Origin of the sequence: Kineococcus lubricus, assembly GCF_050871965.1 — a bacterium.
Taxonomy (GTDB): domain Bacteria; phylum Actinomycetota; class Actinomycetes; order Actinomycetales; family Kineococcaceae; genus Kineococcus.
The window spans coordinates 1-44,159 of the sequence record NZ_JBJLSK010000029.1; the positions used below are offsets into that span (position 1 = coordinate 1).

40 protein-coding genes and 1 tRNA gene are annotated in these 44,159 nt (G+C 75.2%); 20 read left to right on the top strand and 21 right to left on the bottom strand.

Going from position 1 to position 44,159, the window contains the following annotated elements:
• Positions 1–539 precede the first annotated feature (539 nt).
• Complete coding sequence (locus ACRYRX_RS18355; protein WP_432514247.1) at positions 540–3,182, top strand: MGH1-like glycoside hydrolase domain-containing protein; 2,643 nt, start codon at positions 540–542, stop codon at positions 3,180–3,182.
• Between the two features lie 97 nt (positions 3,183–3,279).
• On the top strand, positions 3,280–4,860 hold the full coding sequence (locus tag ACRYRX_RS18360; protein ID WP_432514164.1) for a GGDEF domain-containing protein: 1,581 nt from the start codon (positions 3,280–3,282) through the stop codon (positions 4,858–4,860).
• On the opposite strand, the gene ACRYRX_RS18365 is transcribed toward ACRYRX_RS18360, so the two are convergent.
• The 5 genes from ACRYRX_RS18365 to ACRYRX_RS18385 form a co-directional block, all read right to left on the bottom strand.
• Positions 4,861–6,840, bottom strand: coding sequence for a M13 family metallopeptidase (locus ACRYRX_RS18365; protein WP_432514167.1), 1,980 nt, complete (start codon positions 6,838–6,840; stop codon positions 4,861–4,863). It lies immediately after the preceding gene.
• On the bottom strand, positions 6,837–8,126 hold the full coding sequence (locus ACRYRX_RS18370; protein WP_432514170.1) for a multidrug effflux MFS transporter: 1,290 nt from the start codon (positions 8,124–8,126) through the stop codon (positions 6,837–6,839). Before ACRYRX_RS18370 ends, ACRYRX_RS18365 begins: the two co-directional genes overlap by 4 nt.
• A 130-nt stretch (positions 8,127–8,256) precedes the next feature.
• On the bottom strand, positions 8,257–9,723 hold the full coding sequence (locus tag ACRYRX_RS18375; protein ID WP_432514173.1) for an amino acid permease: 1,467 nt from the start codon (positions 9,721–9,723) through the stop codon (positions 8,257–8,259).
• Between the two features lie 114 nt (positions 9,724–9,837).
• On the bottom strand, positions 9,838–10,080 hold the full coding sequence (locus ACRYRX_RS18380) for a hypothetical protein (protein ID WP_432514176.1): 243 nt from the start codon (positions 10,078–10,080) through the stop codon (positions 9,838–9,840).
• 36 nt (positions 10,081–10,116) lie between these two features.
• Complete coding sequence (locus tag ACRYRX_RS18385; RefSeq protein WP_432514179.1) at positions 10,117–11,364, bottom strand: MFS transporter; 1,248 nt, start codon at positions 11,362–11,364, stop codon at positions 10,117–10,119.
• 88 nt (positions 11,365–11,452) lie between these two features.
• On the opposite strand from ACRYRX_RS18385, the gene ACRYRX_RS18390 reads away from it, so the two are divergent.
• Positions 11,453–12,037: a TetR-like C-terminal domain-containing protein gene (locus tag ACRYRX_RS18390; RefSeq protein ID WP_432514181.1), complete on the top strand. Its 585-nt coding sequence runs from the start codon at positions 11,453–11,455 to the stop codon at positions 12,035–12,037.
• A gap of 9 nt (positions 12,038–12,046) precedes the next feature.
• Positions 12,047–12,625 carry a TerD family protein gene (locus tag ACRYRX_RS18395; RefSeq protein ID WP_432514184.1) on the top strand — a complete coding sequence of 193 codons (579 nt, stop codon included), beginning with the start codon at positions 12,047–12,049 and terminating at the stop codon, positions 12,623–12,625.
• Positions 12,626–12,710: 85 nt separating this feature from the next.
• Here ACRYRX_RS18395 and ACRYRX_RS18400 read toward each other — a convergent pair whose 3' ends face one another.
• The 4 genes from ACRYRX_RS18400 to ACRYRX_RS18415 all read right to left on the bottom strand — a co-directional run bounded on the left by ACRYRX_RS18400 (position 12,711) and on the right by ACRYRX_RS18415 (position 15,161).
• On the bottom strand, positions 12,711–13,427 hold the full coding sequence (locus ACRYRX_RS18400; RefSeq protein ID WP_432514186.1) for a DsbA family oxidoreductase: 717 nt from the start codon (positions 13,425–13,427) through the stop codon (positions 12,711–12,713).
• A 64-nt stretch (positions 13,428–13,491) separates the two neighbouring features.
• Entirely contained in the window at positions 13,492–13,785 is a 294-nt protein-coding gene (locus ACRYRX_RS18405) for a hypothetical protein (RefSeq protein WP_432514187.1), read from the bottom strand.
• A 78-nt stretch (positions 13,786–13,863) separates the two neighbouring features.
• Positions 13,864–14,355 carry a dihydrofolate reductase gene (locus tag ACRYRX_RS18410; RefSeq protein ID WP_432514190.1) on the bottom strand — a complete coding sequence of 164 codons (492 nt, stop codon included), beginning with the start codon at positions 14,353–14,355 and terminating at the stop codon, positions 13,864–13,866.
• The gene (locus tag ACRYRX_RS18415) at positions 14,355–15,161 is read right to left on the bottom strand and encodes a thymidylate synthase (RefSeq protein WP_432514192.1); all 807 of its coding nucleotides are present in this window, start codon (positions 15,159–15,161) and stop codon (positions 14,355–14,357) included. Before ACRYRX_RS18415 ends, ACRYRX_RS18410 begins: the two co-directional genes overlap by 1 nt.
• A 64-nt stretch (positions 15,162–15,225) precedes the next feature.
• Here ACRYRX_RS18415 and ACRYRX_RS18420 point away from each other — a divergent pair, with 64 nt between their 5' ends.
• Complete coding sequence (locus ACRYRX_RS18420; RefSeq protein ID WP_432514195.1) at positions 15,226–16,077, top strand: MerR family transcriptional regulator; 852 nt, start codon at positions 15,226–15,228, stop codon at positions 16,075–16,077.
• 24 nt (positions 16,078–16,101) lie between these two features.
• Here the strand turns inward: ACRYRX_RS18420 and ACRYRX_RS18425 are convergent, their stop codons facing one another.
• The gene (locus ACRYRX_RS18425) at positions 16,102–17,013 is read right to left on the bottom strand and encodes a hypothetical protein (RefSeq protein WP_432514196.1); all 912 of its coding nucleotides are present in this window, start codon (positions 17,011–17,013) and stop codon (positions 16,102–16,104) included.
• 144 nt (positions 17,014–17,157) lie between these two features.
• On the opposite strand from ACRYRX_RS18425, the gene ACRYRX_RS18430 reads away from it, so the two are divergent.
• Complete coding sequence (locus tag ACRYRX_RS18430) at positions 17,158–17,682, top strand: hypothetical protein (RefSeq protein WP_432514198.1); 525 nt, start codon at positions 17,158–17,160, stop codon at positions 17,680–17,682.
• A gap of 222 nt (positions 17,683–17,904) precedes the next feature.
• On the opposite strand, the gene ACRYRX_RS18435 is transcribed toward ACRYRX_RS18430, so the two are convergent.
• From ACRYRX_RS18435 to hutH, 5 genes are read right to left on the bottom strand one after another with little or no spacing between them, the layout of a single operon-like run.
• Positions 17,905–18,048 carry a hypothetical protein gene (locus ACRYRX_RS18435; protein ID WP_432514201.1) on the bottom strand — a complete coding sequence of 48 codons (144 nt, stop codon included), beginning with the start codon at positions 18,046–18,048 and terminating at the stop codon, positions 17,905–17,907.
• A gap of 59 nt (positions 18,049–18,107) precedes the next feature.
• Positions 18,108–19,250, bottom strand: coding sequence for an imidazolonepropionase (gene hutI / locus ACRYRX_RS18440; protein ID WP_432514203.1), 1,143 nt, complete (start codon positions 19,248–19,250; stop codon positions 18,108–18,110).
• Entirely contained in the window at positions 19,247–20,557 is a 1,311-nt protein-coding gene (locus ACRYRX_RS18445; RefSeq protein WP_432514204.1) for a formimidoylglutamate deiminase, read from the bottom strand. Before ACRYRX_RS18445 ends, hutI begins: the two co-directional genes overlap by 4 nt.
• Positions 20,545–22,200 (bottom strand): urocanate hydratase, encoded by a 1,656-nt coding sequence (gene hutU, locus ACRYRX_RS18450; protein ID WP_432514206.1) that lies wholly within the window; start codon positions 22,198–22,200, stop codon positions 20,545–20,547. The genes ACRYRX_RS18445 and hutU overlap by 13 nt, the downstream gene beginning before the upstream one ends.
• A gap of 10 nt (positions 22,201–22,210) precedes the next feature.
• Positions 22,211–23,755 carry a histidine ammonia-lyase gene (gene hutH, locus ACRYRX_RS18455; RefSeq protein WP_432514209.1) on the bottom strand — a complete coding sequence of 515 codons (1,545 nt, stop codon included), beginning with the start codon at positions 23,753–23,755 and terminating at the stop codon, positions 22,211–22,213.
• Between the two features lie 72 nt (positions 23,756–23,827).
• On the opposite strand from hutH, the gene ACRYRX_RS18460 reads away from it, so the two are divergent.
• Positions 23,828–24,589, top strand: a complete 762-nt coding sequence (locus tag ACRYRX_RS18460) for an IclR family transcriptional regulator (RefSeq protein WP_432514211.1) — start codon at positions 23,828–23,830, stop codon at positions 24,587–24,589.
• 3 nt (positions 24,590–24,592) lie between these two features.
• On the opposite strand, the gene ACRYRX_RS18465 is transcribed toward ACRYRX_RS18460, so the two are convergent.
• The gene (locus ACRYRX_RS18465) at positions 24,593–25,348 is read right to left on the bottom strand and encodes a TetR/AcrR family transcriptional regulator (RefSeq protein ID WP_432514213.1); all 756 of its coding nucleotides are present in this window, start codon (positions 25,346–25,348) and stop codon (positions 24,593–24,595) included.
• A 136-nt stretch (positions 25,349–25,484) separates the two neighbouring features.
• Between ACRYRX_RS18465 and ACRYRX_RS18470 the strand changes: the two genes are divergently transcribed.
• From ACRYRX_RS18470 to ACRYRX_RS18485, 4 genes are all read left to right on the top strand, one after another.
• Positions 25,485–25,862 (top strand): VOC family protein, encoded by a 378-nt coding sequence (locus tag ACRYRX_RS18470; protein ID WP_432514216.1) that lies wholly within the window; start codon positions 25,485–25,487, stop codon positions 25,860–25,862.
• A gap of 98 nt (positions 25,863–25,960) precedes the next feature.
• Positions 25,961–26,476, top strand: coding sequence for a DUF4383 domain-containing protein (locus tag ACRYRX_RS18475; protein ID WP_432514218.1), 516 nt, complete (start codon positions 25,961–25,963; stop codon positions 26,474–26,476).
• A gap of 97 nt (positions 26,477–26,573) precedes the next feature.
• Positions 26,574–27,962, top strand: a complete 1,389-nt coding sequence (locus ACRYRX_RS18480; RefSeq protein WP_432514221.1) for a M20/M25/M40 family metallo-hydrolase — start codon at positions 26,574–26,576, stop codon at positions 27,960–27,962.
• Positions 27,959–29,110, top strand: a complete 1,152-nt coding sequence (locus tag ACRYRX_RS18485; protein ID WP_432514223.1) for a carboxylate-amine ligase — start codon at positions 27,959–27,961, stop codon at positions 29,108–29,110. The genes ACRYRX_RS18480 and ACRYRX_RS18485 overlap by 4 nt, the downstream gene beginning before the upstream one ends.
• Here ACRYRX_RS18485 and ACRYRX_RS18490 read toward each other — a convergent pair.
• Complete coding sequence (locus ACRYRX_RS18490) at positions 29,098–30,180, bottom strand: spore photoproduct lyase family protein (RefSeq protein ID WP_432514226.1); 1,083 nt, start codon at positions 30,178–30,180, stop codon at positions 29,098–29,100. The two genes, ACRYRX_RS18485 and ACRYRX_RS18490, sit on opposite strands and share 13 nt — an antisense overlap.
• Positions 30,181–30,266: 86 nt before the next feature.
• On the opposite strand from ACRYRX_RS18490, the gene ACRYRX_RS18495 reads away from it, so the two are divergent.
• The 3 genes from ACRYRX_RS18495 (at position 30,267) to ACRYRX_RS18505 (ending at position 32,134) form a co-directional block, all read left to right on the top strand.
• Complete coding sequence (locus ACRYRX_RS18495; RefSeq protein ID WP_432514228.1) at positions 30,267–30,875, top strand: hypothetical protein; 609 nt, start codon at positions 30,267–30,269, stop codon at positions 30,873–30,875.
• Positions 30,876–30,956: 81 nt separating this feature from the next.
• Positions 30,957–31,766 (top strand): NmrA family NAD(P)-binding protein, encoded by an 810-nt coding sequence (locus ACRYRX_RS18500; protein WP_432514230.1) that lies wholly within the window; start codon positions 30,957–30,959, stop codon positions 31,764–31,766.
• A 53-nt stretch (positions 31,767–31,819) separates the two neighbouring features.
• Positions 31,820–32,134 carry a hypothetical protein gene (locus ACRYRX_RS18505; RefSeq protein ID WP_432514232.1) on the top strand — a complete coding sequence of 105 codons (315 nt, stop codon included), beginning with the start codon at positions 31,820–31,822 and terminating at the stop codon, positions 32,132–32,134.
• 5 nt (positions 32,135–32,139) lie between these two features.
• Here ACRYRX_RS18505 and ACRYRX_RS18510 read toward each other — a convergent pair whose 3' ends face one another.
• Both ACRYRX_RS18510 and ACRYRX_RS18515 read right to left on the bottom strand, forming a co-directional pair.
• Complete coding sequence (locus ACRYRX_RS18510) at positions 32,140–33,534, bottom strand: APC family permease (protein ID WP_432514233.1); 1,395 nt, start codon at positions 33,532–33,534, stop codon at positions 32,140–32,142.
• 100 nt (positions 33,535–33,634) lie between these two features.
• Positions 33,635–35,401 carry a putative bifunctional diguanylate cyclase/phosphodiesterase gene (locus ACRYRX_RS18515; RefSeq protein ID WP_432514235.1) on the bottom strand — a complete coding sequence of 589 codons (1,767 nt, stop codon included), beginning with the start codon at positions 35,399–35,401 and terminating at the stop codon, positions 33,635–33,637.
• Between the two features lie 270 nt (positions 35,402–35,671).
• Here ACRYRX_RS18515 and ACRYRX_RS18520 point away from each other — a divergent pair, with 270 nt between their 5' ends.
• The 5 genes from ACRYRX_RS18520 to ACRYRX_RS18540 all read left to right on the top strand — a co-directional run bounded on the left by ACRYRX_RS18520 (position 35,672) and on the right by ACRYRX_RS18540 (position 40,469).
• Positions 35,672–38,401 carry a putative bifunctional diguanylate cyclase/phosphodiesterase gene (locus tag ACRYRX_RS18520; protein ID WP_432514237.1) on the top strand — a complete coding sequence of 910 codons (2,730 nt, stop codon included), beginning with the start codon at positions 35,672–35,674 and terminating at the stop codon, positions 38,399–38,401.
• A 44-nt stretch (positions 38,402–38,445) separates the two neighbouring features.
• The gene (locus ACRYRX_RS18525) at positions 38,446–38,964 is read left to right on the top strand and encodes an FBP domain-containing protein (protein WP_432514239.1); all 519 of its coding nucleotides are present in this window, start codon (positions 38,446–38,448) and stop codon (positions 38,962–38,964) included.
• A 15-nt stretch (positions 38,965–38,979) separates the two neighbouring features.
• On the top strand, positions 38,980–39,903 hold the full coding sequence (locus ACRYRX_RS18530; protein WP_432514241.1) for an alpha/beta hydrolase: 924 nt from the start codon (positions 38,980–38,982) through the stop codon (positions 39,901–39,903).
• Between the two features lie 17 nt (positions 39,904–39,920).
• A tRNA-Gly gene (locus ACRYRX_RS18535) sits at positions 39,921–39,993 on the top strand.
• A 20-nt stretch (positions 39,994–40,013) separates the two neighbouring features.
• Positions 40,014–40,469 carry a hypothetical protein gene (locus ACRYRX_RS18540; RefSeq protein ID WP_432514243.1) on the top strand — a complete coding sequence of 152 codons (456 nt, stop codon included), beginning with the start codon at positions 40,014–40,016 and terminating at the stop codon, positions 40,467–40,469.
• Here ACRYRX_RS18540 and ACRYRX_RS18545 read toward each other — a convergent pair.
• Both ACRYRX_RS18545 and soxR read right to left on the bottom strand, forming a co-directional pair.
• Positions 40,391–42,448 (bottom strand): SpoIIE family protein phosphatase, encoded by a 2,058-nt coding sequence (locus ACRYRX_RS18545; RefSeq protein ID WP_432514245.1) that lies wholly within the window; start codon positions 42,446–42,448, stop codon positions 40,391–40,393. The genes ACRYRX_RS18540 and ACRYRX_RS18545 overlap by 79 nt on opposite strands.
• A gap of 23 nt (positions 42,449–42,471) precedes the next feature.
• On the bottom strand, positions 42,472–42,945 hold the full coding sequence (soxR, locus tag ACRYRX_RS18550; protein WP_432514246.1) for a redox-sensitive transcriptional activator SoxR: 474 nt from the start codon (positions 42,943–42,945) through the stop codon (positions 42,472–42,474).
• Positions 42,946–43,061: 116 nt separating this feature from the next.
• Here soxR and ACRYRX_RS18555 point away from each other — a divergent pair, with 116 nt between their 5' ends.
• Positions 43,062–44,099: an LLM class flavin-dependent oxidoreductase gene (locus ACRYRX_RS18555; protein WP_432514248.1), complete on the top strand. Its 1,038-nt coding sequence runs from the start codon at positions 43,062–43,064 to the stop codon at positions 44,097–44,099.
• The last annotated feature ends 60 nt before the right edge of the window (positions 44,100–44,159 follow it).

A 44,159-nucleotide genomic window follows, 5' to 3' on the forward strand; every position in this document is an offset into this window, starting at 1 on the left:
CCACCCACCACACAGGATGAGCGGTCATTGGGGGTTAATGCATTGGCATCAACATTTATGGCACACTGTTGAGTTCTCAAGAACCGGACGCACCCACCCCGACCACACCCCGAACAGGGCCAGCGGAATAGGGGCAACTTCCCCACCTTAACCGAGAACCAGGCCGAACTTCAACCTGACCTCAGCTGAGGCATCCGGCGACGCTCGCTCCAGTCGAACCCCTCGAGCTCGTGGCTCTCGGCGTCCGCCCCGTTGCTCGCGGCGACATGAAGAACATTAGACGGCGGGGCGTCGGGTAGGCAAATCGCCCTCGACCATCTGGGTGGACCCGTTGCGGGACAAGCGGTTCCGCCAGGCTCGCCGCTCACCACGCGTCAGCCGGTGATCGTTGGGAGACTGGAGGGGTGACCGAGGCCACTGAGTCCCACGAGCCGGCGCCCCAGCACGGCGCGCACGCCCCCGGCCAGCGCGACCAGGCCGACCGGGGAGGTGACGGGCGTCAGCACCGGCGCTCCCGGCGCAGCGTCGAACACGGCCGCATGGCCGAGTCCCCCGGCGCCGACGGCCCCTGGCGCCTGTGGGGTCCCTACGTCGCCGGCCGCCAGTGGGGCACCGTCCGCGAGGACTACACCCCCGGCGGTGACGCCTGGACCGCCTTCCCCTTCGACCAGGCCCGCTCCCGCGCCTACCGCTGGGGCGAGGACGGCCTCGGCGCGGTCTGCGACCGCTTCGGGTTCCTCAACCTCGGGGTGGCCCTGTGGAACCGGAAGGACCCCTTCCTCAAGGAACGCCTCTTCGGCCTCACCAACGGCGAGGGCAACCACGGCGAGGACGCCAAGGAGTACTGGTGGGCCCTGGACGGCACCCCCAGCCACTCCTGGATGCAGTGGCTCTACCGCTACCCGCAGGCCGAGTTCCCCTACGCGAAGCTTCGGGAGGAGAACGCCCGCCGCGGGCGCGACGAGCGCGAGTACGAGCTCGGCGACACCGGCGTCCTGGACGAGAACCGGTTCTTCGACGTCACCGTCACCTACGCCAAGGCCGGGCCCGACGACCTGTGCATGGTCGTGGCCGCCACCAACCACGGACCCGACCCCGCCCCCCTCGACCTCGTCCCCCAGGTCTGGTTCCGCAACACCTGGGCCTGGGGCTGGGACCGACGCCGGGGGACGATGAGCCAGGTCCTCCCCCCCACCCTGGCCGTCGGCGGCCTCGAGGACGTCGAGTGCGAGCACGGGCACCTCGGCCGGTACCACGTCAGCGCCCAGGGCTCCCCCGAGGTGCTGTTCTGCGAGAACGAGTCCAACCTCGTCGAGCTCTTCGGCGCCGCGTCCAACCCCACCCGCTACACCAAGGACGGCATCGACCGCCGCATCGTCCACGGCGACGTCGCGGCCGTGAACCCCCGGCGCACCGGCACCAAGGCCGCGTTCTGGTACTCCTTCGACTCCGTCGCCCCCGGCGAGACCGTCGAGGTGCGCCTGCGGCTGTCCCCGCGCGCGCCCAGCCAGGGCACCTTCGGGCCCGGGTACGACGCCGTCCTGCACGACCGCCGCGCCGAGGCCGACGAGTTCTACGACGAGGTCATCCACCCCGGCCTGTCCGACTCCGACCGCCACATCGCCCGCCGCGCCTACGCCGGGCTGCTGTGGACCAAGCAGCTCTACCGCTACGACGTGCGGCAGTGGCTGGGCGGCGACCCCGAGACCGAACCGGCCCCCGAGTCCCGCAAGGCCCGCGGCGCCCGCAACGTCTCCTGGACCCACCTGTCCCTGGCCGACGTCATCTCCATGCCCGACGAGTGGGAGTACCCCTGGTTCGCCGCGTGGGACCTGGCCTTCCACGCCATCCCGCTGGCCCACGTCGACCCCGACTTCGCCAAGGAACAGCTCGTGCTCATGTGCCGCGAGTGGTCCATGCACCCCAACGGGCAGCTCCCCGCCTACGAGTGGGCCTTCGGCGACGTCAACCCGCCCGTGCACGCCTGGGCCGCCTGGCACGTCTACCGCCTCGACGGGTACCGCGACCAGGGCTTCCTCGTCCGCGTCTTCACCAAGCTGCTGCTGAACTTCTCGTGGTGGGTCAACCGCAAGGACGCCAGCGGTTCCAACCTCTTCGAGGGCGGCTTCCTCGGGATGGACAACATCGGCCTGTTCGACCGCTCCGCCGAGCTGCCCCCCGGGTACCGCCTGGAGCAGTCCGACGCCACCAGCTGGATGGCCTTCTACTGCCAGCAGATGTTCAAGATCGCCCTGGAGCTGTCCCGGCACGACCCCGCCTGGGAGGACGCCGCCACCAAGTTCCTCGAGCACTTCCTGTCCATCGCCCAGGCCATGACCTCCTTCGGCGCCACCGACACCTCGCTGTGGGACGAGGAGGACGGCTTCTTCTACGACGTCCTGCTGCACCCCGACGGCCGCGCCGAGCCGATGCGCGTGCCCTCGATGGTCGGGCTCCTGCCGATCCTGGGGTCGACCGACGTGCCGTCGTGGATCGCCGAGGAGACCCCCGACCTCACCGCCCGCCTGCGCTGGCTCCAGAAGCGCCGCCCCGACCTGACGCTGCCGCTGCTGACCCGCTCCACCCCCGAGGGCCGGCAGATGCTGCTCTCCCTCGTCGACAAGCCGCGACTCGTCCGGCTGCTCGAGCGGGCCTTCGACAGCGAGCAGTTCCTCTCCCCGTACGGCCTGCGCTCGCTGTCCGCCGCCGTCAAGGAGGAGGTCTGGACGTCCGTCGAGGGGCAGAGCTCCTCGGTCGTCTACGAACCCGGGGAGTCGCGGACCGGGATGTTCGGCGGCAACTCCAACTGGCGTGGCCCCATCTGGTTCCCCGTCAACGTCCTGCTCGCCGACAAGCTGCGCACCCTCGGCCGCTTCTTCGGCGACGACCTGACCATCGAGGTGCCCAAGGGGTCGGGCAAGCGCATCAACCTCGTCCAGGGCGCCGACCTCATCGACGAGAGCCTCGTCAACCTGTTCCGGCCCGTCGACGGCCGCCGGCCGGCCGACGGCCAGCGCATCGAAGCCACCGACGACCCCCTGTGGCGCGATCACATCACCTTCAACGAGTACTTCGACGGCGACACCGGCGAAGGGCTCGGGGCGACCCACCAGACCGGCTGGACCGCCCTCGTCGCCCACCTGCTGCACCCGCGGCTGCCGCTGACCCCGCCGGGACGGTGACCGCCCGGCCCGGACCCGCCCGCGTGTCGGTGGCCGGTGGCACCCTGGGGGGCGGCGGCCACCGGGCCGCCCGGAGCCAGGGAGGGCGAACGCGTCGATGACGTCGACGGCACCGCTCGCGCTCCTCATCGCCGTCGCCTCGGCCACCACCGCGGCCACCGGCGTGCTCACCCTCCGGCGCCGGCGGGACACGCCCGCCGCGCTGCCGCTGACCGCCGCGCTGGCGTCCGTCACCCTGTGGGGCCTGGCGGTCGTGCTGATGAACTCCGGCGTGCCGCGGCCCTGGCTCGACGCCCTGGTCCTGCCCCAGTTCCTCGGGATCGGGGCCACCGTCCTGTCGCTGCGGCTGTTCGTCGACGCCGTGAGCGGACGCAGGCTCACGGCGCGACGGGTCCTGGCCCTCGGCGTCGAACCCGTGCTGCTCGTCGTCGTCGTGGCCCTGGACCCCCACCTGCACTGGTTCCACGCCACCGTCGACCACGTCGGCGACCCCGAGCGGCGCCGGGTCACCGCCGGGCCGCTGTTCTGGGTCCACACCGCCTACTGCTACCTGGTCGTCCTCAGCGCGGCGTCCACCCTGCACCAGCTGCGCCGCCAGACCCGCGGCCTGCTGCGGCGGCAGGCGACCACCATGCTCGTCGCGATCGCGGCGCCGTTCACGGCCAACCTGGCCGTCGTCTTCCTCGGCGACCTCGTCGAGGTCGACGTCACCCCGGTGGCCTTCGCCGTCACCGGGGTCCTGTTCGCCTACGCCGTGCTCCAGCAGGACCTGCTGCGGCTCGTCCCCGTCGCGCGCTCGCTCGTCGTGCAGACCGTCACCGACGCGGTGTTCGTCGTCGACGCCCGCGAACGGCTCGTCGACGTCAACCCCGCCGGGGACGACCTCGTCCGCCGGGAGGGCTGCCCGGGCGGGGAGATCATCGGCCGGGCGTTCGCCGGGTCCGTCGAACCCGCGCTCGCGCGCGCCGTCGGCGACGGGGACGGGGACGCCGTCGTCGCCCTGCGCAGCGGCGCCCACGTCGACGTCCGCACCCGCTGGATCCGCGACGACCGCGGGCGGGTCCTGGGCCGGGTCGTCGTCGCGCGCGACGTCACCGAGCAGCTGGAGGCGGCGCGTGCGCTGGAACGGGCCAACGCCCGGCTGCGCGAGCAGGTCGCCACCATCGAGCACCTGCGGGCCGAGCTGGCCGAGGAAGCCGCCCGCGACCCCCTCACCGGGCTGCGCAACCGCCGGCGGTTCGTCGACGACCTCGCCGACCGGCTGCGGACGGCCACCGCGACCGGTCAGCCGCTGTCCCTCGTCCTGCTCGACGTCGACCACTTCAAGGCCGTCAACGACACCCACGGGCACGCCGTCGGCGACGAGGTCCTCGTCGCGGTGGCCGGGGCGCTCAGCGCCCACGCCCGGCCCGAGGACGTCGTCCGCTACGGCGGGGAGGAGTTCGTCGTCCTGCTGCCGCACCTGGGCGCCGCCGCGGCCCGGCGGCGCGCGGAGGAGCTGCGGGCGGCGTGCGCCCGGGTGCGGGTGGAGGTCGAGGCGCTGCGCGTCACCATCAGCGCCGGGGTCGCGACCGCCCCCGACCACGGCACCACGCCCGACGAGCTGCTGCTCGCGGCCGACCGCGCCCTGTACGAGGCCAAGGGCGGCGGCCGCGACCGGGTCGCGCTCGCGGACTGACTACCAGATCCGCACGCGCTCGGCCGGGTCCAGCCACAGCCCGTCGCCCTCGGTGGTGCCGAACGCCTCGTGGAACTCCGAGAGGTTGCGGACCACGGCGTTGCAGCGGAACTCCGGCGGGGAGTGCGGGTCGATCGCCAGCCGGCGCTCCACCTCGGCCGGGCGGACCTTCCCGCACCACACCCGCGCCCAGCCGAAGAACAGCCGCTGGCTGCCGGTCAGGCCGTCCACCACGGGGGCCGGCTCGCCGCCCAGGGCGATCTCGTACGCCTTGTGCGCGATCGTCAGACCGCCCAGGTCGCCGATGTTCTCCCCGACCGTGAGGGCGCCGTTGACGTGCTTGCCGGGCGTCTCCGGCGGTTCGAGGGCGTCGTACTGGTCGATGAGGGCCTGGGTCCGCTTCCCGAACTCGGCGCGGTCGGCGTCGGTCCACCAGTCGTTGAGGTTGCCCAGGCCGTCGTACTTCGAGCCCTGGTCGTCGAAGCCGTGACCGATCTCGTGGCCGATGACCGCCCCGATGCCGCCGTAGTTCTCGGCGTCGTCGGCGTCCAGGGAGAAGAACGGCGGGCGCAGGATCGCCGCCGGGAAGACGATCTCGTTCATGCCGGGGTTGTAGTAGGCGTTGACCGTCTGCGGGGTCATGAACCACTCGTCGCGGTCCACCGGGGCACCAAGCTTGGCGAGCTCGCGGTCGACCTCGAAGGCGAACGCGCGCCGCACGTTGCCCAGCAGGTCCGAGCGGTCGATCGTCAGCGCCGAGTAGTCCCGCCACCGGTCCGGGTGGCCGATCTTCGGCGTGAACCGCGACAGCTTCTCCAGCGCGCGGTCCTTCGTCTCGCGCGTCATCCAGTCCAGCGCCTCGATGTCCTGGCGGTACGCCTCGACGAGGTTCGCCACGAGCTGCTCCATGCGCTCCTTGGCCGCCGGCGGGAAGTGCTCACCCACGTACAGCTCGCCCAGGGCCTCCCCGAGGCTGCCCTCGACCAGCCCGACCCCCCGCTTCCACCGCTCCCGCAGCTGCGGGGCACCGGTGAGCCTGGTGCCGTAGAACGCGAAGTTCTCCTCCACGAAGTCGGCCGACAGGAACGCCGCGGCCTGGTGCAGGACGCGCCAGCCCAGCCAGTCCCTCCACGTCTCCACGGGCGTGGCGAGCAGGACCTCGGCCATGCCGGTCAGGTAGCCGGGCTGCCGGACGACGACCTGGGCGAACGCGGAGGCGGGCAGCTGCGCGGCGTCCAGCCACTGCGACAGGTCGATCCCGGGCAGCAGCGCATCCAGGCCGGCGCGGTCGACCTTGTTGTACGTCGCGTTCGCGTCGCGGTTCCTCACGCGGTCCCAGTGGTGGGCCGCGAGCGCCGTCTCCAGGTCCAGGACCCGCTGGGCGGCACCGGCGGGGTCGGGGCGGCGGCCGAGGGTGAGGATGCGCTCGACGTGCGCGCGGTAGGCGTCGCGGACCTCGGCGTACTGCTCCTCGCGGTAGTACGACTCGTCGGGCAGGCCGAGGCCGGCCTGGGTGACGTAGACGACGTACTCGTCGGACTTGGCGTTGTCGGTGTCGACCCAGTAGGCGAAGGGGCCGCCGACGCCGGAGCGCTCGAAGGTGCCCAGGAGCCGGACGAGCCCGGCGTGGTCGGTGACGGCGTCGACGGCGGCCAGCTCGGGGTCCAGCGGGGTGGCGCCGAGCGCCTCGACGCGGTCGGTGTCCATGAAGCTGGCGAACAGGTCGCCGATCTTCTGCCGCACGGAGCCGGTGGGGGCCTCCCCGGAGGCGGCGGCCGCGGCGGCGGCCTCCACGATGGCGCGGCACTCGGCCTCGGACTGGTCGCGCAGCCGGATGAAGGCCCCGTCGACGGCGCGGTCGTCGGGGATCTCGGTCGTGGCGAGCCAGCGGCCGTTGACGTGGCGGAAGAGGTCGTCCTGGGGGCGGACCGAGGGGTCGAGGTCGCTTCCCGCGGGCTGGGCGTCCGTGATCGAGCTCATGACCTCACACTAGGCCGGGTGCTGCGCCGGACGGAGAGCAGGAGCACGAGGTTCAGGACGACCGCGGCGCCGATGACGACGCCGGTGGCGTGCTCGTCGCCGCCCAGGACGCCCACGAGGACCCCGACGAGCCCGCCGACGCCGGACTGCAGGGCCGTGACGAGGGCCGCGGCGGCGCCGGCGCTGTCGCCGTAGGGCTCCAGGGCGAGGGTCACCGCGTTGGGCATGATCAGGCCCAGCGACAGCAGCAGCAGGTACAGCGGGACGGCGAACAGGAGCAGCTGGTCGGTGCGGGCCAGCAGCGACGCGGTGAGGGCCAGGCCGAAGACGAGGGCGGCCAGCACCCCGACGCGCAGCAGGCGGGCGGAGCCGAAGCGCTCGACGACCGCGGCGTTGACCTGGGTGCCGCCGATGAGGGCGGTGCCGTTGACGGCGAAGTAGATCGCGAAGCCGGTGCCGGTGAGGCCGAAGCCGTCCTGCAGGACGAAGACGGACGTCGAGACGTAGGCCATGATCGTCGCCATCGCCAGGCCGGGCATGACCGCGAGGGCGAGGAAGCGGCGGTCGCGCAGCAGGGCGCCGTAGCCGGTGAAGGTACGCAGCACGCGCTGGCGCCGCGGCGGGGTGACGGGGGTCTGCCCGCCCTCGGCGCGGGCCTGCCCGGCGGTGTCGCGCAGCTCGGGGCGGGTCTCGGGCAGCTTGCGCCACACCGCGAGCAGGACCCCGAGGCCGGCGACGGCGAGCAGCGCCAGCACGGGCCGCCAGCCGGTGCGGGCGGCGATGGCGCCGCCGACGCTGGGGGCCAGCAGGGGCGCGACGCCGATGACGAGGACGAGGCGGGACTGCAGCCGGGAGGCGGCGGGGCCGGTGAACAGGTCGCGGATGACGGCCATGCCGATGACGGCGCCGGCGGAGGCGCCGACGCCGGACAGGACGCGGAAGGCGACGAGGGTGGGCAGGTTCGGGGCGATCGCGCACAGCAGGGTCGCGACGACGTAGACGACGAACCCGGCGGCGGCGGGGCGGCGGCGGCCGAAGGCGTCGGACAGCGGCCCGACGACGAGCTGGCCGAGGGCGGAGCCGACGAGGACGCCGGTGATGGTCAGCTGGGTGCGGGCCTCGGTGGTGCCGAGGTCGACCGCGACCTCGGGCAGGGACGGCAGGTACAGGTCGATCGTCACCGCCCCCAGCGCGGCCATGGCGCCGAGGAGGACGACGAGCCCGACCGTGGAGGGTCGGCGGACGGGGGCGGCGGCGCCGGTGGGCGCGGTGGTGGGCGCGGTCATGCGCGGGTGTCCTCAGGGGGCCTCGTCGACGGTGCACCGCACAGCGCCGGGCGGGCAGGACGGGGCAGGACGCCGCCGTCCCCCGCAGCCTAGGCCGAGGGGGGCGGCGGCGTCCTGTTCGTTCCGGGGATCAGTCCCGCCGGGGCCGGTCGGCCTTGACGGGGAACTCGCCGGTGTAGCCCAGGCGCTCCTCGGCGGCGGCCAGGACGCGCCCGCGGACGGCGAACCAGCCGGCGACGAGGAGGGGGACGATGACGCCGAGGGCGTAGATCGTGGGGCGGCTGGACTCGTCGTAGGCCATGATCGCGAGGACGGCGACGAGGAAGGCCAGCACCGCGTAGCCGGTCCAGGGCGCGCCGGGGAGCCGGTACGACGGGCGCTGGACGATGCCCGCCCGCGCCCAGCGGTGCAGCTTCAGCTGACACAGCACGATGGTGCCCCAGCTGGCGATGATGCCGAGCGCGGAGGCGTTGAGGACGATCTCGAAGGCGCGGCCGGGGGCGAGGTAGTTCAGGCCGACGCCGAGGACGGCGACGACCCCGGTGATCGCGATCCCGCCGAAGGGCACGCCGCCGGAGTTGAGCTTGGCGGCGAACCGCGGGGCGGAGCCGTTCATGGACATCGAGCGCACGATGCGGCCGGTGGAGTAGAGCCCGGCGTTGAGGCTGGACAGCGCGGAGGTGAGGACGACGAAGTTCATGACGTCCCCGGCGCCGGGGACGCCGAGCTTGGAGAAGAACGTGACGAAGGGGCTCTCGTCGGCGCTGTAGGCGGTGTACGGCAGCAGCAGCGCGAGCAGGACCAGCGAGCCGCAGTAGAAGACCACGATGCGGACGATCACGGTGTTGATGGCGCGCGGCATGATCTTCTCGGGGTTCTCGGTCTCCCCGGCGGCGGTGCCGACGAGCTCGACCGCGGCGTAGGCGAAGACGACCCCGGAGACGACGACGACGAGCGGGACGACGCCGGAGGGGAACCAGCCGCCGTTGCCGCTGACGACGCTCAGGCCGGTGCTCTGGCCGTCGACGGGGAACCGGCCGGCGAGGAAGACGACGCCGACGACCAGGAACGCGGTCAGCGCGACGACCTTGATCAGGGCGAACCAGAACTCCATCTCGCCGAAGATCTTCACCGAGACGAGGTTGAGGCCGAGGACGACGACGAGCGCGGCCAGGGCCAGCAGCCACTGGGGCGCGGAGGAGAAGGCGTCCCAGTAGTGCAGGTAGAGCGCGATGGCGGTGATGTCGACGATGGCCGTCATCGCCCAGTTGAACCAGTACATCCACCCGGCCACGAAGGCGGCCTTCTCGCCGTAGAACTCCCGGGCGTAGGAGACGAAGGACCCCGAGGAGGGGCGGTGCAGGACGAGTTCACCGAGGGCGCGCAGGATGAGGAACACGAAGAACCCGCACACGCCGTAGACGAGGAACAGGCCGGGGCCGGCGCCGGCCAGGCGCCCGCCGGCGCCGAGGAACAGGCCGGTGCCGATGGCGCCGCCGATGGCGATCATCTGCAGCTGGCGGTTCTTCAGGCCCTTGTGCAGGCCGCCGTCCTCGTGCGAGAAGTCCCGCTGGGCCTCGTTGCCTCCGGCTGACATGCCGTCTCCCCTCCACCGTGCCCGTGCGGGCTGGACCGGGGAAGGCAACCACCTCCGGATCTCCCGCGCATGCCGGGGCCTGTCCCGGGGGCCCGTCCCGGGGCGCGGGTCCGATCAGGCGGCGGCGAGCACGAGCGCGTCGAAGGAGTACTCGTCGAGGACGGGGACGCCCAGGGCGAGGGCGGCGCGGACGGCGGCCGAACCCGAGCCCGCGTCGTTGGCGACGAGGACGTCGGTGGCCGCGGTGACGGCGTCGTCCACGTGCAGCCCGGCCCGCTCGGCGCGGGCGGCGAGGTCGGACCGCGCGGCCAGGAAGTGGCCGCTGAAGGCGATGCGCTGACCGGCGCGGAGGGTCATGCGGTGGTGATCGGCAGGCGGTGCCCGGCCCTTGACTCAGACGTTCTCGTCGAGCGGGCGGACGGGCGCGGTGCGGCGGGCCTGGGCGGGCACGGCCGCTGCCGGGGTCCGGCGGGCGCGGGCCAGCAGCAGCAGGCCGCCGACCCCGGCGAGCACGACGAGGGCGGCGTAGCCGTCGACGACCTCGCGCAGCCCCAGGTGCGGGACGAGCAGGCCGGCGACGACGGCGGGCACGCCGAAGGCGAGGTAGCTGACGACGTACACGGCGGACAGGACCCCGGCCCGTTCGTGGGCGGGAGCGGTGGCCAGGACCGCGCGCAGCGCGCCCTGGAACCCGGCGCCGAACCCGATCCCGGACAGCAGCGCACCGGCGTAGAACGCCGGGGCCGAGGTGGCGGCGAGCCCGGCGGTCAGGACGAGCGGCCCGACGACGAGCGCGGCCATCCCCAGGGTGAGGACGCGGGCGGGGGCGCGGTGGCGGGTCAGGACGCCGGTGACCGCCCCCACGCCGGCGACCGCGGCGACGACCAGACCACCGGCGACGTGGTCGTGCAGGCCCAGGACCCCGGCGACCACGGACGGGCCCAGGCCCATGCACAGGCCGCCCAGCCCCCAGCTGCCGAGGAACCCGGGCAGGCTGGTGGTGAACGCCGCGCGGGAGGCCGCGGGCAGGTGCACGACGGGGCGCAGCGAGCGCAGCGCGCCGGGGACGCGGTCGGCCACGTCGGGGGTGCACGCGACGAGGACGGAGGCGACGGCGAGCAGCGCGGCCAGCAGCAGGTACGTCAGCTCGGTGGGCGCCGGGGCGAACTGCACCAGCAGCCCGGCGCCGAGCCCCCCGACGGTCAGGCCGGCCGGGGGGACGGCGCCGTTGACGAGCTGGGCGGCCGGGCCGCGGCCGGGCCCGGCGAGGTCGAGCAGCCACGCGCCGAGGGCGCCGAGGGCGGTGCCGGTGCAGAACCCCTGCAGGGCGCGGCCGGCGACGAGGGCCCCCACCCCATGGGCCTCGGCGAGGACGACCAGGGACGCGGCGACCCCGGCGAGGGCGACGAGCACGACGGGGCGGCGGCCGAGGTGGTCCGACAGGGACCCCACGGTGAGCAGCGCGACGAGCAGGACGGCGGCGTAGACGGCGAAGACGACGGTCACGGCGGTCGGGCCCAGGCCCCACAGCTCCTCGTAGACCGGCAGGATCGGCGAGGGCGCGGCGCTCGCGGCGACGAGGAGGCCGAGGGTGAGGGCGACGAGCCTGAAACCCGTCCCGGTTCGGGGTGTGCGGGGCACGGGTCGCTCCAGACCGTCGGGGAGGTGTCTCCGGGAAACTACTCCGCACCCGGGACTAACGCAACGTCCACTGCGTTAAGGTCGGGGCATGACGCCGACGATGGCGCGTCCCGGCGGGCGCAGCGCCAAGGTCACGGCCGCGGTCCACCGCGCCGTCGAGGAACTCCTCACCGACGGCGGCTCCGTCACCGTCCCCCGGGTCGCCGCCCGCGCCGGCGTCAACGCCACCAGCGTCTACCGACGCTGGGGCGACGTCGCCGCCCTCCTGGCCGACACCGCCCTCCTCCGGTTCGGCACCAGCGGCGACGTCCCCGACACCGGCACCCTGCGCGGCGACCTGCGCGCCTGGGGCGCCGCCCTCGCCGAGCAGGCCGCCCGCCCCGCCGAACTCGCCCTGCTGCGCGCCGCCGTCACCGCCGGGCCCGCCGACCCCGGCGCCCCCGACGGGGCCGAGTCCGCCCGCTCGGCGTGCCTCGCCGGCCGCAACGCCCAGGCCGAAGCCCTCCTGGCCGCCGCCGCGGCCCGCGGGGAGGACACCCCCACCGCCACCCGCGTCCTCGACCACCTCGTCGCGCCCGTCTACTTCCGGGCCCTGTTCGGGCTGCCCGCGCCGTCCGTCGACGTCCTCGTCGACCGGCTCCTCGCTCAGGCGGCGTCCAGCCCGCCCGGGTAGGTTCACGCCATGGGTGTGACTCTCGCCAAAGGTGGAAACGTCTCGCTGGCCAAGGTGGCCCCGAACCTCGACGAAGCCCTCGTCGGCCTCGGCTGGGACGTGCGCACCACCACCGGCCTCGACTTCGACCTCGACGCCAGCGCGCTGATGCTCGGAGCGGGCGGGAAGGTCCTGTCCGACGCCCACTTCGTCTTCTACAACCAGCTCACCAGCCCCGACGGGTCCGTCCGGCACACCGGCGACAACCGCACCGGTGAGGGCGAGGGCGACGACGAGACCATCGAGGTGGACCTCGGCTCCGTCCCCGCGAACGTCGAGAAGATCGTGTTCGCCGTCTCCATCCACGACGCCGAAGCCCGCCGCCAGAGCTTCGGGCAGGTCGTCAACGCCTTCATCCGCATGGTCAACCGCGTCGACGGCAGCGAGGTCGTCCGCTACGACCTGTCCGAGGACGCCTCCACCGAGACCGCCATGGTGTTCGGCGAGGTGTACCGGTACGGCGGGGAGTGGAAGTTCCGCGCCGTGGGGCAGGGGTACGCGAACGGGCTGCGGGGGATCGCGCAGGACTTCGGGGTGGACGTCGCCTGAGCGGGCCGCCGGGGTTGCGATCGTTGAACCCACGCTGCCGTTCATCGGGAGCGTGGGTCCAACGATCCGAACCCCCCGTGCGCCGTCAGATCGCGCAGCCGTCCGGGCCGCAGGCGTCGGCGGCGGGGTCGCCGACCAGGGTCAGGGGGTGGCTCTCGGCCCACGCCCGGCGCAGGACCTGCGCGAACTGCTCCACCGGCTGGGCACCCGAGATCCCGTACGCGCGGTCCACGACGAAGAACGGCACCCCGCGGGCCCCGAGGGCGCGGGCCTCGGCGACGTCGGCGCGCACGGCCGCGAGGTAGCGGTCCTCGGCGAGCACCGCCCGGGCCTCGTCGGCGTCCAGACCGGCCTCCGCCCCGAGGCGGACGAGGGTCTCGTCGTCCCCGACGGGCTCACCCTCGGTGAAGTGGGCGCGCAGCAGGCGCTCCTTCACGGCACCCTGGACGCCGCGGTCGGCCGCCAGGTGCAGCAGCTGGTGGGCCTTGACGGTGTTCGCGGGCACCGAGACGTCCTGGTGGAACTCCAGGCCCTCGGCCGCCGCGGTCGCGTCGACGTGGGCGACCATCTGCGCCACCTGCCCGGCGGGCTGCCCGAACTTCGCCGCCAGCCGGCGGACGTGGGCGTCGCTCGGACCGTCGGCCCGCTCGTGGACGGTCTCGGCCGTCGGGTCCAGCTCGAAGGACCGCCACACCACCTCGACGTCGTCGGCGTGCTCGAAGTCGCGCAGCGCGCTCTCGAACCGGCGCTTGCCGATGTAGCACCACGGGCAGACGACGTCGGACCAGATCTCCACCTTCACGACCAGCGCAACCGCCCCGGACGCGCCGCTCTTCCGCGCGTCCGGGTGACGTGCGCGGGACGGCTCAGTCGCCGCCGCCCCCACCACCGCCGGAGTCGCCGCCGAAACCGCTGGAGTCCCCGCCCCAGCCCCACCCGCCGGCGTGGTGGTGGTGGTGGGTGCCAGGCAGGTTCACGTAGCCGCCGGAGGCACCCGAGTCGCCGCCGAGGACACCGGGCCAGCTGATGTGGGAGCGGTCCCGCCTCGAGGGGGCCGCGGGACCGAGCCTGCGGTCCCCGGGCCGGGAGGCCGAACACAGGTGGCCGACCACACCGGCCACCACCACGATCACCGCGAGCGAGAGGAAGAGCGTCACCACGACTGCCTCCTTCGGCCAGGAGCCCCGCAGGGGCTCGATGACCCACGGTGGCACGCGGTCGCCTGCCGCGCCAGTGGTTCACCGCGACGGGCGGTCCGCCCGGCGCCACGTCACGACCCGGAACCGGGGGCCCGCCGAGGACGTCCGCCACTCCCCCGCCTCCACGGGCCGCCACGGCTCGACCACCGCCGGCGCGCGCGTGTCGCCGTCGACGTGCAGGTCCACCTCGGTGACCACGAGCACGTCGGCGCGCGCGAGCGCCGCCTCGTAGACGGCGTGCCCGCCCACGACCCAGACGTCGCCGGCCGAGCCCAGGGCGGTGTCCAGGTCCGTGACGACCTCGGCGCCGGGGGCGTCGTAGCCGGCGTCGCGGGACAGCACGAGGTTGCGGCGGCCGGGCAGCGGCCGGAACCGGGCGGGCAGGGACTCCCAGGTGGCGCGACCCATGACGACGGTCGAGCCGCCGGTGAGCTGCGAGAAGTGCGCCAGGTCCTCCGGGACCCGCCACGGGATGCGGCCGTCGGCCCCGATGACGCCGTTCGCGGACTGCGCCCAGACCAGCCCGATCATCAGACGGCCACGGGCGCCTTGATCGTGGGGTGGTGCCGGTACCCGACGACCTCGAGGTCTTCGTACCGCACGTCGAAGATCGGCTTGCGGGCGATCTCCAGGCGCGGGAACGGGTACGGCTCGCGGGTCAGCTGCTCGGCGACCTGCTCGACGTGGTTGTCGTAGATGTGGACGTCGCCGCCGGTCCACACGAAGTCACCCGGTTCCAGGCCGACCTCGGCCGCGACGAGCATCGTCAGCAGCGCGTAGCTGGCGATGTTGAACGGGACGCCGAGGAACAGGTCCGCCGAGCGCTGGTACAGCTGGCAGGACAGCTTGCCGTCGGCCACGTGGAACTGGAAGAAGGCGTGGCAGGGGGCCAGCGCCATCTTGTCGAGGTCGGCGACGTTCCACGCCGAGACGACCATGCGGCGCGAGTCCGGGTTCGTCCGCAGCGTGTGCAGGACCTCGGCGATCTGGTCGACGTGCCGGCCGTCGGGGGTGGGCCAGGACCGCCACTGCACGCCGTAGACGGGGCCGAGGTCGCCGTTCTCGTCGGCCCACTCGTCCCAGATCGACACCCCGCGCTCCTGCAGCCAGCGCACGTTGCCGTCGCCGCGCAGGAACCACAGCAGCTCCAGCGCCACGGACTTGAAGTGGACCCGCTTGGTGGTGACCAGGGGGAAACCCGCGGACAGGTCGTAGCGCAGCTGGTGGCCGAAGACGCTGCGGGTGCCGGTGCCCGTGCGGTCGGACTTGGGGGTGCCGTTGGCGAGGACGTGGCGGAGCAGGTCCTCGTACTGGGTGTCGGTGCGCGCGTCAGCCACGGCGAGGAGCCTAGGCCCTGCCCCTTGACCCTCACACCGTGTCAGCCTCCACGGTGGAGGTGCCATGTTCAGCATCGGGGAGTTCGCCGCCCTGGCCCGGGTGTCGGTGCGCGTGCTGCGCCACTACGACGCCCTGGGCCTGCTGCCGCCCGCGGTCGTGGACCCGGTCACCGGCTACCGCTCGTACCGCGCCGCGCAGCTGAGCCGCCTCAACCGCGTCCTGGCCCTGAAGGACCTGGGGCTCACGCTCCAGCAGGTCCGGGCCGTCCTGGACGAGGAGGTCGGCGTGCAGGAGCTGCAGGGCATGCTCCGGCTGCGCCGGGCGGAGCTGGCGGAGCAGGTCGCGGCCGACGTCGCGCGGCTGCGGGCGGTGGAGGTGAGGCTCCGCGTCATCGAGGAGGAGGGCACCGTGGGAACCCAGGACGTCGTCGTGAAGGACACCGACCCCGTGCGCGTCGCGGAGCTGTCGGCGGTGGCCGCGAGCTTCGAGCCGGACGACATCGGCCCCGTCATCCAGCCCCTGTACGAGCAGCTGCACCGCAGGCTCGCGGAGGCGGGCGTCCGGCCCACCGGTCCGGGCGTCGCCTGGTACGAGCACGCGGACGGCGGGGACGGCGGGGCGGTCCGCGTGCACGCCGGCGTCGTGGTGGACGCGCGCCAGGAGGCCCGCGGGGGCGTGCAGGTCACCGACCTGCCCCCGGTGCGGGCGGCCACGATCGTCCACCACGGCCCGATGGACGGGGTGGACGCCACCTGGCAGGTGCTCGCGCGCTGGATCGAGGACAACGGCCACCGCCCGCTGGGGCTCGGCGGGGAGGTGTACCTCGACTACTGCCCCGAGGACCCGTCCGACGGGGTCACCGAGCTGCAGATCCCCGTCGGACCGGCCACCCGGGGCCCGCACGCCGGGGTCTGACCGGCCGGGTTGCCTCGGGCGACCTCAGGCGACGAGGTGGGCGTCGAAGTCGCCGTCGTCGGCGGCCTCGCCGCGGACCACGGCGGCCAGCCGGGCCAGCCAGGCCGCGCCCGCCTCGTCGTGGACGGTGTGCCGCGGTTCCAGGACGGGGTAGGGGGTGGCGGGGACGCCGTCGGCGGGACGGACGTCGACGTGCGCGACGACGTGCCCCTGGGCGTGCAGCCAGTCGGCCATGGCGTAGTCGGTGCGGGAGTCGCCGACGGTGCGCCACGCCGACGGCAGCGGCCCGTCGGCGGCCAGCAGGCGCAGCGCCATCTCCGCGCCGCGGTCCTTGCCGAGCAGCACCGACTCGACGTCGGTGGAGATGATCGTGGGGTCGATCCGCCAGTCGACGCCGCCGCGGGCGTCGGGGACGGTGACGCCCTTCCAGGTGACGCCGAGGTCGAGGTCGGTGAAGACCTGCAGGGCGGCCTGCTCGTAGTCGGGCTGGCGGGCCAGGTACGTCGCGGAGTCGACGTCGAGGCGCTGCTCCAGGGACACCATGGCCCGCTTGCCGCCGTCGACGAACAGGACGTCGCCGAACTCGTCGCGGGCCAGCGCCTCGAGGCGCTGCACGGCTTCCGCGGGCACCGCGACGGTCTCGTCGACCACCACGGGCGTCGGGCCGTCGGCGGTGACGGAGAACGTCACCGCGCCCTTCTCGCAGACCGCGTGCAGCCGCGCCGCCGCGGGCAGCCCGGCGGCCAGGATCGGGCCGACGACCTGCTCGCGGAGGAACTCGTCGGAGCGGCCGGTGTTGAAGACCACCGGGACGCCCGCGGCGAGCAGTTCCAGGAGGCTGTCGAGGAGGCCGGGGGCGCTGATCGAGCGGGTCACCGGGCTCGCGATCGGGCCGTCGACGTCGAGGAGGAGGCCGAAGGCCGGGGCGGTCTGCACCCCCCGATCCTCCCACCGCCCCCGGCGGCGGCCGGGCGACGGTGGGCGTGACGTCGCGGCGGCGCTGCGTGCGGGCGCGGAGCCGGACGGGTGGTCCCCCGCGGTTCGCGCCGGTGGCGGGCCGGGGATCGCGACGATGGGGGCGTGCGTGCCGCGACCGTCCTGCCCCTGCTGGCCCTGGCGCTGACGCTCGGGGCCTGCGGGACGCAGCCCGCCTCCCCGGTGCCGACGGGCGGGCCCACGACGTCGGCGTCGGAGTGGACGCCGTCCTCCGAGGAGATCGCCCACCAGGAGTGGTTGCAGGGCGGACCGCTCGCGACGTCGATGCCGACGCGGACGTGCACCTGGCACGAGCCGACCGAGGAGGAACGGGCGGCCACCGACCCGGACGACCCGTTCGCGTCCTCCGACCTGTCGTGGACGAGCTGCTTCGACGCGAGCGCCTTCCAGACGGTGTCGACCTGCACGCCGCCGCCGGACGTGCCCGAGGGCGGCAGCTACCTCTGCGTGGAACTGCCGTGGCTGACGCAGCGCGTCGTCGACGACTGGGACGCGTTCACCCTCGCCGAGGACACCGCCGCCGCCCGCGCGTGGGGGCTGACGCTGGAGGAGTACCGGGCGCAGCGCCCCGACCAGCACGCCGACGGGTCGCCCGTGCAGGCGCCCTGACGTTCAGGTGAGGGCGTCGACGACGGCGCGCACGACGGTGAACGGGATCTTCAGGAGACCCCCGGCGACGGAGAGCAGGTCGACGACGTCGGCGGTGACCTCGGCGGCCCGGGCGGCCCGGCGGAACGTGCGTCTGCGACCCGTCCTCGAAGCATGCGGGCAGGACCACGGCGCGGGTGCCCGGCAGCGGTGGGGTTCCCCCGATCGGCGGGGCCGGTGGGGTCAGGTGAGGGCGTCGAGGACCGCTCTCAGCACCCGGAACGGGAACGTCACGACCGTCCACACGATCCCGAGCGCGTCGGTGACCTCGGCGGCTCCCTCGGCGACCTGACGGGCCCTGCGGCGCCGGCGTCCGTGTCTCCTCACCGTCCCAGCATGGCCCGGGTTTCCTCGATCGGCGGGCGGGTTTCCTTGATCGGCGCGGGTCAGTGGACGGAGTGGGTGAGGGGGACGCCGGGGCGGTAGGCGAGGTGGGTCACCGAGGGGGCGTCCAGGACGTGCAGGTCGGCGCGGGCGCCGACGGTCAGGCGGCCCACGTCGGTGCGGCGCAGCGCCCGCGCGCCGCCGGCGGTCGCGGCGTGCACGGCCTCGGCGACGGTCAGGCCCATCTGCAGCACCGCGGTCGCGACGCAGAACGCGACGGAACTGGTGTAGCTGGACCCGGGGTTGCAGTTGCTGGCGATCGCCACGGTCGCGCCCGCGTCCAGGAGCCGCCGCGCGGGGGCGAGGGGCTGGCGGGTCGAGAGGTCGCAGGCGGGCAGGACGGTCGCGACGGTCGCCGACCCCGCGAGGGCGTCGACGTCGGCGTCGGTCAGGTGGTTGCAGTGGTCGACGCTGGCGGCGCCGAGCTCCACGGCCAGCCGCACGCCGGGGCCGCGGGTGAGCTGGTTGCCGTGGACGCGCAGCCCGAGCCCGGCGGCGCGGGCGGCGAGCAGGACGGTGCGGGACCGGTCCTCGTCGAACGCGCCCTCCTCGCAGAACACGTCGGCCCAGCGCACGAGACCGGCGACGGCGTCGAGCTGCGGGCCGACGAGCTCGTCGAGGTAGGCGCCGGGGTCGACGCCGGGGGCGACGACGTGCGCGCCGAGCCAGGTGACCTCGTCGGTGAACTCCGCGGCCAGCCGCGCGGCGCGCAGCTCCTGCTCGACGGTGAGCCCGTACCCGGTCTTCGTCTCGAACGTGGTGGTGCCCTGGGCGCGGGCCTCGGCGACGTGCCGGCGCAGGCTCGCGCGCAGCTGCTCGTCGGTCGCGGCGCGGGTGGCGGCGACGGTCCGCGCGATGCCGCCGGCGGCGTACGGCTGCCCGGCCATGCGGGACTCGAACTCCGCGGTCCGGTCCCCGGCGAACACGAGGTGGGTGTGGGCGTCGACCCAGCCGGGCAGGACGGCGCGACCGCCGACGTCGACGCGGTCGTCGGCCTCGGGGGCGTCGGCCGCGCGCCCGACCCAGGCGACCCGGTCGTCCTCCACGACCAGCGCGGCGTCCCGGACCCGGCCCAGGAGGTCGTCGGCGGCGAGCTCCGGGTCGTTCGTGGTGAGTTCACCGATGCCGGTGAAGAGGGTGCTCACGCCAGCCTCCGGAGGATCTCGGCGACGCGTTCGGCGGGGACGGTGCGGTGCACGCCGTCGCGGACGCGGAACTGCCCGGCGACGACGACGTCGGTGACGTCCTGCGCCGTGGCCGTCAGCACCAGCTGCGCCGGGTCCGCACCGGCGGTGCGCACCGAGCCGGTGCGGACGGCGACGAGGTCGGCGGGCTGCCCGACGGCGAGGGTGCCGCCGTCGAGGCCGAGGCTGCGGTGCCCGCCGGTGGTGAGGGCCGCGACGAGCTCGGCCGGGGAGAACACCCCGCGCCGCAGCGACCCCAGCCGGGCCGCGGCCTCCAGCCCCCGGGCCTCCAGGAACGGGTCGACGACGGCGTGCTGGTCCGACCCCAGGGCCAGGACCGCCCCCGCGTCGGCCAGGGCCCGGCCGCGGCCGACGCCGTCGCCGAGGTCGGCCTCGGTCGTGGGACAGGCCGCCACCGAGGCCCGGCGCGCCCCCAGCAGCGCGACGTCGGCGTCGGTCACGTGGTTGGCGTGGACCACCGTCAGGGCCGGGCTCAGGGCCCCGGCGCGGTCGAGGAGCTCGGTGGGGGTGCAGCCGTACGCCGCGCGGCACGCCTCGTTCTCGGCGGGCTGCTCGGACAGGTGCACGTGCACCGGGGCGCCGAGGTCCCAGGCGGTCTCGGCGACGACCGCGAGGTCGGCCGGGCCGACGGCGCGCACGGAGTGGGCCGCGACGCCGACGCGGAAGGACTCGTCGGCCGGGATCTCCCGCACCCGCCGCGCCCACGCGCTCGCCGACCCGTCGCAGAACCGGCGCTGCTCGGGCAGGACGGGTTCCCCGGGGGCCGAGGTGAGGTACAGCGCGTCGAGCAGGACGAGCCGGATCCCCGCCTCGCGCGCGGCGTCGCGCAGCGCGAGGGCGAACGCGTTCGGGTCGTCGTACGGGGTGCCGTCGGGCCGGTGGTGCACGTAGTGGAACTCCCCCACCGCGGTCCAGCCCGCGAGGACCATCTCGGTGAACGCGGCCGTCGCCAGTTCCCGGTAGGTGTCCGGGGTGAGGCGGCCGGCGAGGGCGTACACCGCCTGCCGCCACGTCCAGAAACTGCCGCCGTCGCCGTGGGTGCGCCCCCGCAGCCCGCGGTGGAACGCGTGCGAGTGGGCGTTCGCGAACCCCGGGAACACGAGCCCCGTCAGGGCGTGGTCGCCCGGTTCGGCCCGCACCCCGGGCGTGAGCGCGGTGACGCGGCCGCCGGCGACCTCGACGCGCACGTCCGCGACGACCCGGCCGTCCAGCCAGGCGGCCTGCGCGTGGAAGCTCACCGTTCCCACATCGGGACGCGGACCCCGCGCTCGCGGGCGACCTCGGCCGCGTGCTCGTACCCGGCGTCGACGTGCCTCATGACGCCCGTCCCGGGGTCGTTGGTCAGGACGCGCTCGATCTTCCGCGCGGCCAGCTCGGTGCCGTCGGCGACGGTGACCTGACCGGCGTGGATCGAGCGGCCGATCCCGACGCCGCCGCCGTGGTGCAGGGACACCCACGTCGCGCCCGAGGCGGTGTTCAGCAGCGCGTTCAGCAGCGGCCAGTCGGCGACGGCGTCCGACCCGTCGGCCATGGCCTCGGTCTCCCGGTACGGCGAGGCCACCGAACCGGAGTCCAGGTGGTCGCGGCCGATGACGATCGGCGCGGACACCTCGCCACTGGCGACGAGCTCGTTGAACCTCAGGCCCGCGAGGTGGCGCTCGCCGTACCCGAGCCAGCAGATGCGGGCGGGCAGGCCCTCGAAGTGGACCTTCTCCCCCGCGGCGGTGATCCACCGGCGCAGCTTCTCGTCGCCGGGGAACAGCTCGAGGACCGCGCGGTCGGTGCGGGCGATGTCCGCCGGGTCCCCCGACAGCGCGGCCCAGCGGAACGGCCCGCGGCCCTGCTCGAACTGCGGGCGGATGTAGGCCGGGACGAAACCCGGGAACTCGAACGCCCGCTCGAACCCGCCGAGGCGGGCCTCCTCGCGGATCGAGTTGCCGTAGTCGAACACCTCGGCCCCGGCGTCCTGGAACCCGACCATCGCGGCCACGTGCTTGGCCATCGACGCGCGGGCCCGGCGGGTGAAGCCCTCGGGGTCCTCCGCGGCCAGCTCGTGCCACTCGGGGACCGTGACGCCCTCGGGCAGGTAGCTCAGCGGGTCGTGCGCCGAGGTCTGGTCGGTGACGACGTCGATCGGGGCGCCGGTGTCCAGCAGCTGGGTGAACACCGTCGCGGCGTTGCCGACGACCCCCACCGACAGCGGCCGGCGTTCGTCGCGGGCCCGGACGACGCGTTCCAGGGCGTCGTCGAGGTCGGTGGCGAGCTCGTCGAGGTAGCCGTGGTCGACGCGGCGCTGCAACCGCGCCCGGTCGACGTCGACGACGATCGCGGCGCCCCCGTTCAGCGTCACCGCCAGCGGCTGCGCGCCGCCCATGCCGCCCGCACCGCCGGTGAGGGTGATCGTGCCGGCCAGGGTCCCGCCGAACCTCTTCTCCGCGACGGCCGCGAACGTCTCGTAGGTGCCCTGGAGGATCCCCTGGGTGCCGATGTAGATCCAGGACCCCGCGGTCATCTGGCCGTACATCGTCAGGCCCTGCTGCTCCAGCCGGCGGAACTCCGGCCAGGTGGCCCAGTCGCCCACGAGGTTCGAGTTCGCGATGAGCACGCGCGGCGCCCACTCGTGGGTGCGGAACACCCCGACCGGTTTCCCCGACTGCACCAGCAGCGTCTCGTCGTCCTCCAGGTCCTCCAGGGTGCGCACGATCGCGTCGTACGCCTCCCACGAGCGGGCGGCCTTCCCGGTGCCGCCGTAGACGACGAGGTCGTCGGGGCGTTCGGCGACCTCGGCGTCGAGGTTGTTCATGAGCATCCGCAGCGGGGCCTCGGTCTGCCAGCTCCTGGCGTGCAGCGTGCTCCCGCGGTGGGCGCGGACGGGACGGGGACCGGTCACGGGGCTCTCCCTAGTCGATCTCGGTGACGGAACGGGCGGCGGCGACGACGGCGCCCGAGGCGACCAGGCCCACGACGGCCTCGATCTCGGGAGCCAGGAAGCGGTCGGGGCCGGGGCCCGCGACGACGGTGCGGACGGTCCGCAGGACCTCGGCGGTGACCGGGCCCGGCAGCAGCGGCGCGCGCAGGTCCAGCGCGCGGGTCGCGGTCAGGACCTCGATGGCCAGGACCCGGGTCAGCCCGTCGAGGGCGCGGCGCAGCTTCCGCGCCGCCGCCCAGCCCATCGACACGTGGTCCTCCTGCATCGCCGAGCTGGGGATCGAGTCGACGCTCGCGGGGACGGCGAGGCGCTTGAGCTCGGAGACGATGCCCGCCGCGGTGTACTGCGCGATCATCAACCCCGAGTCGACCCCCGCGTCGTGGGCGAGGAACGCGGGCAGGCCGTGGTTGCGCGCGCGGTCCAGGAACCGGTCGGTGCGGCGCTCGGAGATGCTCGCGAGGTCGGCCACGGCGATCGCCAGGAAGTCCAGGACGTACGCCACCGGGGCGCCGTGGAAGTTCCCGTTGGACTCCACCCGGCCGTCGGGGGTGACGACGGGGTTGTCGACCGCGGCGGCCAGTTCCCGCTCGGCGACCGCGCGGGCGTGCGCGGCGGTGTCGCGGCCGGCGCCGTGGACCTGCGGGGCGCAGCGCAGCGAGTACGCGTCCTGCACGCGGGTGCACTCCGGGCCCTTGTGGCTGGCGACGATCGGCGACCCCGCCAGCGCGCGGCGGACGTTCCCGGCGGCCACCCGCTGGCCGGGCTGGGGGCGCAGCCGCTGGAGGTCGTCGGCGAACACGGCGTCGGTGCCGAGCAGCGCCTCCACGGACAGCGCGGCGGCGAGGTCGGCCGTCGCGAACAGGGTGTCGAGGGTGTCCAGGGCCAGGGCGAGCTGGCCGAGCATGCCGTCGGTGCCGTTGATGAGGGCCAGGCCCTCCTTCTCGGCCAGGACGACGGGTTCGAGGCCGTGGCGCGCCAGGGCGGTCGCGGAGTCCAGGAGCTCGCCGCCGGCGGTGCGGACGGTGCCCTCGCCCATCACGGCGAGCGCGCAGTGGGCCAGCGGCGCGAGGTCGCCGGAGCAGCCGAGGGAACCGTGCTCGGCGACGACCGGGGTGAGGTGGGCGTTGAGGAGGTCGGCGTAGGCCTGCGCGGTGCGGGCGCGGACGCCGGTGCGGCCGGTCATCAGCGTCGACAGGCGCAGCAGCATCGTGGCGCGGACGACCTCGGTCTCGACCTCGGGCCCGGACCCGGCGGCGTGCGAGCGGACGAGGCTGCGCTGCAGCTGGGTCCGCTGGTCGGCGGGGATGTGCTGGGTCGCCAGGGCGCCGAAACCGGTGGAGATGCCGTAGTGGGGTTCGGCGTCGTCGGCGAGGGCCTCGACGCGGGCGCGGGACTCCTCGACGGCGGCCAGCGCGGCGGGGTCGAGGTCGACGTGGGCGCCGTGCCGGGCGACGGCGACGACGTCGGCCACGGTCACCGGGCCGGCGGACACGAGAACGTTCTTCACGGGTCCCATCTCACCGCGCCGACGCCGTCCCGTCAGCGCCCGGCGCGGCGTCGGTGTCCAGGGTGCTGGACACTTCCGGTCGTGGTCACCTCGGTGGGGGCCCCGACCGTCGGGGCGGCGCTGCGGATCCTGTCGTTCATGGCCGCGCAGCAGGGGCCGGTCGCGGCGGCGACGCTGGCGCGGTCGCTGGGGCTGCCGCGCTCGAGCGTGTACCGGCTGCTGGGGGAGCTGGCCGAGCAGGGTTTCGTGCTGCGGTTCCCCGAGGCACGGCGGTACGGGCTGGGGATCGCGGCGTTCGAGCTGAGCTCGGGGTACGTGCGGCAGGAACCGGTGACGCGGCTGGGCCGGCCGGTGCTGGCCGCGCTCGTCGACCGGGTCGGGGAGAGCGCGCACCTCGCGGTGCTCGTGGGCGGTGAGGTCGTCTACCTCGTGGAGGAGCGGGCGCCGCGCCGGCCCGCGCTGGTGACGGACGTGGGGGTGCGGTTGCCGTCGCAGCTGACGGCGAGCGGGCGGGCGCTGCTGGCCGCGCTGCCCCGCGAGCAGGTGCGGGCGCTGTTCCCCGACGCGGCCTCGCTGGTCGCGCGGGGGGTGGAGGTGTCGCCGCGCGAGCTGCGGGCCGTGCTGGTGGCGACCCGGGCGCGGGGGTACGCCGAGGAGGACGGGGAGGTCACGCCGGGTTTCGCGTCGGTCGCGGTCGCGGTGACGGACCGGGCGGGGTGGCCGGTGACGAGCCTGGCCGTGACGTTCGAGGCGGCGGCGGTGACCCCGCAGCGGCGGGTGGAGCTGGCGGGGGCGGTGCGGCGGCAGGCGCAGGAGCTGCGGCGGCGGTTGTTCGGGGCCTGAGCATCAGGCGTCCAGGACGGGGGCGAGGCCGTCGAGGAGGCGGGCCAGGCCGAAGGCGTAGGCGCGCTCGGGGTCGTGGGCGCTGCCGGCCGCCTCGCCCGCGGCGGCCCCGACCCGCACGGCGCGCGGGTAGCGCGCGGGGTCGAGGTGGCGTGCGAGCAGCGGCCCGGCCGCCGCCCACCACTGCCGGTCGCTGCCCGACCCCGCGGCGATCGCGCGGGCGTCGGCGGCGTCGCGGGCGCAGGCGCGGACGAAGACGAGCAGGTGGGTGAGGCAGGCGTCGCGGGTGACGTCGTCGGCGGCGGTGCCGTCGAGGGCGGCCAGCTCGTGCTCGTACTTGGCGGTCTGGCCCGGGCCCAGGGAGGGGCGGACGGTGGAGACCTCCGCGGCCCAGGGGTGCTGCGCGAACAGCTCCCGGTTCTCCGCGGCGACGCTCACGAGGCGGTCGCGCCACGGCCGGCCGGTGGTGTCCTGGCGCGGCATCCGCAGGTAGGCGGCGTCCAGGAGGAGGTCGAGGAGCTCGGCGCGGTCGGCGACGTAGGTGTACAGCGACATCGTGGAGATCCCGAGGCGCTCGGCGACGCGGCGCATCGACAGGGCGGTCAGGCCGTCGACGTCGACGAGGCCGAGGGCGGCCTCGACGACGGCGTCGAGGTCGTGGCGGCGGCGCGGGCCGCGGGCCGGGACGGCGGTGGGGTCGCGCCACAGGAGGGCCAGGGTGCGCGCGGGGTCGCCGGCGTTCGGGCGGTCGGGACTCACCGGCCGATCATCGCCCAGGGGCGGGGGGGAGTCCTTGATCGCCGGGGGGGGGAGTCCTTGATCGCGGGGAGGGGCGGGAACAGACCGGGGGGTCGGCGCGTTCTCTCCGTACACCGTACGGAGAAAGGGAGTCCCCGTGAAGGTCACCGCCACCGCCCTGTCCCTGAACGTCGAGGACGAACGCGCCTCGGCCGCGTTCCTCACCGACCACTTCGGCTTCACCCTCGACAACGCCGCCGACGGGTACGCCAGCCTCAGCCGACCCGACGTCGGGACCCACCTCGTCTACCTGCGCCGCGGCCTCGCCACCCTGCCCGCCGACCAGCGCGACGAGGTCGCGCGCGGGCAGATCGTCGCGTTCGTCGTCGACGACCTCGAGGGCGAACTCGCCCGGCTGCGGGCCGAGGGCGTCGAGATCACCATGCCGCTCACCGTCGAGGAGTGGGGCGAGCGCGCGTTCCAGGTCCGCGACCCCAACGGCGTCGTCGTCCAGCTCGTCGACTGGAACGGGTGACCACGCTCCGGCGCGCCCCCGCGGCGCGCCGGGGCCATACTCGCGGTCAGCCGTCCAACCCGCGGCCAGCGACCTCCCCGACCGATTGGCGAGCGCCGATGACCGACCAGAAAGCCCTCCAGCCCCGCCGCGACGACGACGTCGAGACCACCCTGAAGGCGGAGTCCAACCCCCTTCAGCTGGCCAGGACCCGCGGCGGCCCCGTCCGCCGCCACGCCCAGTTCACCGGCGCGCTGCTGACCCTGCTGGGGATCTGCGGCGTGATCCCCGGGATCACGACGAACTACGACGCGATGGGTTTCTTCACCAGCGGCGCCCAGCTGTTCGGGATCTTCACCGTCTCGATCGTCACGTCCGCGATGCTGTTCCTCTTCGGGATCACCGTCCTCGCGTTCGCCGGGTCGGTGCGCCAGGCCCACAAGAACGTCGTGCTGCACGCCCTGGCGCTCATCGGCATGGCCTTCGCCGGCATCGGCATCGTCAACCAGTCCTCCGCCCCGGTGCTGCCCACCGACGCGGAGAGCAACTGGCTCTACCTGCTGCTCGGCGTGTTCTTCCTCGTCGGCGGGTCGATCTCGCGCAAGCAGGAGATCGAGCGCAACGGGGTGTTCTAGCGGCGGGTGGCCTGGCCGGGTTGCGGATCCGCCCGGCGTGTTCCCCTGGGAACAGGTCCAACGCCGTGGCCGTCCGCTCCGCCGGAAGGTCGCCCTCGTGACCGATGAACTCGACCGCGTCCGCGACCACGCCCGGACCCACCGCGACGAACTGCTCGAGCACCTCGTCGGGTGGGTGCGGATCCGCTCGGTCTCGGCCAACCCCGAGAACTCCCCCGACATGACCCGCTCGGCGCACTGGCTCAGCGGGGTGCTGCGCGAGACCGGGTTCCCGGAGGTGGAGGTCTGGCGCACCGAGGGTGCCCCGGCCGTGTTCGCCCGCTGGCACGCCGCCCCCGGCGCCCCCACGGTCCTGGTGTACAGCCACCACGACGTGCGCCCCGCCAAGGACGACCACTGGGAGCAGACGCCCCCGTTCGAGCCCGCGCTGCGGGACGGGAAGCTGTGGGGCCGGGGGGCCTCCGACGCCAAGGGGCAGGTCCTCGCGCACGTGTGGGCCGTGCGAGCCCACCTCGCCGCGACCGGGCGGGACGCGCCCGCCGTGAACCTGACGGTGCTGGTCGAGGGGGAGGAGGAAGCGAGCTCGACGCACCTGGCCGAGCTGCTGGAGACCCACCGCGACGACCTCGCGGCCGACCTCATCGTGCTGTCCGACACCATGATCTGGGCCAAGGACGTCCCCGCCCTGTGCACCGGCGTCCGCGGTTCGGTCAGCGCCACCCTGGAGGTCCTCGGCCCGTTCCGCGACGTGCACTCCGGTGCGGTCTCGGGCCCGGCCCCGAACCCCGTCGTCGAACTCGCCCGGCTGCTCGGCGGCCTGCACGACGAGGACGGCCGCCTCACCCTGCCCGGGTTCTACGACGACGTGGTCGAGCCGGACGAGGGCATCCGCGCCGCGCTGGCCGCCCTGCCCTACGACGGGGCCGACTGGCTCGAGCGCAGCAGCACCCGCTCCGTCGGCGGTGAGGCGGGCTGGACCGTCCCCGAACGGCTCTACCTGCGCCCGGCCGCCGAGGTCACCGCCCTGCTCGCCGGGGACCCCGTCGGCCCCTCCCAGGGCGCGATCCCGGCCGTCGCGACGGCCGACCTCAGCATCCGCACCGTCCCCGGGCAGACCGTCGCCGCGGTGGCCGACCAGCTGCGCCGCTGGGTGGCCGACCGGATCGACGACCGGGTCGCGTACCGGCTGGAGGTGAAGGAGGAGAGCGGCCAGGAACCGTACGCGACGCCACCGGACCTGCCGGCCCTGGACGTCCTGCACGAAGCCGCGGAGGAGGGATTCGGCCGCCCGGTGGGCCGGATGCGCAACGCCGGCGGGTCCCCCGCCGCGCTGATCGCGAGCACCCTCGACCTGCCGCTGCTGTTCTTCGGCACCGGCCTGCCCGAGGACAACTGGCACGACAGCGACGAGTCCGTCGACGTCGACGTGCTGCTCGCCGGCGTCGTCACCCTGGCCCGGTTCTGGTCCGGGCTGGCGCGGTCGTGAGCGGTGCGGGCGCGACCCTCGGCGTCGAGGAGGAGTTCCACGTCGTCGACGCGCTGACGACGGAGCTGCGCGACGAGCCCCGGCTGACCGCCGCCGCGCTGGACGGTTCCCTCGGGCCGCACGTCGGCGCGGAGATCGCGACGACGCAGCTGGAGACCGCCACCGGCGTCTGCCGGACGCTGGCCGAGCTGCGCGCGCAGATCGGGGCCCGGCGGGCGGACGCGCGCGCCGCCGCCGCGGGGTTCGGCGCCACGGTGCTGCCCGCGTCCACGCACCCGACGGCCTGCTGGCAGCAGCAGCGCATGACCGCCCGGCCGCGGTACCTGGGGCTGCTGGAGCGGTGGGGAGTCCTGGCGCTGCAGCAGGTCATCTGCGGGTGCCACGTCCACGTCGCGGTCCCGTCCCTGGACGTCGCCGTGGCCGTGTCCGACCGGGTCCGGCCCTACCTGCCGGTGCTGCTGGCGATGACCGGCAGCTCACCGTTCCACGAGGGCACCGACACCGGGTACGACAGCTTCCGCACCCAGTGGTTCGCCCGGTGGCCCATCACCGGGGCGCCCGAGGAACTGGGCGACGCCGCCGGGTTCCACCGGGTCGTGGCGCAGCTGCGCCGCGCCGGCGTGGTCGACGACGCCTCGCACCTGTACTGGGACGTCCGGCCCTCGCTGCGGTACCCGACGCTGGAGTTCCGCGTGGCCGACGTCTGCCCCCGCGTCGACGACGTCGTCCTGCACGCGGCGCTGTGCCGCTCGCTGGTCCGGGTCGTGGCCGGCCGCGCCGAGCGCGGCGTCGCCCCGCCGCCGCTGCGCCCGGAGGTGCTGCGGGCGGCGCGCTGGCGGGCGGCCCGGTGGGGGCTGGCCGGGGACCTGGTGGACCCCGTCACCGGGGACTCCGCCCCGGCGGCCGTGGTGGTCGGCGGGCTGCTGGCCGAACTGCGGGACGACCTGGAGGCGGCCGGTGAGTTCGAGGAGGTCTCCGCGCTGACCGGGCGGCTCCTGGCCGAGGGGACCTCGGCCACCCGCCAGCGCGCCGTCCTGCACCGCACCGGTGACCTGGCCGCCGTCACCGCGTCCGTGCTCGCCGACGCGTGGGGCGCGGACGGGTGGACCGGGGTCCTGCCCGCGGTGGCGACCGGTCAGGTCCAGTAGAGGTACCGCGCGGCGGGCAGCCGGTCGGCGAGCGCCGCCTCGAACCAGCCGCGCAGGTCCCGCATCGTGTCCTTGTCGTAGACGAACTTCACCGCGCCGAACTTCCCGTGCTTGCGGCTGCGGGTGGACTCCTCCAGGTCGAGCTTCGTCGCCGGGTACCAGCCGAGCTGGACGTCCTTGCTCTTCGGCGTGAACCGGTGGGTGATGCACTCCACCGTCAGGTCCGCGCCGGCGGGCAGTTCGGCGGCGGCCGCGTCCAGCAGGTCGCCGTAGGCGGTCCGCCAGTCGTCCACGGGCATGATCGGGGCGATCGTCAGGCCGACGGGGTACCCGGCGCGGGCCAGCCGGCCCAGCGCGCGCAGCCGGGCGCCCACCCGGGCCGTGCCGCCCTCGAACCGCTCCACCCCGGCCACGTTCACCGACGCCCGGATGCGGGTGCGGCCGCGGTGCGGCAGGTCGAGCAGGCCGTCGACGTCGTCGTACTTCGTCGTCAGCCGCAACTGCACCGGACCCGGCCAGGGGTGCGTCCCGAAGTGGGTGATCGTGGCGGCCAGCGACCCGGTGACGTGCTCCAGGGCCAGCGGGTCGGTGTAGCAGGACGCCTCGAACGTCGTGCCCTCGTGGCCGCGCGCCTGCGTGCCGGTGGTGACCGCACCGGTGCCGACGACCTCGTCGAGCCCGGCGAGGACGCGCGGCAGGTCCGCGTACACGCGGGTGATCGGCGGGCCGGTCAGCGACCCGGCCAGGTAGCAGTACTGGCAGTGCCCGGGGCACCCCTCGGCCAGCGGGAAGGAGAAGTCGGCGCTCGGCGGGATCGGCGTCGGGCGGCGCTTCGACGCGGCGCTGGTGACGACGGCGAGGGTCCGCTTCGCCCGCGCGTACGTGGCGCGGTCGGTGTCCTCCCGCAGCGGGGGCAGGCGGTCCCCGCTCAGCAGCCGGACGTCGTCGACCCCGGCGGCGGCGAGGCGGTCGAGGATCGCGCGGCCGTGCGGTTCGGCCTGCGCGGAGGCGGTCACGAGGACGTGGCGCGGGGTCCAGAGAACGGTTCCGGTGCGGGCTGCGGTGACCATCACCGGGTTCAACGAGGAGGCGGCGCGGGAACGTCCCGGGACGGTCGTGAGGTGCGCCACCACCGGCGCGGGAACAGACTCGGGGAGTGATCTCCCGCCTGTTCCGGACCGTCGCCGCCGTCCGCGGGGCCAAGGCCCTGCACCCCCGCGGCACGGTCCTGCCCGGGACCCTGCGGCGGCACGGGCTGCACCCGGGGACCGGGGTGCGCTGGGTCGACGAACCCGGTGAGGACCGCGTCGTCGTGCGGTTCTCCCGCGCGACCGGGCTGCCCGCCCCGCTGCCGGACGTGCTGGGGCTGGCGCTGCGCGTCGAGCTGGCCGACGGGCCGGGGGACCTGCTGCTGTCCACGACGCTGGGCCGGCGGGTCCCGTGGCCGCGCCGCGACGCCCGCCACGGCCTGCACTCGAGCATCGCGGCGTTCCGCGCGCCGTCCGGCCGGCTGCTCGTGGGGGCCCGGCACGTCGGCGGCCGCTACCTGCTGGCCGTCGCCGCGCCGCGCGGGCCCTGGCGGCCCTTCGCCGAGCTGCACCTCGACCCCGGGGACGCCGGGGACGCGGGGGACGCCGGGGACGGGCACGACGAACCCCTCACCTTCGAGCCGGTGCGGCACGCCGTGCCCGGGCTCACCGTCCCGGCGGGGTGGCGGCGGCTGCGGGAACCGGCGTACTCCGGGTCCCGGCGCGGACGCCGCTGAGACCCGTCCCGCGGTCTTGCCGCCCGCGCGGCCGGTGTGCTGACCTGGTGGTGCCCTGACCCGCGAGCGGTGGAGGAGCGCGTGAGAGTCCTGGTCACCGGGGCCACCGGCAGCGTCGGCCGCCGGGTGGTGGACCACCTCCTGGCCCGCGGGGCGGCGCAGGTGCGTGCCCTGACGGTGGACCCCGTGCGCGCGGCCCTGCCCGCGCAGGTCGAGGTGGTGCACGGGTCGGTGACGCGGCCGTCGGTGCTGGCCGAGGCGCTGCGCGGTGTCGACCGCCTCTACCTGGCGCCGGCCCCGGCCACGGCGGAGCGGGTGGTGACGGCCGCGCGCCGCGCCGGGGTGGAGCGGGTGGTGGACCTGTCCGGGGAGCTGGAGAGCTGGTGGGGCCCGGTGGCCGCGGCGGTCGAGGCGGGCGGCGTGCCGTGGACGCACCTGTGGCCGGGGGACTTCATGGAGAACGCGCTGCTGTGGGCGCCGCAGGTCCGCGCGCACGGCACGGTGCGCGAGCCGTGGCCGCAGGCCGCCAGCGCCCCGGTGGCGGTGGACGACATCGCCGCGGTCGCCGCCGAGGTCCTGCTCGGTGAGGGGCACGAGGGCCGCGCCCACGCCCTGACCGGTCCGCAGGTGCTCACGCGGCGCGAGCTGGCCGCCGCCCTCGGCCGGGCGCTGGGCCGCGAGGTGCCCTTCGTGCGGGTGGACCGCGAGGAGGCGGTCGCGGTGCTGGCGGTGAGCGCGGGCGAGGACGCCCGCTGGTACGTCGACACCGTCCTGGCCGGGTTCGCCGCCGGCGGCGCCTCGGCGACCTCCGTCGTGCCGGATCTCCTCGGCCGCCCGGCCACCACCTTCGCGCGGTGGGCGCAGCAGCACGCCGACGCCTTCCGCGGGTGAGCGCGTCCCGGGCGGCCGTTGCCCCGCCGCGGGGACGCCCGTAGCCTCGGCGCGTGCCGGCCACCCGCCCGCTGGGAGCCCCCGCCACCCTCGCCCTCGCCGGGGTCGCCGTCGTCGTGCTCGCCGCCGGGGAGTTCGCCTGGACCCGGACGGACGCCGGGGAGGGCGTCGCCGTGCTGGCCCTCCTGCTCGGCTGGACGCTGCTGACCTGGGCCGCCCTGGTCGCCGCCTCCACCACGACCCTGCTGCTGCTGCGCCGGCGCCGCCCGCGCGCCGCGGAGGTCGTGCTGCTCGTCGCGGGCACCGCCCTCGTCGCCGCCGCCGCCGCGTGGTTCCTGCCGGTGGGCGCCGGTTCGGGCACCGGCTGAGCCGGTCAGCCCCGGCGGACGTCCACCGACCCCGGCGACCGGCGCTTCCAGGCGTACGTCACCGCCCACAGCACCACGCCCAGCGCCACCAGCACCCCGGCGATCCGGTACTGCTCCAGCGCGCGGCCCGACGTCCACGGCAGCACCAGGTACGCGCACGACACCGCCCCCACGACCGGCAGCACCGGCCCGGCCGAGAAGTGGCGGTGCGCCACGCGGTCGCGGCGCAGCACCAGCACGGTGACGTTCACGACGCAGAACACCGTCAGCAGCAGCAGCGACGTCGTCCCGCCCAGGACCGCGACGACCGGGGAGTCGGGGGCCAGCGACACGTAGCCGATGAGCCCGACCGCGATCGCCGTGGTCAGCCCGATCGCCGCCCACGGGGTGCGGCGGGAGGGGTGCACGGCCCGCAGGAACGGCGGCAGGACCCCCTGCCGGCCCATCCCGTAGATGAGCCGGCTCGCCATCAGCATGTTGATGAGCGCCGAGTTCGCCACCGCGAACATCGAGATGAACGGCAGCAGGTCGGCCATCGGGAAACCCGGCGCCGCCGTCTGCGCGACCTCCACCAGCGGGGTCTCGCTCTCCCGCAGCACCCCCACCGGCACCACCGCGACGGCGCAGACCGAGACCAGCACGTACACGACGGCCGTGATGCCCAACCCGGTCAGCAGGACCCGCGGGAAGATCCGGCTCGGGTCCTTCGTCTCCTCGGCCATGTTCACCGAGTCCTCGAAACCGACCATGGCGAAGAACGCCAGCGACGTCGCGGTGCTCACCGCCAGCAGGACGCTCTTGTCCTGCTCGGTCTCGAACACCACGACCCGGGAGAAGTCGGCGTCGCCGCCGAGGATCGCCCACGTCCCCAGGCCGATGACCGTCAGCAGGCCCGTGAGCTCCACGACGGTCAGGACGACGTTCAGCTTCACGCTCTCGCTGACCCCGCGCAGGTTCACCGCCGCGACCAGCAGCACGAACGCGACCGCGATGAGCAGGACGCCGGTGTTCCCGACGCCGACCCCGAAGCCCTCGACGAGGTTCGCGGCGAACGCCCGGGAGGCCGCCGACGCCGAGGTGATCCCGGAGCACATGACGACGAAGCAGACGAGGAACGTCAGGAAGTGGATCCCGAACGCCTTGTGGACGTACAGCGCGGCGCCCGCGGCCTGCGGGTACTTCGTCACCAGTTCCAGGTAGGAGAACGCCGTCACGGTGGCGACCGCGAACGCGACGAGGAACGGCAGCCACGCCGCTCCCCCGACCTCCCCCGCGACCTGCCCGGTGAGGGCGTAGACGCCGGTGCCGAGGATGTCGCCGACGACGAACAGCAGCAGCAGCTTGGGGCCGATGACGCGCTTGAGCTCGCTCGGGGCCCCGGTCTGGACGGTCGTGCTCACGGTGACCTCCCACGGGTCGCGCCACGCTGCCGGACCTCGTCCATCGTGGCACCGGGCCGGGGAGCGGTCCACACGGCCGGGTCCCGCCGGCCGCCGGGGGTCAGGTGGGGACGCGGGCGGCGCGGGGGGTGCCCCCGGTGGGGGCGAGGGGGCGGGGGAACCAGCGCTCCTCCGGGGCCGGGACGCCGAAGTGGAACCCCTGGGCCGACTGCCAGCCCTGGGCGGCCAGGTGCTCGGCCTGGGCGGCGGTCTCCACGCCCTCGCAGATCGACGACAACCCGAAGCTGCCGGCCAGGCTCACCACCGCCGCCGCGATGCGGTCGGAGCTGTCGTCCTCGGGCAGGTCGGCGACGAAGGACCCGTCGAGCTTCAGCCCCGTCACCGGCAGCCGGCGCAGGTAGGACAGCGCCGAGTACCCGGTGCCGAAGTCGTCCAGCAGGACCGCGACGCCGAGGTCGGCCAGGTCCAGCAGTTCCCGCTCGACGATCGGGTCGCCGGAGGCCAGGGACGTCTCCAGCAGTTCCACGGCCAGCCGCCCGGGGGGCAGCCCCCGCCGGTGCAGGCCGCGCGCGAGGTCCGCGGCGAACGTCCCGTCCAGCCGCCGCGCGGAGGTGTTCACCGCGACCCGGACGTCGGGGTGGCGGGCCAGGAAGTCCAGCGCCTGCTCCAGGACGACGGCGTCGACGGCCGGCAGCAGCCCGCACTCCTCGGCCACGTCGAGGAACTGCCCCGGCAGCAGCAGCCCGCGCTGGGGGTGGGCCCAGCGGACCAGCGCCTCGAAACCCGAGCGGTGGCCGTCGCGCAGGTCGACGACCGGCTGGTAGTGGACCCGCAGCTCCCCGCGCTCCAGCGCCCGGCGCAGGTCGTTCTCCACGGTGAGCCGGTGGATGGCGCGCTCGCGCATGGCGCCGGTGAACACCCGGCAGCACCCGCCGCCGGCGGCCTTGGCCGCGTCCAGCGCCGTGTTGGCGTCGCGCAGCAGGGTCGCGGCGTCCAGCGGCGGCGGCGCGCCCCCGCCGGCGGCCGGGCACGGGGAGCCGGCGGCGTCCAGGTCCACGACGACCAGGCCGGTGCTGACGGCGCAGCGGATCTCCCGGCGCTGCTGCGGGCCGTCCACCTCGAAGGGGGCCCCGAGGTGGCGGGTCAGCCGGTGGGCGACGTCCACGGCCTCGGCGACGTCGGTCAGCCCGGTGAGCACCACCACGAACTCGTCGTCGCCCAGGCGGGCCACGACGTCCCCGCCGCGCACCCCGGCGATGAGGCGGCGGGCGACGCCGACCAGGAGCTCGTCGCCGACGGCGTGCCCGAGGCTCTCGTTGACCACCCGGAACCGGTCGAGGTCGCAGGCGATGACGCCCAGCAGCCCGGACCGCTCGCGCAACCGGGCCGTGAGGTCGGCGACCACCGCGTGCCGGCTGCGCAGGCGGGTCAGCGCGTCGTGGTCGCCGGGGCGGCGGCGGTCGGTGCTGTCGCTGTCGACGACCTGGAGCAGCAGGACCGGCCCGGCCCCCGCCCCGGTCCCGCCGTCGTGGCTCAGCGAGCACAGCGCCTGACCCCGCAGGGCCGACCCGTCCGGCCGGCGGGCCAGCAGGTCGGCCATGACGACGGGCGTGCCGCCGAGCAGGTCCTCCACGACCCGGTCGAGGTCCAGGACGTCCTCCTGCCCGGCGCCGGCGGCCAGCAGGTCGCCGACCTTGCCGCCGGTGAGCTGGTCGGGACGCAGGTGCAGGAGGCGGGCGAAGGCGTCGTTGGCCTCCAGGACCTGCCCCCGCAGGTCGGTGACGGCCAGGGCGAGGGCGGAGGACACGACGGCGCTGGCGAGCGCGGGGCGGCCCGCACCGCCCCGATCGTCCGGACGATCCCGCACGGCACACCTCCTGCGCTGGCCACCATCAGCGATTCTTCTAGAAGAATCCAGCTGTGCGATGAGTGTGCCGCCAGACGGGCCCGGACACAAACGGCTGCGGGTCACGACGTTCCCGGCCCGATCCCCTCCCGCGCAGCGGGGTCACGCAGAGTTCTAGACAACTACTCAGCGGTGCCACCGGGGGGCCGGCGCTGGGCCGAACGGGGGACGACCGGCCCCCGGGGGAGCCACCCGCTCAGGAACCCCGCGCCGCCGGTCGATCCCCTCCAGGTGGCCGACCTCCCCGAGCGACGAGAACGACGCACGATCAGCCTGCGCACGCGGCTGCTCGTGCTCGTCCTCGTCCCCCTGCTCGGGTTCGCCGCCTTCGCCTCCATCCTCGTGACCCACCGCGTCCAGCGCGTCCAGGCCGCCGAGGACGCCGTCCGCCAGCTGCGCGCCGCGGTCGCCCTCGACACCCTGCGGGCCCGCGTCGCCGAGGAGGCGATCCCCCTGGTCTCCAGCGTCGAGCTCCTCGAGCTCAGCGCCGAGGGCGGCAGCCTGCGCGAGCGCAACCGCCTCGCCGTCACCCTCCACACCCTCTACGCCGGGGCCGTCGCGCGCACCGACGTCGCCGTCGCCGCCGCCACCGCCGACCCCCTGGCCCGCGAGCAGGTCGCGCGCGCCACCGAGCGGCTCGACGTCGTCCGCGCCTCCTGGGGCGCCGGGGACACCGCCAGCGCCCGCGAGACCAGCAACCGCCAGCTCTTCGACAAGTACCGCTTCCTCGTCTCCCAGCTCAGCGCGGCCGTGGACGCGCACCTCATCACCGCCGCCGCCGAGACCGGCGACACCGGCCTGCAGACGGCCGTCACCGACCTGCGCCTGGCCGCCCGCGCCACCACCCTCGCCGGGGAGGAGGTGCCCTACTACCTGGGGTACGTGTCCGCGCCCGCCGGCGCCGAGGGCCCCGCCCGCACCCTGTTCCTGCGCAGCTGGGCCGGGTTCAGGAACGCCTCCGACGACCTCGTCGCCTCCCCCCGCGCCGCGGTCCGCTCCAGCTGGATCACCGCGACGACCGACCCCGACGCCCAGCGCATCGACGGGCTGCTGGCGACCGCCGCCGCCTCCGGGGACCGGGCCGTCCCCGGCTCCGACGTCCTCGTCCAGCTCAGCACCGCCGTCGTCGGCCGCGACGACGCGCTGCGCCGCGTCCTCGGGGTCGCCGCCGACGAGGCCGCCCGGATCGCCGAGGCCTACCGCGCCCAGGCGCGCGAGGAGCTGCTGCGCTACGGCGGCACCGCCGCGCTGCTGCTCGTCCTGTCCCTCGGCGGGACCCTCTACACCAGCCGGTCCATCGCCGGGCCCCTGGCCCGCCTCGCCGACGCCGCCGGCTCCATCAGCCGCGGCGACCTCGTCGACGTCCGGGTCGAGGGGCCCCCGGAGGCCCGCGTCGTGGCCCGCGGCCTCGGCGCCGCCGTCACCAGCCTGCGCTCGGTCCAGGCCCAGGCCCAGGCCGTCGCCGACGGCGACCTGGAGGACGAGATCCTGCGCCGCCCCGTCGGCGGGCCGCTGGGCCGCGTCGTGCACGCCTCCGTCCAGCAGATCGTCAGCGCCCTGCGCGACCGCGACCTGCTCCAGGAGGAGATGGCCCACCAGGCCACCCACGACGCCCTGACGACCCTGCCGAACCGGGCCGAGGCGCTCACCCAGATCGACCGCGCCCTGCGCCGCACCCACCGCACCGGCGACCGCGTCGGGCTGCTGTTCCTCGACCTCGACCAGTTCAAGACCGTCAACGACTCCCTCGGGCACGTCGCCGGGGACGCCGTCCTGCAGACCGTCGCGCAGCGCCTGCGCGACCGCGTCCGCGCCGTCGACGTCGTCGCCCGCCTCGGCGGCGACGAGTTCGTCGTCCTCGTCGAGCCCGTCCTCGACGACAAGGGCCTGGTCGACCTCGGCCAGGCGCTCATCGAGACCGTCTCGGCGCCCATCGCGCTGGCCGGCGGCACCGAGTCCCGCGCCCTGGTCGGCGCCAGCGTCGGGATCGCCGTCAGCCGGCTCGGCGCCCAGCAGCCCGACGCGGCCGGCACCGAACCCGGCGACCACGCCGACCGGCTGCTCCAGGAGGCGCACACCGCCGCCTACCGCGCCAAGCAGGCCGGCCGCGGTCGCGTCGAGGTCTACGACGACGACCTGCGTGCCGCGCTGGCCGCCCAGGCCGCGGTCGAGGAGGGCCTGCGGCACGCCCTGGCCCACGACGAGCTCGTCCTGCACTACCAGCCCGTGACGTCCCTGGACAGCGGGCGGGTGGGCAGTGTCGAGGCCCTCGTGCGCTGGCAGAAGCCCGGGGAGGGCCTCGTCCCGCCCGGCCGGTTCATCCCCGTCGCCGAGGGTTCGGACCTCATCTGCGACCTGGGGCGCTGGGCGCTGCGCACGTCCTTGCGCCAGCTCGCCGAGTTCGACGCCGCCGGCGGCCCCTGCGCCGGGCTGCGCGTCGCGGTGAACGTCTCCGGCCGGCACCTGCGCTCCCCGCGCCTGGTCGACGACGTGCGTTCCGCGCTCGCCGCCGCCGGCACCCGCCCCGACCGGCTCACGCTGGAGATCACCGAGACCGTCATGGTCGAGGACGACGCCGCCTGGGCGCGCCTGGAGGAGCTGCGGGCCATCGGCGTCCGCGTCGCCATCGACGACTTCGGCACCGGGTACACCTCGTTCGGGCAGCTGTCGCGGGTGCCCGTCGACGTCCTGAAGATCGACCGCAGCTTCGTCGACTCCGACGACCCCCGCACCGTCGAGCTCGTGCGCCTGGTGGTGGGCGCGGCCCGCAGCTTCGGCCTCGGGGTCGTCGCCGAGGGCGTCGAGCAGGCCTCGCAGGTCCACGCCCTGCAGGCCACCGGCTGCGACTACGCGCAGGGGTTCCACTTCTCGCGCCCCGTCCCCGCCGAGCGGCTGGCGGCGGCCGTGCAGGACTGCGGTGCGGTCTTCGACGCGACGGACGGGTTCGAGCGCGCCTCCTGAGCAGGCGTACCCTCGACCGGGTTTCGTCCTCGAGGGAGTCGTCCGTGCCACGCGCAACGCTGGAACTGCACGCCGGTCAGCTGACCGACGAGGCCATCCGCTCCACCATGACCAACTGCTCGCGCGGTGAGGCGCACCGGATGCGCGTGCCCGAGTGGGTGCACGGCTGCGACCCCGCCCGCGAGGTCGTCGGCTGGCGCGACCCCAAGGCCCCCGAGCGGGGGTGGCTGCTCGTCCCGCTGGGCGAGGCCGTCGTCGGGCTGGCGCTGCGGGCCACCCCCGGCAAGGGGGTGCGGACCACGGCGATGTGCGACCTGTGCCGCACCACCCGCTCCCCCGGCGACGTCGGGCTGTTCGTCGCCGCCCGCGCCGGGGAGTCCGGGCGCAAGCTCAACACCGTCGGGACCTACCTGTGCACCGACCTGGCCTGCGGGGACAACGTGCGGGTGCTGCGGGCCACGCCGCGGCTGCGGCCCGACCCCGGCCTCAGCGTCTCCCAGCGCCAGGAGGCGCTGCGCGAGCGCGCGGCGGCCTTCGCGCGGACCGTGCTCGCCGCGGGCTGAGGGCGCGGCGCACGGGTGCCGGCCCACCTGGGCGACGCCCGCCTGGACGGGTTCGCCGCCGAGTCGCGGGCGTTCTACGCCCGGCGCGGCACGGGCCGCGGTCCGGGCAGCCACGAGGAGGTGCTGGCGCTGCGGGCCCGGGCACGCGCCGCCGCCCCCGTGAGCCCGCCGACGACCGTGGAGGTGGTGCGCGCCGGTGGACGCACTGTGCCGGTGCGCGTCCACGTACCGGCCCGCGGCCCGGTGACCGGGGTGCACCTGCACCTGCACGGCGGGGGCTTCTACCTGGGCACGACCGCCGGTGACGACGCGCGGCACCGCGCCCTGGCCGACGCCTCGGGTCTGGTGGTCGTCGGCGTGGACCACCGCCTGGCTCCCGAGCACCCCTGGCCGTGCGGGCTGGAGGACTGCGAGAGCGCCGCGCTGTGGCTGGCCGATCACGCCGGGGAGCGCTTCGGCACCCGCCGGCTCACGATCGGGGGCTCCTCGGCCGGGGCGACCCTGGCGCTGGGCACGCTGCTGCGGCTGCGGGACCGGGGGCTGGCGCCCTTCGGCGGGGCGGTGCTGGAGTTCGGCACCTACGACCTCAGCGGGTGCACCCCGGCCGGGCGGCGGATCGCCGGGGAGTACTTCCTGCAGGCCTACGCCGGGGCGGTGGCCGACCGCACGGACCCGGACCTGTCCCCGGTCCACGCCGACGTCAGCGGTCTGCCGCCCGTCCTCGTGGTCGTGGGGGCCGAGGACGTGCTGCTGGAGGACAACCTGGTGATGGCCACGCGGCTGGCGGTGGCCGGTGTCGACGTCGACGTGCGCGTCTACCCGGCGTCGCCGCACGGGTTCACCGGCCACGCGACCTCCATGGCGGAGGCTGCGCGGGAAGACGTGCGGAGCTGGCTGCGGCAGCACCCGCCGTCGCCGCCACCCCCGCGGGGCGTGTAGAGTCGTCCCCGCACGTTGCGGACGTAGCGCAGTTGGTAGCGCATAACCTTGCCAAGGTTAGGGTCGCGAGTTCGAGTCTCGTCGTCCGCTCTCTGAAGTACCGTCGGCCCGTGGTCGACGCACGCCGGGCCTGGATCGTCTTCCGGGCCGTCCGCAACCTCCCGGTCTCCGTGCTGGCCCTCGGCTGGGCGCGCGCCCACGGCGCCACCTTCACCCTCGGGGACGACCTCTTCGTCGAGGCCTCCGGGATGCCGCGCGGCACCTACGGCCGCGGCGGGACCACCCTGGGCAACGTCTGGCTGCACGGCGACCTCGGGGGTCCCGCGCGCCGGCGCCACGAGCTGAAGCACGCCGACCAGTACGCCCTGCTGGGCACCGTCCCCTTCCTCGCCCTGTACGGGCTGAACGCCCTCGTGACCGGGAACCGCCCGCACCGCAACGTCTTCGAACGCTGGGCCGGGCTCGCCGACGGCGGCTACGAGAGGGCCTACGACGGGACGGGCACCGCCGCGTCCGGTTCGGACCGGACCCGGACGGCCAGGACGGCGACGTCGTCCTCGGCGTGACCGTCCACCAGGCCCAGCACGTGGTCGCAGATCTCGGCCGGGTCCATCCCGGCGAACGTCCCGGCGGTCCGGGCCAGCCAGGCCAGGCCGTCGTCGACCGAGGCGCCGCGGCGCTCGACGAGGCCGTCGGTGAACAGCAGCACCGTGGCCCCCGGCGGCAGCCCGTGGACGTGGTCGGCGCGGACGAACTCCGCGTCCAGGCCCAGCAGCAGGTCCGGGTTGGTCCGCAGCACCTCCACCGAGCCGTCCGGGGAGATGACCAGCGGCGGCATGTGACCGGCGTTCGACCAGCGCAGCCGCCAGTGCGAGGACGTCTCCAGCGGCTCGATGGTCGCCAGGATGCCCGTGGCCAGCGCCCCCACGCCCAGGTCCCGCATCGCCCGGTCCAGGGCCGCGAGCGCCGAGGCGGGTGAGACCTCCAGGCTGTAGCCGATGCCGCGCAGCAGGTTGCGGACCTGCCCCATGGCCGCGGCGGCGTCCTGGTCGTGGCCGGTGACGTCGCCGATGACGAGGCAGGCGGTGCCGGCGGCGGTGAGGAACGCGTCGTGCCAGTCGCCGCCGACCTGGGCGTGCTCGGCGGCCGGGGAGTAGCGCACGGCGATCTCGAGGTGCTCGGGCCGGGGGGCGGCGGTCAGCAGGCTGCGCTGCAGCGTCTCGGCCATGGCGCGGACGGCGGAGGCGGCGGCCCGTTCGGACCGGGCCGCGCGGACCCGGTCGAGGGCCTGGGCGGTGGAGGCGGCCAGGGCGGTGACGACGTCGGTGTCCTCGGGGCCCAGGTGGCGCCGGTCCCGCCAGGACAGGCCGAGGGCGCCGATGACGCGGTCACCGACCCACAGCGGCCAGGCCGCGGTCGTGGGGTCGTCGTCGAGGACGGCGGTGCCGCCGAAGGCGGCGTCGAGGGCGGCCGCGGCGGGGTCGTCGGCGTCGCCGAGGACCTGCACCCCCGCGTCGCCGAGGAGCCCCAGGACGATGCCGTCGGCGCCGAGCAGGCCGACGGCGCCGCGGCCCAGGACGCGCAGGACGGCGTCCTCGCCGTCGACGGTGGACAGGGCCTGCGCGACCGCGACGAGCCCGGCCAGGCGCTGGGCCTGCCACTGCTGCAGGTCGGCGCGGCGGCGTTCGGCCTCGTAGGAGGCGGCGGCCGACAGGGCGTCGCCGACGGTGGCGGCGACCAGGCGCAGGAAGTCGCGGTAGGCGGCGTCGACGGGGACGAGGTCGCTGAGCCGGGCGGCGAGGACGCCGGGGGACTGGCCGCCGAGGGCGGCGGGGATGCGGACCCAGGCGAGCCGGTGGCCGTCGGGCTGGTCGCGGACGAGGACCTCGCGCGGGGCCAGGGGCCGCTGCGGGGCGGGCAGGTGGCTGGGTTCGCCGGGGAGCTGGAGGTCGACGTCGGGCAGGTCCAGGGGCGCGGTGGCGAGGACGTCGAGGGCCTTGCGGGCCAGTTCGGCGGGCGGTTGCAGCTCGGAGGCGAGGTCGCCGAGCCGGGTGAGCAGTTCCAGGCGCCGGTGGTCCTGGACCTGGCGGGTGGTCTCGGTGGCGATGTCGAGGACGCCGGCGATCCGGCCGTCGTCGCCGCGCACGGGTGAGTAGGAGAACGTGAAGTACGTCTCCTCGAAGAAGCCGCTGCGGTTCATGGTGACGGGCAGGTCCTCGAACCAGACGGCGTCACCGGCCAGGGCGGAGGCGAACAGCGGGCCGAGCTCGTCCCACGTCTCGGCCCAGACCTCGCGGGTGGGGCGGCCCAGGGCCGAGGGGTGCTTGTCGTCGATGATGTCGGCGTAGGCCTGGTTGTAGACCATCGTCAGGTCCGGTCCCCAGCCGATGAAGACGGGGAAGCGGGTCTCCAGGGCCAGTTCGAGCGCGCGGCGCAGGGCCTGCGGCCAGGACGCGGGGTCGCCCAGCGGCGTCGCGGCCCAGTCCACGGCCTCGTAGGCCCGGCGCAGCTCCTCCGCGGACCCGAACGGGAGGTTGGCGACCACCCCACGAACCTAGTGGTCACCGTTCACGGTCGCTCGCCGCGGGGCCGGTGACCGGCCTCGCGCAGCCACCGCGAGCCGCTGCCCTCCCGGGCCGCGTCGTCGTCCGGGTTGAGCAGGGTGCAGCGGGTCAGCGACAGGCAGCCGCAGCCGATGCAGCCGTCCAGGGAGGTGCGCAGGTCCTGCAGCTCGCGCAGGCGCTCGTCGAGGAGGCGCTGCCAGACCTGCCCGACGGCGGCCCACTCGCCGGGGGTGGGGGCGCGGTCGGCGGGCAGGGCGGCGAGGGCGTCGGCGATGGCGGCCAGGGACAGCCCGACGCGCTGGCCGGCGGCGACGACGGCCAGGCGGCGCAGGACGTGGCGGGGGAAGCGGCGCCGGCCGCCGGCGTCGCGGACGGCGTGGACCAGCCCGCGCTCCTCGTAGTGGCGCAGGGCGGCGACGGACACCCCGGCGCGCCGGGCGACGGTGCCGATGCCGAGGAGGTCGTCGCGTGCGCTCACGGGCGGTCCTCCCTCGTCGGGGTGACCCCGGCAGGGACGGGCGGGCGTGGTGCGGGGTGGTCGATCACGGGTACGCTGCTTCTTGTCTTTGAGGTTTCAACATCTGGGGGTTCGTGGTGGAGATCGGGATCAGCGCCTTCGCGGAGACGACGCCGTACGCGGACGGCGGGAAGACCATCTCGCACGCCGAGCGGCTCCGGGAGGTCGTCGAGGAGATCGAGCTGGCCGACCAGGTCGGGCTCGACGTCTACGCCCTCGGTGAGCACCACCGCCCCGACTACGCCGCGTCCGCGCCCGCCGTCGTGCTGGCCGCGGCCGCGACCCGCACCACCCGCATCCGGCTGTCCAGCGCCGTCACCGTCCTGTCCTCCGACGACCCCGTGCGGGTCTTCCAGCAGTTCGCCACGCTCGACGGCCTCTCCGGCGGCCGTGCGGAGATCATGGCCGGGCGCGGCTCGTTCATCGAGTCGTTCCCGCTGTTCGGGTACGACCTGGACGACTACGACGAGCTGTTCGCCGAGAAGCTGGACCTGCTCCTGGCGATCCGGTCCGACCCCGCGCACGTGACGTGGCCCGGCGGGGAGCACCGCGCGGGCGTCCCCGGGCTGGGCGTCTTCCCGCTGCCCGAGCAGCAGCCGCTGCCGGTGTGGATCGCCGTGGGCGGCAACCCGCAGTCCGTCGTGCGGGCCGGCACGCTCGGCCTGCCGCTGGCCATCGCCATCATCGGCGGGATGCCCGAGCAGTTCGCGCCGCTCGCCCAGCTGTACCGCGAGGCCGGGCGCCGCGCCGGGCACGACGAGTCGGTGCTGCGGATCGCGACGCACTCGCACGGGTTCGTGGCCCCCACCACGGCCGCCGCCGAAGCCGTCCACTTCAAGCCGTACCAGGGCGTCATGAACCAGCTGGGCCAGGAACGCGGCTGGGGGTACTTCTCGCACACCTCCTACGAGGCGGCGCGCTCACGGCGCGGGGCGCTGCTCGTCGGGTCGCCCGAGGAGGTCGCCGAGAAGATCCTGTTCCAACACCAGCACCTGGGGATCGACCGGTTCATGCTCCACCTGTCGGCCGGGACGATGCCGCACGCGGACGTGATGCGCGCCGTGGAGCTGCTGGGGACCGAGGTGGCGCCGCTCGTGCGCAAGGAGCTCGGCTGACGCGTCGCCGTCGCGCCGCGGTTCGGATCGTTGGACCCGCGCTGCCGATGATCGGCAGCG

Bases quoted from the DNA above. Each gene is read 5' to 3' on its own strand.
- ACRYRX_RS18360 (WP_432514164.1), top strand. From the start codon at position 3,280: ATGACGTCGACGGCACCGCTCGCGCTCCTCATCGCCGTCGCCTCGGCC.
- ACRYRX_RS18410 (WP_432514190.1), bottom strand. From the start codon at position 14,355: ATGATCGGGCTGGTCTGGGCGCAGTCCGCGAACGGCGTCATCGGGGCC.
- ACRYRX_RS18475 (WP_432514218.1), top strand. From the start codon at position 25,961: ATGACCGACCAGAAAGCCCTCCAGCCCCGCCGCGACGACGACGTCGAG.
- ACRYRX_RS18390 (WP_432514181.1), top strand. From the start codon at position 11,453: ATGACGCCGACGATGGCGCGTCCCGGCGGGCGCAGCGCCAAGGTCACG.
- ACRYRX_RS18420 (WP_432514195.1), top strand. From the start codon at position 15,226: ATGTTCAGCATCGGGGAGTTCGCCGCCCTGGCCCGGGTGTCGGTGCGC.
- ACRYRX_RS18375 (WP_432514173.1), bottom strand. From the start codon at position 9,723: ATGTCAGCCGGAGGCAACGAGGCCCAGCGGGACTTCTCGCACGAGGAC.
- ACRYRX_RS18365 (WP_432514167.1), bottom strand. From the start codon at position 6,840: ATGAGCTCGATCACGGACGCCCAGCCCGCGGGAAGCGACCTCGACCCC.
- ACRYRX_RS18395 (WP_432514184.1), top strand. From the start codon at position 12,047: ATGGGTGTGACTCTCGCCAAAGGTGGAAACGTCTCGCTGGCCAAGGTG.
- ACRYRX_RS18380 (WP_432514176.1), bottom strand. From the start codon at position 10,080: ATGACCCTCCGCGCCGGTCAGCGCATCGCCTTCAGCGGCCACTTCCTG.
- ACRYRX_RS18490 (WP_432514226.1), bottom strand. From the start codon at position 30,180: ATGGTCACCGCAGCCCGCACCGGAACCGTTCTCTGGACCCCGCGCCAC.
- ACRYRX_RS18355 (WP_432514247.1), top strand. From the start codon at position 540: ATGGCCGAGTCCCCCGGCGCCGACGGCCCCTGGCGCCTGTGGGGTCCC.
- ACRYRX_RS18370 (WP_432514170.1), bottom strand. From the start codon at position 8,126: ATGACCGCGCCCACCACCGCGCCCACCGGCGCCGCCGCCCCCGTCCGC.
- hutH (WP_432514209.1), bottom strand. From the start codon at position 23,755: ATGGGACCCGTGAAGAACGTTCTCGTGTCCGCCGGCCCGGTGACCGTG.